This window comes from Cryobacterium sp. TMN-39-2, assembly GCF_004402745.1.
Taxonomy (GTDB): domain Bacteria; phylum Actinomycetota; class Actinomycetes; order Actinomycetales; family Microbacteriaceae; genus Cryobacterium; species Cryobacterium zongtaii.
Window position 1 is genome coordinate 1 of sequence record NZ_SOFX01000046.1, and the last position, 57,671, is coordinate 57,671.

The following is a 57,671-nucleotide window of genomic DNA, read 5'->3' on the forward strand; positions in this document are numbered from 1 at the left end:
CAGGATGCTGTGCTGCGCCCGCTCGGCATCGGCCCGGGCCTTCACGCGGCGGGTCCCCCGCGCCGCCGGCGGCCCGGGTGGCTCGGCACGGCCTGCCACTGACGGGTCGTACGGATCGGCATGGCCGGCCGCCGACGGGTCGGCCGCCGCGGAACGGCCGATCGGCCCGGGCGGCAGCAGGTAGTCCCATGCCGACACCGGCGACACCCCCGCCGACAGCAGCACGGCCAGCCGTTCGGCGATGCGGGCCACCTCCTCGATCGGCGGCGGCGGCGCGGCGCGTCGGCGGCTCACGCGGGCACCGTCGCGAGGCGCTCGGCGGCGTCGAGGGTGAACCGGCCCACCTGTGCCAGGCGCCGCCGGCCGTCCCGGCGCTCGAGGTGCAGCACCAGCCCGATGGCGCTCACCGTTTGCCGGGCCACCGCCGCCGGACTCATCCCGGCGAGCGCGCCGAGCGCCTCGAGCCGGGCAGGCACGTCGGCCAGGGAATTGGCGTGCAGGGTGCCGGCGCCGCCGTCGTGCCCGGTGTTCAGGGCGGCCAGCAGCTCGCGGATCTCCACGCCCCGGCACTCGCCGAGCACCAACCGGTCCGGGCGCATCCGCAGCGCCTCGCGCAGCAGGCTGTCCAGGCCGATGCGGCCGGCGCCCTCGAGGTTGGCTTGCCGGGATTCCAGGGCCACGACGTGCGGGTGGTTGATGCGCAGCTCGGCGACATCCTCGATGGCCACGACGCGTTCGGCCGCGGGCGCCTCACCCAGCAGCGCGGCGAGCAGGGTGGTCTTGCCACTGCCGGCGGCACCGGTTACGAGCAGGTTCTCCCGGTAGAGCACCGCCGCGCGTAGCCGGCCCAGCTGGGCGGCCGCGTCCTCACCGTGGCCGAACAGGCCGCCGGCCGCGAGGGCGTCGAGGCTGAGCCGCTCGGTTCGCGGCAATCGAATCGACAGCAGCGTGCCGGTGCTGGACACCGGCGGCAGCACGGCGTGCACCCGGATGCCGTCGGCCAGCCGCACGTCGACGCAGGGGCTGGCTTCGTCGATGTGCCGCCCGCCGAGGGCGATCAGCCGTACCGCCAGGTCACGGATGCTCCGCTCGTCACCGTGCCAGTCCGGCGCGGGTACCAGCCCGCGTCCGGCGTCGAGCCAGAGGCCGGCATCCCCGTTCACGAAGAGGTCGGTGACGGCGGGGTCGCGGGCGAACCGGCTGAGCGGACCGAGCGCGGAGAGGTCAGTGCGGGGAGGTTGCGGCGGGATGGGGTCGAGGGCGCGGTCGCGAGGTGGGTCTGTCTCCGCGTCCAGCCACGTGGCTGGATAGGAGGGCTGCGGCCGCTCTCCCCCGGGCGTTGCCCGATTCGGGTCGGTGCTGACGGTGAGGGCGCTGGACCGGTTGAGGAAGGAGGGCACCGCGACGAAGGGCTCTGGCATGCGGGCACGTTAGCGGGCGGGCGGGTGCCGGTGCCGTGGCGCATCCGATGGTGTGCGGCGGTCGGTGAGGACGGGGCTGTGGAGGAGCGGCGGTGCACGGCACACATGCATGTCACGGGGTCTCGACAAGCTCGACCGACGCGAAGGGCGCGGGAAGGGCGCGGGAAGGGCGCGAGACAACTGTTGCCCGGACGAACTTCTGCGCCCGGTGTGCGGGGCGCAGTTGTCCGGCCGGGCAACGGTTCTGCCTGGAGGGGGCCGATACAGCGATATTGCGGTACAGCGGGTCACGCAGTTTGCACGGTTCACGCGGGGGGCGCCAGAGCCGGGCGGGGAAAGCACGGGTGCGTCGTTGAGAGGCGCAGAGCGTGCCGTTAAAAGAGGGGGGCGGCACCTATTGGGGGGAACAGGTGCCGCCTCGGCAGTGCGTTGATTGGGGGGAACCAACACACCACAGGTCAAAACTTTCGTTCAGACATTGATAAGCATACTTGGGAAAATCAGATCCGCAAGTCCTCCGGGTCCCCCTAAATGAGGACACGAAAATATGAGCCCGTGAGAGCACGATTTCAAAAATATCCAGAGCAGAAAACCGGCCGTTCTTCCGGGCAAATTTGTCCTCGGAACGGGCGTATCCGCCGTGTAGGGTTCAGGGACGGGTCCGCCGCGGCGCCCCGCCACCGCCTGAACTCGCAAAGGAGCGAACCATCATGAGCGTGCAAATCGACCATCTTCTCCACGAAACCCGCCGATTCCCGCCGTCTCCGGAGTTTGCCGCGACATCAGTGGCGACCGAGGCTCTTTACACGGATGCCGCAGCAGATCGGCTTGGTTTCTGGGCCGAGCAGGCCCGCGACCTCCTGCACTGGCACAAACCGTTCACCCGCACCCTCGACTGGACCAATCCGCCGTTCGCCAAGTGGTTCGACGACGGCGAGCTCAACGTGGCCTACAACTGCCTCGACCGGCACGTGCTCGCCGGCAACGGCGGCCGGGTGGCGCTGCACTGGGAGGGTGAGCCGGGCGATACCCGTTCGATCACCTATGCAGAGCTCACCGAGGAGGTCAAACGTGCCGCGAACGTGCTTCTCGGCCTCGGCGTGCGCGCCGGCGACCGGGTGGCCATCTACCTGCCGATGATCCCCGAGGCCGTCGTGTCGATGCTCGCCGTGGCCCGCATCGGCGCCGTGCATTCGGTGATCTTCGGCGGCTTCAGCGCCGAGAGCCTGCGATCCCGCATCGACGACGCCGAAGCGGTGGTCGTGATCACCTCCGACGGCGGCTACCGCAAGGGCCGGGCCACCCCGCTCAAGCCCGCGGTCGACGCGGCCCTGGCCAGCGGCGACTCCTCGGTGCGCACCGTGCTCGTGGTGAACCGCACCGGCGGCGACGTGGAGTGGAACGAACGCGACAAGTGGTGGCACGAGGAGCTCGCCGCCGTCTCCGGCGAGCACGAGGCGCAGGCGTTCCCGGCCGAGAATCCGCTGTTCATCCTCTATACCTCCGGCACCACCGGTAAGCCCAAGGGCATCCTGCACACCAGCGGCGGCTACCTCACCCAGGTGGCCTTCACCCACAAGAACGTCTTCGACCTCAAGCCCGAGACCGACGTGTTCTGGTGCACCGCCGACGTGGGCTGGATCACCGGCCACAGTTACGTGGTCTACGGGCCGCTGGCCAACGGCGCCACCCAGGTGCTCTACGAGGGCACCCCCGACACCCCTCACCCCGGCCGGTGGTGGGAAATCATCGAGAAGCACAAGGTGAGCATCCTGTACACGGCGCCCACCGCCATCCGCACGTTCATGAAAATCGGCCGACAGGAGCCGCAGAAGTTCGACCTGACCAGCCTGCGCCTGCTCGGCTCTGTCGGTGAGCCGATCAACCCGGAAGCGTGGATGTGGTACCGCGAGGTGATCGGCAACCACGTCACCCCGGTGGTGGACACCTGGTGGCAGACCGAGACCGGCGCGATCATGATCTCCGCGCTGCCCGGCCTCACCGAGACCAAGCCCGGCGCGGCGCAGGTCGCCATCCCCGGCATCTCCATCGACGTGATCGGTGAAGACGGCGAGCATGTGGGGCACGGCAACGGCGGCCTGCTCGTGGTCACCGAACCGTGGCCGTCGATGCTGCGCGGCATCTGGGGCGACCCGGAGCGTTTCATCGAGACCTACTGGGAGAAGTTCCAGGATGCCCCGAACGGTCCGCTGTACTTCGCCGGCGACGGCGCCCGGCTCGACCGCGACGGCGACATCTGGCTGCTCGGCCGGGTCGATGACGTGATGAACGTCTCCGGGCACCGGCTGTCCACCGCCGAGATCGAGTCGTCGCTGGTGGCGCACCCCATGGTGGCCGAGTCCGCGGTGGTGGGCGCGCACGATGAGACCACCGGGCAGGCCGTGGTGGCGTTCGTGATCATCAAGTTCAGCCAGACGGATGCGGCGTCGCACGCCGACATCAGCGCCGTGCTGCGCGCGCACGTGACGTTGCAGATCGGGGCGATCGCCCGGCCGCGGGAGATCCACATCGTGAACGAGCTGCCCAAGACCCGCTCGGGCAAGATCATGCGGCGGCTGCTGCGCGATGTGGCAGAGGGCCGCGAGATCGGCGATACCACCACCCTCGCCGACACCTCGATCATGCAGATCATCTCGGAGAGCATGCGCTAGCCGCGCTCCTCGCTCGCGAACTGTGAGTTAAGCACCTTCCGAACGCCCGGGAAGGTGCTTTTCTCACAGTTCGCGAGCCTTCGGGCGGGTGCGCTCGGAGTAAACGTTCACGAACGCCCCATACCGTGGGCGAAATGTCTCGAGATAACTCCCGCACCCGGATGGGCGGACTCGACGCCCTGCGCGGGGTCGCCGCCGTGATCGTGCTCGTGCACCACGTGTCGATGACCGCGCCGTCGATTTCGGCCGCGTACACCTCCAGCGCCGACGTGGCCGTGTTCTCCCCCGCCTGGTGGGTCACCCTGTCGCCGCTGAAGATCCTCTTCGCCGGCCCGGAGTTCGTGCTGGTGTTCTTCGTGCTCAGCGGGTTCGTGTTGGTGCTCACCCCGCTGCGGCGCTTGCAGTGGACCCGGCCGGCTGCGGAGGCACCCGGCTACGACTGGTTGGCGTACTACCCGCGCCGCATCGTCCGGCTGGCCATCCCGGTGGTCGTCTCGGTGGGCCTGGCCGCCGCGTGGATCCTGCTCGTGCCGCGCACCGGCGCCGGCGGCGCGTGGATGGCCAAGCAGGGCAGCCCCGACCTCGGCATCGGCAACCTGCTGCGCGAAGCCAGCATCCTGGGCTTCACCGGCCGGCCCGACGTCAACCCGCCGCTCTGGTCGCTGGCCTGGGAGATGTGGTTCTCGCTGCTGCTGCCCATCGGCGTGATCTTCGCCGTGGCCACCCGCCGGTGGACCCTGGCCTGGGTGGCGCTGCTGCTGGCCACGTCCACCGCGGGGTACCTGCTCAAGATCGAGCCGCTGATGTACCTGCCGGCGTTCGGCCTGGGTGCCCTGCTCGCGGCCAACCACGGGTCGCTCCTGGCCTGGTCGACCCGGCTGGTCAGTCGGCGCGGCGGAACCCTGGTTTGGGCGGCGATCGCCGTGCTCGGGCCGGTGCTGCTCATCGCGTACTGGCTGCTGCGGCCGGCGTTGACCGAGCCGTGGAACAGCGTGGCCCTGTCGCTGCGGGTGCCGGGCGCGGTGTTGATCGTGGCGACCGTGGCGCTGTGGCCGCCGGTGCAGCGGATGCTCAGCGGGCGCCTGCTGGCCTGGCTCGGAACCATCAGCTTCAGCCTGTACCTCGTGCACTTCCCCATCGTGGTGACCTTCGCGCAGCTGTTCGGGCCGGAGCACTGGTGGTGGGGCGCGCTGGTCTCGGTGCCGCTGAGCCTGGTGCTTGCCCAGCTGATGTACCGCTGGGTGGAGTTGCCCGCGCAGACGCTGGCGGGTCGGGTCGGCGCCAGGTTCTCGGCCGGGCATCCGCGCCCCGAGGCTGTACGACAACGTCGAGAGCTGTGAGAAAAGCACCGAAAAACGCTCTGGGAAGGTGCTTAAGTCACAGCTCGCGACGGTGAAATCAAGCGAAGGAGACGGTCAGCTCCACCTCGACGGGCGAGTCCAGCGGCAGCACGGCCACGCCCACCGCGGAGCGGGCGTGCACACCGATGCTGCCGAAGATCTCGCCGAGCACATCGGAGGCACCGTTGACCACGCCGGGCTGGCCCGTGAAGTCCGGGGCGGATGCGACGAACCCGGTGACCTTGACCACCTGGGTGATCCGGTCCAGCGAGCCGATCACGCTCTGGATGGCGGCGAGCGCGTTCAGCGCGCACTGCCGGGCGTAGCCCTGGGCGTCCGCGGCCGACACGAGGCCCGCGCCATCCCCAACCTTGCCCGTGGCCGGCATCACCCCGGCCACCATCGGCAGCTGGCCGGAGGTGAACACCAGCGACCCGCTCACCACGGCGGGAACGTACGACGCCACCGGCGGCACCACCGTCGGGAGTTCAATGCCCAGTTCGGCCAGACGGGCCTCGATCTGCGACACGATCAGGCGCCGGTCGAGCCGGCGACGGGGCGCTTGAGGTAGGCGACAAGTCCACCTTCCGGGCCGGTGACGACCTGCACAAGCTCCCAACCTTCCGAGCCCCAGTTGTTGAGGATGGCGGCTGTGTTGTGGATCATCAGCGGGGTGGTGAGGTATTCCCAGGCAGTCATGCGGCTCCGATTCAGGCGATTTTTCAGGTTGTGTCCCTTACGCTCAATTGTATGTCTGCCAAAAAACGTACGGTTAGTGGAGCGCTCGGCGGCCTCCTGGGCTTTATTGGGATGAGCGCCGTCGCCGGTGTCCTCGTCACCGTTGCCGTGACCCCCGCCCTCGCCGTATCGGGCATGACGGCCACCAACACGATCAACGTGTTCGAGAACCTGCCCAACTACCTCACGGTCGATCAGCTCTCCCAGAAGAGCACCATCTACGCCATCGACGGCAACGGCGCCCCGTTCGCCCTGGCGTCGTTCTACGACCAGAACCGCGTCGAAGTGCCGGTCGAGAGCATGAGCCAGGACGTGCAGGATGCCGCGGTCGCCGGCGAGGACCCTCGCTTCGAGCAGCACGGCGGCGTGGACCTGCAGGGCACCATTCGCGGCGCGCTGTCCACCGTCACCGGCGGCGGCACCCAGGGTGGATCGTCCATCACCCAGCAGTACGTCAAGAACGTTCTCGTGCAGAAGTGCGAGGTGCTCAACGACCAGGACAAGCTGGACGCCTGCTACGACGAGGCCACCGAAACCTCTCCCGAGCGCAAGCTCAAGGAGATGCGTCTGGCCATCGGCGTGGAGAAGGAATACAGCAAGCTCGAGATCCTGCAGGGCTACCTCAACATCACCCTGTTCGGCGGCAGCGTGTACGGCGTCGAAGCGGCCGCCGGTTACTACTTCAACACCACCGCGGCGAACCTCAACCTGTCCCAGTCGGCCAGCCTGATCGCCATCGTGAACAACCCGGAGAAGTTCCGTCTGGACCGGCCCGAGAGCGAGGCCAACGGCGCCGCGAACGGTTACGCCGCCAACAAGGAACGCCGCGACTACATCCTGGGCGAGATGCTGCAGTACAAAAAGGTGAGCCAGGAAGAGTACGACGTGGCCATCGCGGCCCCGATCGAGCCCACCATCACCGAGCCGAGCACCGGATGCCAGACCGCCGGCGGCAGCGCCTACTTCTGTGACTACGTCACCCACGTGCTCAAGAGCGACCCGACCTTCGGCGAAGACGAAGACACCCGCATGATGAACTTCCGTCGAGGCGGCTACGACATCTACACGACCCTCGACCTGGACCTGCAGCTGGCCACCGAGACCACCATGGCCGAGAACGTGCCGCAGACCGCCAGCTGGGACGTTGGCTCTGTGGCCACCAGCGTTGAGGTGGGCACCGGTCGGGTGCTCACGATGGCGCAGAACAAGACCTACAGCCAGGACCCCGAGGTGCAGGCCACCGGCGCCCAGTACTCCGGCGTCAACTACAACACCGACTACGACCAGGGCGGCTCGAGCGGATTCCAGCCCGGCTCCACGTACAAGGTCTTCACCCTCGCCGAGTGGCTGAAGGAGGGTCACGCGCTCAACGAACGCGTCGACTCGGCCCGCAAGAGCGACTGGGGCACCTTCCAGGACTACTGCGACGGGCCGCAGACCTTCCCCGGCTACAACCCGAAGAACGACGCGAACGAGCCCGGCACCGGCTACACCGCCCTGCAGTCGACCATCAACTCGATCAACACCGGCTTCATCGGAATGGCCAAGAAGCTTGACCTCTGCAAGATCCGCGACACCGTTGAGTCCTTCGGGGTGCACCGGGCGGATGGCGGCGAGCTCGAGAAGGGTGCCTCCTCGGTGCTCGGCACCAATGAGATCGCCCCGCTGAGCATGGCCGTGGCCTTCGCCGGCATCGCCAACGCCGGCAAGACCTGCTCGGCCGTGGTCATCGACCGCATCGTCGGACCGGACGACGCCGAGATCGCACCGCCCACGTCCACCTGCAAGCAGTCGGTTGAGCCATCCGTGGCCGCCGGCATGGCGTACGCAATGAAGCGGGTACTCACCGAGGGCTCCGCAACCCAGTCCAACGACTCCACCTACCCGAAGGTGCCGATGATCGGCAAGACCGGAACCACCGACGGCGCCAAGGACACCTGGATGACCGGCGCGAGCAGCAAGGTCGCCACCGTTGTGGGCGTCGTCGCCGTCACCGGTGAGGCCAACCAGCGGTCCCGCGATTACGCCTTCGAGAGCGGCTCCGCGGCCACCGCCCGGCACCGCATGTGGCCGGACATCATGAGCGTCGCCAACGCCAAGTACGGCGGAGACGAGTTCTCTGAGGCCTCGACCAACGTCATCCAGGGCGCTCAGGTGCCCGTGCCCGACGTGCGTGGCCAGTCGACGGCGGATGCCCAGGCCGCGCTCGAGGGCGCCGGCTTCGAGTTCGCCGACGGCGGCGTGATCGACTCCGAGCTGCCCGCCGGCAGCGTGGCCCGCACCGACCCCGCCTCCGGCGCGTCGGCCGGCAACGGCGCCACGATCACGGTGTTCTCCAGCAACGGCAACCAGATCCTGCTGCCCGACGTGACCGGCCAGAGCCTCGATCAGGCCAGGGGAACGCTCACCGGCTTCACCGTGACGACCACCGACCAGGCCGTCACCGACCCCAACCAGAACAACAAGGTGATCGCGATGACCCCGACCGCCGGCACCCCGGCCTCCCGGGGCAGCTCGGTCGCCCTCGTGGTGGGCAAGATGGGAGCGGCAGGTTGAGCGCCGCACGCGCCATCGTCGCCTCCGCCGCCGCCGTGACCACGGCGGGGCTGGCGGCGTTCGCCTGGGGTTCCCTCGTGGAACGCCGCCGGTTCACCCTGCGTGAGGTGACGGTTCCGGTGCTCGCGCCCGGGTCCGACCCGATCACGGTGCTGCACCTCTCCGATCTGCACATGGCCCCGTGGCAGCGCGACAAGCAGGACTGGGTGCGCGGTCTTGCCGCCCTGAAGCCCGACCTCGTCGTGAATACCGGCGACAACCTGGGTCACGAAGACGGCATCGCGGGCGTTGAGTACGCCCTCGAACCGTTCAAGGGCATCCCGGGCATCTTCGTGAACGGCTCCAACGACTTCTTCGGCCCGCAGCCGAAGAACCCGCTGAAGTACTTCGGCGGCCCGTCGATGCTGCGCAGCCGGCACGTCGAGCTCGACACCGACGACCTGCACCGGGTGTTCGCCGACCTCGGCTGGACCGACCTGAACAACGCCGCGGAAGCGCTGGACATCAACGGCACCCACCTGGAGATCTTCGGGGTCGATGACCCGCACATCCGCCGGGACCGGCTCGACCTGATCACCGGCGCTATCGACGAGATGCGCGGCAACGACCCGCTCACCGAGGAGACCTGGCCGGACCCCGAAGAACCGGCCGGCCGGCGCTCGACGCTGACCGTGGGTGTGGTGCACGCCCCGTACCAGCGGGTACTCAACTCCTTTATCAACCACGGCGCCCAGCTGATGCTGGCCGGGCACACCCACGGTGGTCAGGTGTGCGTGCCGAAGTTCGGCGCTTTGGTAACCAATTGTGATATTCCCCGCCGTCAGGTGAAGGGGCTCAGCCTGTGGAGTGTGGGGCTGCGCACCGCGTACCTCAATGTTTCCGCGGGTTTGGGCACCTCGATCTACGCGCCGGTGCGCTTCGCCTGCCCGCCGGAGGCGACCCTGCTCACCCTCACCGCCGCGTAGCCACGACCCCCTTCTGGGGTGGCTTAGCTCGTCCGGGTCCCCCGGCGATCCCCTAGGCTCGCTCTTATGGGGGAAACCAAAAGAACTTTTTCCGGCGTCATCGGGGGACTCGTCGGATTCGTGGCGATGAGCGCGGTCGCCGGCCTGCTGATTGCTGTCGGGATCACCCCGGCGCTTGCAATCTCGAGTCTGGCCGCAAGCAGCACGATCAACGCCTTCGAAAACCTGCCGAATTACCTCAAGATCGACGAGCTGTCGCAGGTGAGCACCATCTATGCGGTGCCGAACAGCGGAGTCCCCTACGAGCTCGCCTCGTTCTACGACCAGAACCGGGTGGAAGTTCCTCTGGCGGCCATGAACCTGTTCGTGCAGGACGCCGTCGTCGCCGGTGAGGACCCCCGGTTTCGCGAACACGGCGGAATCGACCTGCAGGGCACCATGCGGGCGGCGCTGGCCAAGTTCACCGGCGGGCCCACCTCGGGCGGCTCATCGGTGACCCAGCAGTACGTCAAGAACGTGCTGGTGCAAAAGTGCGAGGTCATGCCCGACCCGGACGAGCTTCAGGCCTGCTTCGAGGAGGCCACCGACCCCACTGAGGAACGCAAACTCAAGGAGATGCGGCTGGCCATCGGGGTGGAGAAGGCGTACAGCAAGGACGAGATCCTGCAGGGCTACCTGAACATCACCGGCTTCGGGGGCACCGTGTACGGCATCCAGGCCGCGGCCGAGTACTACTTCTCGGCCACCGCCGCCACCCTCACCCTGCCGCAGGCCGCGAGCCTCATCGCGATCGTGAACAACCCTGAGAAGTTCCGCCTGGACGAGCCCGAGAGCGAGACCAACGGCGCCGCGAACGGGTACGCCGCCAACAAGGACCGCCGCGACTACATCCTGCGCGAGATGCTCAAGCACAAGAAGATCAACCAAGCCGACTACGACGCCGCCGTCGCCAGCCCGATCGAACCGGCCATCACCGAGCCCAGCACCGGCTGCCAGACCGCCGGCGGCGCCGCATACTTCTGCGACTACGTCACCTACCAGCTCAAGACCGATCCCACCTTCGGCGCAGACGAAGACACCCGCATGACGAACTTCCGTCGCGGCGGCTACCAGATCTACACCACCCTCGACATCGAGCTGCAGTTGGCGTCCGAGGCGGCCATCGCCGAGAACGTGCCGATGACGTTCGAGGACTGGGACGTGGGAGCGGTGGCGACCAGCGTGGAGGTTGGCACCGGCCGGGTGCTCACGATGGCGCAGAACAAGATCTACACCCAGTTGGAGGTTGCTCCTGGCCCGGAGTACACCGGCATCAACTACAACACCGACTTCAACCAGGGCGGCTCCCTGGGCTTCCAGCCCGGCTCCACCTACAAGGTCTTCACCCTGGCCGAATGGCTCAAGGAGGGCCATCCGCTCGGCGAACGGGTCGACTCGGCACGCAAGTCCAACTGGGGCACCTTTCAGGACTACTGCGACGGCCCGCAGAACTTCGGGGCCTACAACCCGCGCAACGACTCCAACGAGGCCGGCCGCAACTACTCGGCCCTGGAATCGACCATCGACTCGATCAACACCGGCTTCATGGGTATGGCCAAGCGCCTGGACCTGTGCAAAATCCGTGACACCGCCGAGTCCTTCGGCGTACACCGGGCCAACGGTGACCCGCTGGAGAAGGGCGCCTCCTCAGTGTTGGGCACCAACGAGATCGCGCCGCTGAGCATGGCCGTGGCCTTCGCCGGCATCGCCAACAAGGGCACCACCTGCACCCCCATCGTGATCGACCGGATCATCGGCGCCGACGGCGTCGAGATCCCAGCGCCGGTGTCGACCTGCACCGCGTCGGTGGAGCCCGAGGTGGCCGCCGGCATGGCGTACGCCATGGAACGGGTGATGACCCAGGGTTCCGCCGGAGTCTCCTATCGCAACACCTCCCCTCGCTCCCCGATGATCGGCAAGACCGGAACCACCGACGGCAGCAAGGACACCTGGATGAGCGGGGCGAGCACCAAGGTCGCCACCGTGGTGGGCGTGGTGAGCGTCACCGGCTTCGACACCAACCAGCGCAACGTGTACTTCGACAGCGGCCAGGCGGCTACCGCCCGGCACCGCATCTGGCCGGAGATCATGAGCGTGGCCAATGCCAAGTACGGCGGCGACGAGTTCGAGCAGGCCGCCAACAACCTCATCCGCGGGGTGCAGGTCACCGTGCCTGACGTGCGCGGCCAGAGCGTGGATGCGGCGCGCGAGACCATTGAGGCCGCCGGCTTCGGCTTCCTCGACGGCGGCGTGACCGACTCGGAGTTGCCGGCCGGTACCGTCTCACGCAGCGACCCAGCTGGCGGCGCCAGCACCAGCACCGGAGCCACCGTCACGGTGTACTCCAGCAATGGCTCCCAGATTCTGCTGCCGAACGTGGTCGGGCAGTCTCTCGACCAGGCAAAGGGCACGCTGAGCGGTTTCGGGGTGGTGGCCAGCGAACAGCCGGTGACCGACGCGAGCCAGAACGGCAAGGTGCTCTCGATGGCGCCTGCCGCCGGCACCCCCACCGCCCCCGGCGGCACCGTGACCGTCGTCGTCGGCAAGTCCGCCGCCGCCCCGCCCGGCTAACAACCCCACCGCACCACACGTTGATCGAGCCCCACCGCTGATCGAGCTTGTCGAGATCCGGGTCTCGACCAGCTCGACCGACGAGGTGGCTGAGCCGGACGGTCCGATGGGGTTATACTTGTCGAGGTCCACAGGACCATCGGGGTATGGCGCAGCTTGGTAGCGCGCGTCGTTCGGGACGACGAGGTCGCAGGTTCAAATCCTGTTACCCCGACAGTAATAAACCCCCACTCAAGCGAGTGGGGGTTTTTCTGTTCTCACCAGTTGCCGGCGTTGGAAAGGCCACGACATGACCGACTCCCCCGCATCCGCCCCAGACACCAAGGTGTCCCGCCGCGCCTGGCAGGCCCTCATCGTGCTGATGGCGGGCATGTTCATGGCCCTGCTCGACACCACGATCGTGAACGTGGCGCTGCCCAGCATCCGCACCAGCCTCAACGCCTCCGAGGCGACCTTGTCCTGGATCATCTCCGGCTACGCCCTGGCGTTCGGTCTGGCCCTCATCCCCGCCGGCCGCATCGGCGACCGGATCGGCCACAAGTGGGTATTCTTCACCGGTCTGGCGCTCTTCACCGTCGCCAGCCTGGCCTGCGGGCTCGCCCAGAACGACCTGCAGCTCATCATCGCCCGCGTCGTGCAGGGTCTGGCCGGCGGTATGTTCGTGCCCGCGGTCACGGCCGTCATCCAGCTGATGTTCCCGGCGGCGTCCCGCGGCAAGGCGTTCGCCATCATGGGGTCGGTCATCGGCGTCTCTACCGCGCTCGGCCCCATCGTGGGTGGCCTGATCATCGAGGCGTTCGGCGTGGAAGAGGGCTGGCGCCTGGTGTTCTGGGTGAACCTGCCGATCGGCATCGTCGCGCTGATCGCCGCCGCCATCCTGCTGCCCGCCGGCACCGGCACCGCCTCCGCGCCCGGCGCTCCTGCCGCGGCCCGCGTCGACGGGGTGGGCCTGCTGCTGCTCTCCGGCGGCCTGGTGGCCCTGCTGGTGCCGCTGATCGAGGGCCAGGACCGCGGCTGGCCGCTCTGGACCTACCTGGTGCTCGCCGCCGGGGTGCTGCTCATCGTGGCGTTCGGCGCCTGGGAGGTGGCCCTCACCAAACGCGGCAGCAGCCCGCTCGTGCCGCCGCACCTCTTCTCGCACCCGGCGTTCACCGGCGGCGTCATCCTGGCCCTGGTCTACTTCGCGGCGTTCACGAGCATCTTCTTCACCATCTCGATCCTCTGGCAGGCGGGCCTCGGCCACACCGCGCTGGAATCCGGCCTGGTCTCGATCCCGTTCGCGATCGGCTCGATCCTGGGCGCGTCGCAGAGCAACCGGCTCACCGAGCGCCTGGGGCGCACCGTGCTCGTCGGTGGTGTGGCCCTGGTCACGGTGGGTCTGATCTGGGTGTGGCTGGTGCTGCTGCTCACCGCCCCCGCCGATCTCACCAACTGGACCCTGCTGCCGCCGCTGTTCATCGCTGGCCTGGGCAGCGGTTGCTTCATCGCGCCGAACGTGGCGTTCATCGTCGCCACCGTCGACCCCACCGAGGCCGGCGCGGCCAGTGGTGTGATCGGTGTGATGCAGCGGGTCGGCAGCGCTGCGGGCATCGCCGTGGTGGGCAGTGTGTTCTTCGGCACCCTGGTGGTGGCCGGCCCAGGCGCGGATGCCGTCGCCGCCGGCTTCACCCACAGCGCCACCCTGGCCATGGCCGTCAGTGCCGGACTGAGCGTGGTGGCGCTGCTGCTGGTGTTTCTGCTGCCCAAGCGTGTCGACGTGGTCGACGGCCTCTGAGCCGCTCCGGCGCGTTCCCCGCCCTCCCAGCTTCGCCTCGCTAGGCTGGCAAACTCGGTCCATTACAGGTGATGAATCCCGCGATGAACCCCGCTGGAGGCCGTGCCCATCCGATTAGGGAGGTTACGTGAACGCTCTAGCCCACCACCGCCACGCCGCCCTCCGCCGGATCGCCGGCTGGCTCGCGGCCGCCTACCTGATGGCGCTCGCGCTCATCGCACTCTGGCCCACCCCCGTGGATCGTGCCGCGGCCGGAACCATCACGCGCATTCTGGTGTTTCTGCACGCTCACGGCGTGCCGCAGCGGTTGGACTACCCGCTGATCGAATTCACCGCGAACATCGCCCTGTTCGTGCCTGTGGGGCTACTGGGGGTGCTCCTGATGGGCCGGCGCCGCTGGCTGCTGGCCTTTCTGGTCGGTTTCATTGCGAGCTGCGCCATCGAGTTCGGCCAGTTGGTCCTTCTGCCGGCCCGGGTCGCAACCCCCGTCGACGTCATAGCCAATACCGCCGGCACCGCCCTGGGCGCGCTGCTGGCCTTGGCCCTGCTCGCCATCATCACCGCCCGCTCCCCGGCTCCCCAGGCGCAGCAGCCGTAACGCTCAGCCGGCCGCTTGCAGCTGCGGCACGACATCGACGAGAGTGTCGGTTTGGAACCCCCGCTGTACGAGCGCCAGCTTCTCCTGGTCGATAACTACGATCGACTGCCCGTCGGGTGACGTGCCGGTGCCGGAGCTCGGAAGCGTGAAGAACGTGACGTTGTTCATGCGCACCTCACGCAGCTCCACTCCCAGACCCGCCAGATAGGCAGAGTCAAGCCCTTCATCGACCGAAAGGTACGGCGCCACGGCTCCAACGACTCCGCTAAGCGTGGCCGGGTTGGTGAGCGTCTCAGCGGTCAGAATCTTACCCAGCACTGCCTTGATGAAGGCCTGTTGGTTGCGCACGCGTTGATAGTCGCCATCGGTGAACGCATACCGTTCACGAACGAACGCCAGCGCTTCGACACCGCCGAGGTTGTGGACTCCTGCCGCGAAGGTGTGCCCGGGGAGGTGGCTCGAATCAAAGGCCACCGGGTTGTCGATGTCGACTCCGCCCAGCGCATCGGTGACGCCCTTGAAACCTTCGAAGTCGATGATAGCCACGTGGTCCACGCGCACGCCCAGAAGGCTCTCCACAGTTTGTAGTGCGAGGGGCACGCCCCCGAGTGACAGCGCGGCGTTTATCTTGGCCTTACCCTCACCAGGGATCTCGAGCCAGCTGTCGCGCATGATCGACATAACGCTGATGTTGGCGCGGTCCGCCGGCACATGCACCACCATCATGGTGTCCGACCGCTGCCCGGTGAGATCGTCGATGGAGCCGTCGTTCTCCCCCCTGGTGTCGGACCCGAGGAGCAGAATATTCTGGGCCTGGGCCGCCACACCCTCCAGCACAGGCGGGCGGCTGGCATCGTCAGAGGGGAATATGTCCGGAAGCTTCGTGGTCTGGCTGTCAAAGGAGCTACTTAGGCTCCAGGCGAAAAACCCGGCGGCCCCCGCGACCAGGAGCCCGACACTCCCGACAGCGATAAGCGCGATCCACCAGCCACGCAATCGACGACGAGTCTTGGATCGGATCTTAGTGGTTTCGTCAGTCATGATTGTGCCTCAGCTCCGGACCTGTGCCTCTAGGAGTCGGTGTGCAGTGTCGGAATGAGCTGATCGAGGAACCTCGCGGTGTCTTCCCAGTTTTCCACGGCGATGCAGTCGACACCGAGTGCCTTCACCGGGTAGTCGTTGCCGTTCTCGTCAAGCCGGTCGCCCACGAAGAGCATGTCCCCCAGCGGGATCCCGGTGAGTTCGGCCAGTCGCTTCATGCCGTACGCCTTGTCAATGCCCCTCCGGGTGATGTCCACCGACGTGGATCCGCCGCTGCGCACCTCGAGGTCGGGCAGCAGTGCCTGCACGGCCTCGCGCAGCGCCGTCTTCTTCGCACCGTCCGGATCCCACTGGGTTTTCGCCGCCACGGGCGCCGCCTGGCCGAGGGCCGAGAAGGTGATCTGCGAGCCTCGGTCTTCCAAGATCGCCCCCCAGGTTTCGCTCTCCCAGTAGCCCAGGTCGCGGGCGGTCGACTCCACGGCCGCCAGTGCATTCTGCTTCTGGTCGTCGCTGAGGTTCTCGGCGTAAACCTGCTCCCACTCCCCCGCCGCGTGGCGGTAATACTGGGTGCCGCAGGTGGGCATCAGGTGCAGGCGACCAAGTGCGGCATCATCGACCCCGGCGAGGTTGTCTATGACCTGCATGGTGAACTGGGCGAACTGTCCACCCGAAATCACGCAAACTTCGACCGCGCCCAACAGCTGCACGAGAAGCGCGGCCATGCGGGGATCAATGGGCGACTTGGAAGGTGCCAGGGTGTCATCGAGGTCGAAAGCGACCAAACGAGGGTGGTTCAATGCCATTGTTAGGGACGGCCCATTCCGTAGTAGGTCCAGCCGGCGGCGCGCCATGCTGCTGAGTTGAGGGTGTTACGGCCATCGATGATGGTGCGCGTGTTCACCAGGCCGGCAGCCCATTCCGGGTCAATCGACTTGAAATCGGGCCACTCGGTGACAAGAACCACCGCGTCGGCGCCGCGCAACGCTCCCTCGATATCGGGCGAGTACGAGAGCTGGGGGTGGCGCGAACGGGAGTTCTCGATGGCCTGCGGATCGGTGGCCACAACGTCGGCGCCGAGACCGCGCAACTGAACGGCCACGTCGAGAGCCGGCGAATCTCGCACGTCGTCGGAGTGTGGCTTGAAGCTGAGGCCGAGCACGGCCACCTTGGCGGTGTGCACGGGACGGTCGAGCGCCGAAACGGTGAGGTCCACGACCCGCTGTCTACGGCGCAGGTTGATGGCGTCGACCTCTTTTAGGAACGCGACGGACTCACCGCGTCCGAGTTCCTCGGCCCGCGCAGTGAAGGCGCGAATGTCCTTCGGTAAGCACCCACCACCGAAGCCCACTCCGGCGTTCAGAAAGCGACGCCCGATGCGTGCATCGAAGCCGATAGCGTCGGCCAGCTGGGTGACATCAGCGCCGGACACCTCGGCAATCTCCGCCATAGCGTTGATGAAACTTATCTTGGTGGCCAGGAACGCGTTTGCCGCCACCTTCACGAGCTCAGCGGTGGCGTAGTCAGTGACGACGAGTGGCGTTTGAGTAGCCATCGCTGAGGCGTAGACCGAGTTGAGCTGGGCGACGGCACGCTCACCGGCCGGGCCCGCAGGAACTCCGTAGACCAGGCGATCGGGGGCGATGGTGTCCTGCACGGCGAAGCCCTCGCGTAGAAACTCGGGATTCCATGCCAGAGTAGCGCCGCGGCCCGACGCGTCGATGACCGCGGCGAGGCGGGCAGCGGTTCCGACCGGCACTGTGCTCTTTCCCACAACAAGGTCATCTGCGTTCAGATGGGGCAAGAGCGTCTCGACGGCCGCGTCCACATACCGCAGATCGGCGGCATGACTGCCCTTCTTCTGAGGGGTACCCACCGCGATGAAGTGAACCTCGGCGCCCTCAGCATCGGCGATGTCGGTGCTGAAACGCAGCCGCCCCGTCGCCAAAGCTGAGGTGAGCACCTCGGGCAGACCCGGCTCGAAGAACGGGGTGCGCCCGGCACTGAGGGCCGCGATCTTCGCCTCATCAATGTCGATACCGACAACCTCATGGCCAAGCTCGGCCATTGCCGAAGCGTGCACGGCACCGAGGTAGCCACAACCGATTACAGATATCTTCATACGTCATTACCCATGGTCCAGAGTCTATCGGCCATGCCACGAGGGTCCCGTGCGGCGGTGTGCTACCCGCAGCCGGGGGCATCCACAGCGACTGTGGTGGGGTTCAGCATCGGGGTAGTTCGAAGTTCTGGCGGAGCGTAGGTGGCCTCCGGACCGGAGAAAGTGACCGCAACCTCACTGGTTTGCCCGGGGGCCAGCATGACAGTGAACTTCGCAACAGGCCTGCCCAGGTCGTCGGTAGTGGTGTCCAGGGAGGCTCCCGCGGCGGCGCCGGAGGAAACGTAAGTCGTTCCGGGAGGTCCGTAGACGTAGACCTCGGTGCGGAACAGATCTGCGCCCCAGTAGCCGCTAGCCACATAGGCTGGCAGGGTTTCCCCCACCTCAGGAGTCAGGGTGGAGTGGAGATTCACTGTCGTCGTGAAGGTCGGAGTCGCCGCAGTGCACACGTCGGTGCTGAGCGTCGCACCGGTCTTCAGATAGAAGTCCATCTTCGACGTCGACGTGTCGCGGAAGAAAACGCCTGCCGTTGTGGAGAGCTCGTTTGTCGTGGGCAGGATCCCCGCCAACGTGGTGCCTTCGATAACCTTCTGTTCTTCGGGGTGCGCGCTCCACGCCATGATGCGGTGCTCGTTCACGCCCTGAGTGATCGCGCTCAGCATCTCCTGTGGCTCGGCTGGGGAATTCGTCACGGCCCCGAACATCGTCTTCGCCGCCTCTGCGAAAAATGCGTCGGTTTGGTCTGCTCCGTCTTTGCCCTGGTATCGAAAGTAGATCTCGTTCAGTAGGAGTGCTACGGCGTTATCTTTCGAGAGAACATCACCGGTGCTCATAGTCACCGGACCGGTAGCGCCGAGCATATAGGCGAGGGCGGCGGGATCAATTGAGATGACGCCGTCGACGGTGCCGCCCACGTCGCGCTGCCAGAAGGCCCGGGTGATTTGGGCGGCGGTGGGGAAATCCGGTCTGCTGGTTGCGAGGTTCAGCCGCGTGTAGATCAGCGGCGAATACAGCGCCGCGAGTTTGGGATCTCCTGCCAGAGCCGGGAGGGAGTCGTCGACAAGAAAGGTCTGACTCGATGCCTGCCTGGCAATGCTAATTTTCCCGGCGTCGACAGTGACCTCGGTCAGTGCGGCGGCAGTGCCGCCAAGCGCCGTCGTCTCGGCGAGGTTCTGGAAGATCAGAATGTAGTTCCGCGGACCGGAGGCGCCGAGCATGTCGGGAACCACGGAGCTCATCGAACTCACGTCTCCCACTGTGGTTGCTGCGCTGTCGAGCATAGCGGTGAGCGTTGTTCCGGCGCCATGGACCTGGCCGATGGTTCCGTCGAGTTCGATCTTGCCTACGGATGCCGCCGCAGAGTCCAGTGCGGTGCTCGCCCTGATGAGAGCCGCGTTCAAGTCCACGAGCGGTGCGAGGTCGATTCTTCCGTCGACAGGCTTGAGCGAGGCCGCACTCAACCCAGACGCGACTTCAGCGATAGGCGCGACGGCGTCCTTCGCCACGACATCGACCGCTTCGGCCATTTGCCGCACCGCTGTGAGATTCACCCCGACGATGGGGATGATCTCCGCGGCCCGCCAAACCGGGTCCTGCGTCTGATCGACAGCCTTGCTCGTGGCCGCCGAGAGCTTCGCGGAAGTAGTGCCGACTCCGACAAAGTCCATGGCGGCGGCCTGGGTCTTCAACGTGCCGACGAAGGTCTGCGCCTTCTCCAGTTCCGACTTCGCCGTCAGTGCTCGTGAGGCCACCCATCCTCCGGCGGCACCGACCACGATGACCAAGCCGACGAGTACCGCGATCGTGATCAGCCAGTGGCGTGCGCGGTGCTTCATATGCCGGGGTCGAGAGCGGGCATCAACTTTGCGATCGGCAGCTGAATCAGTCACTTACGAACGCTAACGCATGAACGGCGCTCGCGTTGTTGCCTCCCTGTTCGGGGGGCATAGGGTTGCAACGCCCGCAAACCCGCACGGCGTAAGCTGCACTGTGACCAAAATTCGCCCCGAGCAGATGGGGCACAAAGCACTGCTTCGACGTGGGCGAAGTCACAGGGGACTCCAATACGCGTTTCTTGGTTTCGCCGCCGCCGCCGCCGCGATCGTCGGCTTCGCTGCGATCACCATGACGCTGTAGGGACGCAACGCATGATGAACAGATCCATAGTCTTGGCAACTGCCATCGTCGCGGCCACAATTGCGCTGCCGCTAGCATCCGAAACGATCGCACCCCCCGTCAGCGCCTGGGCCGAGGAGTCGCCGCCCATATCCGAAACCGAAGAACCCGTCGTGCCGCCGTCTGAGGAGCCAGCTCCCGACCCGACCGAGGAGCCAAGCACCTCCGTGCCCCCGATTCTAGAAGAACCTGTCAACACGCCCGTCGACAATGAGCCACCAGCTGCTCCAGCCCAACCGCCATCAGAAGAACCGGCCATGACAACTGATCCGGCCCAGGAATTCAGTGGAGGCTCCTCACGCTACGTTAGCGGCAGGGAAACGCAGCAAGAAGGGGTGGCGCCGGCAGCGATTCCTTCGCCCGCACCCGAAGGGCCGGCTTCACCTGTAACGCCGACTCCAAACACCGCCACACCAACACCCTCATCGACCCCCAAAGTCGGTCTCGACCTCGAGAAGGTGGAGTACGCGAACCCGTCCGAAGGCTCCGGGTCAGCCCCCCTCGCAGTCGTCGCGCTGATCGGAAGCCTGACCCTCATCCTGATGCTGGGACTTGGGAAGCTTTACTACCGCACCCGCGTTGCCCACCGCACTCGCCCGAGAGCATTTCCGCGGCGCTAGATATCTCTCGTTGTCTCCGCAACGCTCGACCGGCTCCGACAGACAGCGGTCATTGTGACCCGTGATGGGGCCTGCTCCCGACTAGGCAACCATCGCTTCACCGGACGCCTGGGCGGTGTGCCAACCGGCACGAACCACCGCCATTTTGCCCCCCCCCCTGTTTACCTTCGCCGAGTAGACTAAGGAATGCGATGGGCACCGCAGACCGCTCGTCGCTTCCTCAACCGGCCCCGCATCNGCCCCCGGAGCGGCGCACCGGCGCCCTGCGTCTGGCCACACGGGTCGAGCCGCTTCCGGTTGGCGAGTTGCCCGCGTAGCGCGCAGGAACATAAAATGCCGCACCCAGTCTCGACACCCAAGATGCGCGGGGTCCGATCACCCTCTCGCTGCCGTAGAACGGAATTTCCCGGTCCAGGGGATATATGGGATTCGCTGGGACAACTCCATGGCATAACCCTTTCTTCGCGCCCCCGATAACCGAGTTCTCCAACCGCCGCTTCTGGCCCACCCGAGACCGCGCAAGCCACGTCATCGCGGGGTGGATCAAACGCCGCGACAACCGCGCCGCCGCACTCCTCGACCGGGCATGTCACACCCGTGGCCTCCGAGAGGCAATACTCGTCACGGGTCACGGTAATCCCGCTCTCCGCTTCACCCGCGCCCACCCGCCCTGGACACGGGCACGGGACCGCGGCAACCAAGTACGTGCGCCCAAACCGGCCCACAATCGCGCCGAGCAAGTCAATTGTGCGGCCGGCCTAGTCGACGAATAGAGACAGATCAGGCTCGCACTGAAGGGCGCTGAAAAGAATATTCACCCGCAGGTGTTCGCCGAAGAGGCACCGCGCTGCACGTATCCATACTTCTTTGCTCGCCCGCCCTCGCGGACATTCCTCAGCTAGCCCTGCTGCAACGCGAACCGGCGGGTGGATCCATCGACCTCGGCACCGCGGCGAAGCCCGGCGTTTCATACTCATCGGAAACCGGTTTGCGTCCGTTGGGGAACAAAGCCTGAACGTCAGGTGCGATCACCGACTTAACCGTCCCGGCTTTGATGCTTCTCGCCGCGTTGGTCTTCTTTACCGCCGAAACGTTGCGTCGGGAACAGCCCCGGCCTGAACGAGCTCGCTATTTCTCCGACGCTCGAGCACGAAGTGGCACCCTAATTGGGGGCATAGCCTTGGGCAGCGCCTCACGACTTACAGGTGCACAGTGTGCTCCACGAAGTCGAGATGATCTCGACAGTAGAGCACCCGACGCAGGTCTACATTGCTTTGGCCAAAATGCGAAGGCCGTATGACCCGTTGACTTGGCTTGAGATGGCAGAGCATCGACGAATGGAATGGAGGGAACGCGCGTGCCAACCGGAAAAGACACACGTCTGAGTGATCAAAAGTCCCGTCGAGCATTTCTGAAAGCCGCCGGAGTGGCTGCGGCGGGCGTTACGGGCGGAGCAGTAGCGCAATTCCAAACTGTGGATAGCGCAACGGCCGCCACATTGGTGGAACCGCCGCAAGCGACCCTGACCACTCTCTCTAGCCGGATTACCGAAAGTACTGGGGTTAGCCTCAGAGACTTCGGGGCCGTAGGGGATGGAGTCACAGACGACACTGAGGCGATCGCTGCCGCGTTAGCGTCGGGCGGGCAGATCCTGGTTCCATCGGGGAATTTTCGAATGACGCGGACGATCTCTCGGAGTTTCAGCGGCGTCGACCTGCGCGGAAGGCCCGGTGCCCGGATTTTCTCCGACACAGCGAGTGCTCTCTTCAGAATGCTGGAGACAGATGAAGCGCACTTCGAAGGCATCTACTTCGAAATAACCACCGTAGACGCAGCACCCGACAATGCGGTCGGTATCTTCTACAGCCTAAGCGTCGGTCTGAAGAACGTCGTGTGGACCGATTGCACCTTCAGGGTTGCAAGGAGGGCAGTTAACGCGATCAAAATCGTCGCTGACAATGCCAACGGTGAATTTTGCGTTGAGAACGTCTTTGCGAGGTCATGCGAGTTCATAGAGTGTGCTCGCATGGGTCTCGAGATCCAAGATCACACCGTCAATCCGACAGTCACCCGTGTGCGGAACGTAGGTGCTATTGATTGTCTGTTCGAGTCGTGCGGCGCACTTGCGCACGGGATTGATCTCTCGTTTTCGGGGCCGATCTTGGGCGCGGCCTCAATCCAGAACCGGTTCAGAGGCTCCATCACTATTGCCTTGGAGTGCGCTGGAGGCCATTTATACCCGATTCTGACCGACAATACCTTCGAGGCCCTCGGCGCGAACGCTCAAACCATTTCCTTGACGGGGTCGTCCATGGTTCACGGTCCGGTCATCGAACGAAATAGAAGTCTGGGACGTAGCGGATTTGGCGCTCGATTTTGGAACTTAACTGATGCGCGCTTGTCTCACAACATCCTGCAATTCAATGGATATGTACATGTCCGCGACTGCATTCGCGGGGTAGCCATTGGTGAGAACTACGACTCGGGAGGAGCGTACTCGCTTTTCGTCGAGTCAACGCCTGCGAGAGAATGTGCAGACAACGTGTGGCTCAGATGCCGATTCAGTACCCTGGTGTCCGCAGCACCGTACTCAGTCACGCGATTCTATGGTGCAAAAACGTTCCGCAACACAGTTCAGGAGGGCAGTTACGGGCGCAAGCTCGGCGTGCGGATGGACCAACTCGCTGGGGCGGAGCTAAACGAACTTCGGCGATGCTGCAATCAAGGAACCGCATGGGCACCCATACGGTCGGTTCCTCTGCTTGATTCAAACCGATCTATAAGCATCGACGAAACCGACTGCGACGCTTTTGTGTTCAGTGGTGCGCTTACTCGGGAACGGTTGGTGACGTTCCCGCCATGCAACCGAGCCTGGCAAATGCGAAATGCCACGACACGAGTCGTGTCAGTTACTGCAGGAAGCTCGAGTATCCAGATTCGTCCCGGAGAGTCACGGCTCGTCTCCATTGAGGTGCGAACGATCACATACGCCTAGGAAAAAGCGCGTTGCCGCCGTGAGCTGATCTCCATTGGTCGCATCGCCGCCAGGGACAGCGCCACCTAGACTTCGTAACCGAGAACCGGTGAGGGCCTCCCGTATGGGGGACCCTCTCCGATTCAACGCAAAGACTCGCGTCCCCAATCAAGCCGTCAGGTACAAAACGCAACCTAAGACTTACTGCCGTAAGGACTCAAGATTGTCTCGATACCATTGCACCGTGGATCGAAGGCCAGCTTCTAGCGTGATCCCAGCCGACCAACCTGCGTCTGCCAACAGCGAGACGTCGAGCAGCTTCTGAGGCGTGCCATCCGGCTTGCTCGAGTCCCACTGGGTCTCGCCGCCGAATCCGACTACACGCGCGATTGTCTCTGCAATCTCGCTAATCGTTACGTCACTTCCAGTCCCAACATTGACCTGCGTCGGGCCATCATAGTGCTCGAGCAGGTGCAAACAAGCCGCCGCCATGTCATCCACATGCAGAAACTCGCGTCGGGGACTCCCAGTGCCCCAGTTGGTGACGCTCGCGGCGCCGGATCGGGCTGCTTCATCGTATCGACGGATGAGTGCTGGCAGGACATGCGACCCGGTTGGTGAAAAGTTATCACCCGGACCGTAAAGGTTGGTGGGCATTGCGGAGATCCATGGCAAACCATATTGTCGCCGGACCGCCTGGATGTGCAGAATTCCTGCGATCTTCGCAATCGCGTATGCATCATTCGTTGGTTCGAGATGACCGGTGAGCAGCGAGTCCTCCGTGATGGGTTGGGGTGCCATCCGGGGGTAGATGCACGACGAACCCAGGAAAAGCAGGCGATCAACGCGATACTCGAGCGCAGCGTCGAGGACGTTCACCTGAATACGGAGGTTGTCGCTGAGGAAATCAACCGGGTAAGTGCTGTTTGCCAAGATGCCCCCCACCTTCGCCGCTGCTAACACGACGTAGCGGGGCCGTGTCTCCGCGAAGAAAGCGAAAACGGCGTCTCGATCTTTCAGATCCAGTTCCGACGATGAGCGGCCGTGGAGGTCTGTGAATCCATCTTCTTCAAGTCTCCTCCAGATTGCCGAACCCACGAGACCTCGATGGCCGGCGACATAGAACGGCGCCGTTCGGTTCAAAGGTTGGGGTGTGAACTGGACCTGATCCCGGATGTCTCCCAGATTTTCTGAATCCTCTGAACTCATTTCTACTTCGTCCCCCAGCTGGCCAGCTTTACTTCATCGATCCAGCGGCTGCCTTCGCAGGCCAAGGCCTGAATGTCCGCGTCCACCATAATCCGGGCGAGCTCCGCCGTGTCGACTGTAGCTTTCCATCCGAGCTTCTCTTCGGCCTTCGACGCGTCACCGACAAGTGCATCTACTTCAGTCGGGCGCAGGTACCGCTCGTCGAATTTCACGTGGTCTTCCCAATTCAGGCCTGCGTGGCTGAAGGAAGTCTCGACGAAATCACGCACAGTAAAGTTGCCGCCAGTGGCTAGTACAAAATCGTCAGGATCGTCGGCCTGGAGCATTCGCCACATTCCTTCCACGTACTCCGCTGCGTACCCCCAGTCGCGAATAGAATCTAGGTTTCCCAGATACACGTGGTCTTGTTGGCCTGCTTTGATTGCTGCAACCGCTCGGGTTATCTTACGTGTGACGAAGGTTTCACCGCGGCGGGGGGACTCGTGATTGAAGAGAATCCCATTGACGGCGAACATGTCATACGCCTCGCGGTAGTTCTTTGTGATCCAGTAGCTGTAAACCTTGGCTGCGCCATACGGAGAGCGCGGATAGAAGGGTGTTTCCTCGTTCTGGGGCGGAGGCGTTGCGCCAAACATTTCAGATGATGACGCCTGGTAGAAGCGGGTCTTAATGCCAGACATCCGCACTGCTTCGAGCAGGCGAATCGTCCCCATTCCGGTGGTGTCCCCAGTGTGTTCCGGCTCATCAAAGGAGACACGCACATGAGACTGGGCGGCTAGGTTGTAGACCTCATCTGGCTGGATTTCTGCAAGGAGGGTAACGAGTCGACTTCCATCGCTCAAGTCACCGTAGTGGAGGAACAGTTTCGCCAACGGATCATGGGGATCAACATACAAATGGTCAATCCGAGTGGTGTTGAAAGTAGACGCGCGTCGAATGAGCCCGTGAACTTCGTAGCCCTTGCTGAGGAGGAGTTCCGCCAAATACGACCCGTCTTGGCCCGTGATGCCCGTAATCAGTGCTTTCTTCAAGATGTGTTCCCCTTTATTTGTTTATGTCTGGTGAACGCACAGAGCATTCTCGCTATGCAAGAAAACCCACGCCCGTTCATACACTCAATGGTCTGTTTGTCGGATCCAGCGGACCAGTCGAGACCGCACGATTCGACCGATCACGAACTTGGTCGGTCGCCACAAGTGTGGGAAACCTCGCACACCGGCAAGCTGCGCACACCCGTCGCTTTTATGACTATCTGCTCATTCTTCCTACTGAGGCAAGTTGTGGTTGTTCACTCCTACTGAGGCGAACTGTGGCAGACCCATTTATCCAGCGCCTCGCCTGTCACGGTGAATTTTCATAGACTCCCAATGCTAGCGTCCTGGATTCGGTCTCTCAAAGCTGCATGTGGCGCGCGCCCGATCCACCTAAACGGTGTTCGGATCACCTCGTATTACGGTTGGCGCAGTCAGTACCCCTTGAATTCGGCTTGGAAGTGCCGACGTAGACGGTCGAGAGGCCGCGTCATTGTGCGCCGGGATGTCTCGACGAAGCTTGTTCCATAGAGATGCCCTGTTGTTCCTGACTGTCCAACGACCCAGGGTTTTTCTCTGAAGTTCTGGACTGCGACATTGTCGCTCGCCGCCGAATTATTCACGGACGTCGCGAGTTCATGCTCGTAGTTGATACCTTCCCGGTCGTTCGAGGAAACGCCTACATCGCGAAGCTCACTCTTCCACACGCCGAGACTAGCGCCGAAAAATCTCGAGTCGATCCAACTGAAGTTCTTCCTGGGAATATCTGCAATCAGGGTCCTCTGTTGGACAGGCGCTTGAGAAACGCACCGGTCGAAGTTCCTCACGAAGAGACGACCTGTGCATTTGAACACCATTTCGAGCTCGTTCCCAGAACCCAATGACTGTATGGCCGCGTTCAGCATTTGGGCTTCTGCAGCGCCTTTGCCCATTGAGACAACGGACGGCAGAGGAGGTGAAACAGCCAAATGGCGCATTCGGTGAGCTCGATGGCCCACAGCCGAACGGACTAGGCGTGGAAGGTCCTCGCCACTATTTTCGACGATAAACGGCTGAAGATCCATGTCCTCGCTGAGCTCCACCCATTTTGCTATGGCCGACCGGTATTGCTCTCGTCGCCGCTCGGGGTCGATCAGGTGTATGTGTTCGTCGACCTGTGGAGTGACGGTAGCTGTAAGAATAATGAACAAGATCAGTCCTCCGCTCTTTCATTCTTGCCTTCGATAACGACAACTTTGAGCACCAGAGCAACAAGTATCAACAGGATTACCGCTTGCTGAATCGTCACGCCCCATGCGGCGGCGAGGCCACCAAACTGCGCGCCGAGAAGGAGACACGTTGTCAGACGAAGGACGAGTCCCAGTCCGAGAATCCAAGCAACCTTTCCTTCCTTGCCCCGACTCTGTAGAACCATCGAGAGTGGTTGGGCAAAGAGTGTTGGAATGATCGACAAGGCCAAGACGGTGAATATCGCGGATGAGTCTTCATACTGAGTTCCCAATATCGCCGGCGCAATAGTTCCAGCGAAACCGGCGACTAATAGGCTCGCTATCACTGCAAGCACCAGTATCCAGGCCACGCGCCGTAGGCCCCAAAGCGCTAAACGAGTCGAATCCGCTTTTGGAGCGTGTGCCATGCCGACTTGAGTGAGAGCAGTAGAAGGCAGCAAAAGAGGCGTCGTCCATCGGCTCACAGCCCCGTACGCGCCCGCCGCGGCGGCGCCGCCCGAAAACCCCAAGATAGTCACATCCAACTGCTGCGCAGAACCAAGAACGGCAGCTATCCCGTATCCCCGAGTGCCGCGCCACGCGGTGAACCATACTGATGGCGGGCCCACCCGCACTCGACCGCGAGGTTTCAGTCCCGAAGGAATTCGGCGGACATTAGAGACGAAGCAAAAAGCCGAGTCAAATGCCATTCCGGCGGCAAGTCCAAGCGGAATGGCAAGCTCTCCGCCTACGCCCGTCGCGATAAGACCCCAGGTTGCGGAAAGGAAAATGAGTCGATCAAGTACTGTCGCGATGGAGATGAGCCCCAGCATTCCGTGTGCACGCAAGGGCACTTGGGCAGTTTGAAGGACCAACGACGACGCGAAAATCAGTCCTATCCATAGAAGAAACTCCCAATCAGCTGCAACTGAGATGAGGACTAGAACGCCGCTCGTGAGCAGAACAGTTCCGACAAGGCCCGCGGACAGAAGCCTTTGACACAACCGTGAGTACATTGCCGCATTGTCGCACCGGCCACTTGCGACTTCTCGAATGAGGAATGCGCTTAGCCCGAAGTCAACCAACGCTGCGGCCACCGATGCGATCGCGATCGCCGACAGGCTTATCCCGAGGGCGGACGGCACTGTGGCTCGAGCCCCAATCGCATAGGCGACGGCAACGAGCAACTGGGAGAACGCGAGAACCATGGTGACCTGGATGGCCTGGCTGGTCAATCCTCGGAATCTGCGAGATGCCAATGCCGGCTGGACTGACTCGGTGAGCGGGAGCACACTACCGATCTGATGCAGGTCTTCCAGAGAACTCTTGCTTCCGCGTGATCGCTTCACTTCCCCACCACCATTGTGCTTGTCAGATTGAGTGGAGGCGACATCTTGGGTCTATCAGCCAATCTCTGGGCACGGTACGCCGTCGTCAGAGCCCATCCGGCAGGGACACTGAAGGTCCACGAAAAGCCATAAGACCAGCAGAAGACCATGACGGCGACAAGGATTGAAAGTGCCGCTGCTGACTTCTGGGTGGAAAGGAGCTTCAGGATTGCGTAGCCCGCAGCAGTGGAGTACGCAATAAGGCCCACGAGCCCAGTGCGGAGAAACAAAAGCAGGTACCAGTTGTGCGGCGAGAACGTGGCAATGAGGCCGTTTGGCTCCAACCGCACGTATCCGGAACCGAACGGCTGACCAAACCACACTGCTACTGGGCCGCTGGCCACCGATTGATTAATCAACTGCGCCCAGCTTGCAAGCCGCGCGTCGTACGTGGTCTGATCTGCGAAGGACTTCATGAGGTCAGCCACCAAGGGAAGCGATGGAGCAAAGAGCACAGTGACAACTACAACCACAGCGCCGAGAAGTAGCACTCTCCTCAAGCGTGGCCATCCAAAGAGCATCAATACTCCCAGGGCAGCGGCTACCGCAGACCAGACCGTGCGCTGCTGACTAACGGCAACAACAGCGATGAACGCTACGAAAGTCAGAAGGTACCTGCGGTTTCCGGTCGTATCCCATTGCCTTAGAGCGAGAAGCGCGGCTATTCCAAGTACAAGCGCCTGATTCTGCATGAGTACACGGCCAGATTGTGCCACTCCGTCGATATCGATGAAGTTCGAGCTCGCTGTGCCAAGGCCGTATCGAAGAGCGTGGTATCCAGCCAGGACCACTAAGAGCCAACCAACTACCTGAAGAGGCCTAATAAGAACCCTGTGCGCTGTTTCGTCTGTCCAGTCGATGGACATCGCCCATCCCGTCGCAACTAGCGGCAGCAACAAAGAGCGCCCCTCGTTGATAGCGAGACCGAGTCCGTATTCACTGATCCCACGGGCTACACCCACGAAGATGCATAGCGCAAATAGCGCCCATGGCAGGGTTACCCATCCAAGATTCCTGAATAGTGTTCTCGAGTTATTAAGCATCACCAAGGTGAGAATGATCGCGACCAGATCGGGAAAGAAAATATTGTTGCCACCGAGCGTGATTACCGGCAGCTGCACGGGAAAATCCCATTGGAGGAGCACCATGATGTAGGAAGCGAACGCGCCATACGCTGGATGCCTCTGCACGAGGGTTGCGAGCAACAGCAACCCGACGACCGCGACCGGTGCGACGAGAAGCAAAGCTAGAGGACCCATAAGGAAGACTCTCCGTTCACGCTCGTCAGGTTGGAGTTCCAGGTGGCACCTGAATGAAGTGTTCGCGCAACGAGAGTCATTGGGTGGCACGCCGTACGCGCGGGAGCTTTCGAATCGATCGGGTCCTGGATCGGATGTTCGGTCCTTGGATGAAGAGCACGCTTTCTCTTTCGGCGGCCCCGTAATGGCTCAGCAAGGCTTGAAATCTGAGCGTCTCTGCCGGCGATTTGAGCGCCCTGGTCGAACCAGCTTCGAGAGGCGAATCGAATCTGATCGGCAGGTAGGCAGCGAGAAGGCGCTTCTCGATCCTGGCTCTCAGGATTAGGTCATGATCGTCATTCCCGAGGAAGAATGCGGAAGTGTCGAATCCCCCGAGGGATGAGTAATTGTCTCGAGAGAAGGCGAGCGGACCACGCATGACTGTCTCGTGAACGTAAAGGTAATTGGACTTAGTCACCGGAGCCGGGAGGTCGACGAGATCCCCGACACGCCCGATACTGTCTGACAACAAGTACTCCGCCAAGGTGGGAATGTAGGTGCCTCTTCGACCGTTCCGCCACTTTGCAATGCGCATGACCAAGGCAGCCATCATTCTCGCGAGACGAGTCGAGTTGAGTCTGAAGTGAGGAAGTCGAGAGAGTCGATGGGCCCCGCGGCCACTTATCGCGAAGACATCCGGGTTCAATGCAAGAGCCTCGGAGAGTTCCTCGTCGAATCCTGGGTGTTGAATCGACATGTCCGCCTGGATCTCAATGATGAGAGGTGAAAACGATAGGTGGATGCCGATTGAGTCGGAGAGCGTCTCGAATACGCCTTCCCGGATGTCCACGACAACAACGCGCACCGTTCGCGCAGGGTGATCTCGGACCTTCGCGAACCAGCCCATGATCTTTTCGAGCGAGCCGTCAGTACAACCGTCAGCGACTACGACAATCTCGTGATCAAGCGCCGCGTGTTCTCGAATCAGCTCCAGATTTCCAACAATCATGGACTCTTGATTATGAACGGGGATGATGAAGGATGCCACGGGATCGATTGAGTCGCCGTAGGTCTCCTCGTGTACCTGAATTTTCATCTCATCGTCGAACGCGCCCGATGGGAATGGGAAGGATTTGAGTAGGAATTCGGTCGTTTGCATTTAACGCACACTGCTTCCAACGTCGGCTGCCTGGCGGTACAAGTGAACGTATTCAGCAACACCTCTTGCTGCGCTGAAGTCAGGCGGAGCCTCGCCAGCTTGGATCCGCAGTTTCTCAAGCGAAGTTTCGTCAAGCGCTGCCGACCAAGAGTCCAGATTGTTGCTGACTAGTCGCACTCGACGGACCGTCGCTGCCCAACGCAAGCCCGCTACGTCGCTCACCAGCGCTGGCAGGCCCGCAGTCATTGCTTCCGCGAGCGAAACGGGCATTCCTTCTTGAGTGGAGGGCATAACAAAAAGGGAGGCTTGCTTCAAGCTCTCGGTTGGGGCGGCGGTACCCCGGGAACGCAGCCGTCCGGCAGCGCTAAACCGATCAAGCCATTCACGTTCGTCCGCGCTGGCGTGAGATTCGTCTCCATGGTGATAGAGATCGAAGCCACCACTAAAGAGGAGCCCGAGAACCAGGTCATGGTTCTTTATCGCGGAACAGTTGCCTACAATCAACGCGCTCTGGGTTTCATCCGCGACCGGCTGCGGGAGATTCTGCGGGGTAACACTAATGTCGTCAGCTACCCAGTTATAGATCAGCGTAGTTTCGCGCCCGTATTGGGCCTCGTTTTCCTGAACATCTGGCGAAGGAACCACTACAAAGCGAGCTACGGCGTCTCCTATTGCGGATTGAATCCGCCGCGATAGCCGTGTACGCCCAATCGGTGTAAACACATTGTGCACGGTTCGAATCACTGCTGGACCACGCGAGCAAAATACGGTCGAGAGGGTAGAGATCGCGTACCCTCCCTCACTATGTATATGGAGCACATCCGGCGATGTTCTTCTAATGAGCCGGCGGAGGGCTACCGCCCCCTTCAGGGTACGGACCGAGGGTATGGACACTACCTCGTATCCAGCTGCACTCAATTCGTTTGAATAGGGATGGTCTTCACCCTGGCCGACAACTAGAGCCTCAACTCCATGGTGCGCGAAGTGTTCGGCACCAGAGACCAGCATCCGTTCCATACCGCTGGGGTTGAGAGCCCCAAGCAAGTGAATTACCCTTATTTTTCGCACGTTGTTGCTCTCATCTCGCCTAGCATCTCCGCCGTCAGCCCTATTCATGACATTGTCAGTCATCGCAAAGAACCAATGACTTGCATCCTTCGCGCCCACCAGAGTATGTAGGTGGCAGCAACGACCAGCCTCCACGAACGCTTGTGACTCTTTCCAAGAATTCGGCGCAGCGACGGGTAATTGCCGCCGCCCTTTGGGCCCCGGAAAGCAGCCCAATCATCCCTTACCGTCCCGCGAGACGGAATCGCATTGCGCGCACATGCACCGTAGGTCCCGGGTGCCAGCACAATGGGGATGTTGAGACGCGCGGATCGCAACCCGTAATCGATATCCGCGAATGCATGGGAAAACCCACCGTCGATCCCGCCAATGAGGCGCGCCGTTTCGTGAGGGACAGCAACTAGGTTGCCATTGAATGTATCAGCGGGCCGGCAGGCATCCTGAGGGGTTATGACCGAGAACTTCAGCGGATGCCTCCCGCTTTTTTTCAGCCCGGAGTAGGTCACGTCGCCAGATAGCGGGTCTCGCATTGCCCCAACAATCACTGCTCCGGGATTCCGAGTAATGGCATCCGCTAGGGCGAGGAACGCGCCGAGATCAAGTTCGACATCGTCATTCAGCCACAGCAGGAAGCTGTCTGTCGAAGTCTCCGGAGATCTCAGTGTCACCTCTTCGGCAACGGCCATGCTCTTCGCCCAAAAAGCACTTCCGTCACCGCGCAAGATCTGGATGGATTGAGGCATCGCCTCGAGCGCCGCGCCAGTTCCATCGGTAGACCCGTCGTCAAAAACCGTGAACGAGATCTGAATTCCAGCGAAATCCGCCGCGTCCTGCGCACGCTCGATCGCACGAACGGTGAGAGGCTTCCTGTTGTGGCAAGCCATCAGCACAATAAAATTCATTGTTGCCCCACCTCCAAAGCCCGGCGGATGCCGCGCAAGAAGTTCTGGACCATGACCTCGACGCTGTATGTCTCGCCCGCCAACGCGCAGTTCGCCTTCAGGGAAGACAGCCGGGCGTGGTCCCGAAGCACCGCATCAAGTGCGGTCGCGTACGTGTGCGCGTTGTCCTTTGTCACAACAGCGTTCACCCCATCCTCTAGATACTCGAATTCTGGCGCGTGCCACGGCCAGTCAGTCGTTATAACTGGCAGTCGGGCGGCGAAGGCATCAACTGCGACGAGGCCAACTCGACCGGGCATCGCCATCACTTGTGAAGCCGCCATGGCAACTGCCTTTGAGGCACCAAAAACTGGTCCTAAGAAGATCAACCATGGACGCTCGACCTGAAAACGCTCCACGATCTCCCGCTCATCGCCATCCCCTGCGATGACGAGCCGGAAGTCGCTGTCCATCGTGTGTGCGATTTCTCCGGCTTCGAGTAGGAACTGAATTCGTTTTGAGCCGTCTAAGCCGCCGACGAAAAGTGCCGTTTTGCCCTTTAGATCGTGCGAGTTGTTGAATGCACTAATATCCTCGGCGCGGATGTCATCGATTGATCGTTTCAGCACCGTCGTATCAATGGAGTTCTGAACAACTGTCACGCGATCACTTGGAAAGCCTGCCGCCACGACGGCTTTTGCGCCGCCGTCCGTATAGGCGAAAAACCAGCGCCCACGTCGTGTCAGCCATTGTTTCAGATGCTCCTGGCTACGGCTCACGCGAACCGTGAAAGTGCGCCCGTGACCCCAGAAAGCGACGGGCGTCTTGCGCCGCCCAGCCACAAGAAAATACGTTTCGATATTTCGGACAGCCTGCTCGACGACAATTAGGTCATACGGTCCGCCATCTCGAAGTTGTCGTACGTCCTTGTAGGAAACGTCCCGTCCTCGGATCGAAAGAAACCGAGTTCTTAGGAGCCGAGCCGACGGGGACGAGACTGAGTCATTTCGAGCGCGCCATTCCCTCGGAGTTTCGCCGTAGTAGACGTGCACCTCGACTCCTACACGGTGCGCTTCGTGGACCAGCAGCTCGAAAAAGTGCTTTCGATACTGCGGCAGCCACGGGTGAATGATTGCGATCCTCAAGACTCTTCCTCTACTTGACCCACGAGAATTCGATGGCCGGCCGCAGTCAGGGCTGCCCAGTGAAGGGCAAGATCGTCTTCGCTAAATCGCTGCCCCACAACCCTTGCCGGATTGCCGACAACTATGGAGTTGGAGGGAACATCCCCTACTACAACCGCTCCAGAGCCAATAACTGAGCTGTCGCCAATAGATACCCCGGACAGGACTATGGCGCCGTACCCGAGCCACACATCCGAGCCAATTACCGTCTCGCGGCTCAAGGACTCTGGGAAATCACCAACCCATCGACTTCGCCTGACACTGGAACCCAGGTCGTGAAGATCATGGTCACTTCGCCCAACGAGTCCCGCAAGGTTCGCGAAGAGTACGCCGTCACCAATCTTGCCATCAACCTCAATCGTGACGTTCTTCCCCACGTACACGTCTTTGCCGATGGCGAGCGATTGCGGTGCCCAGATGGTTGACCCCGGCCCGACGTGGAACCCAGAACCGATGGTCACATTGGCACGTACAGCGATCCGGCGCATGATGCAGTTAACGAGTCGACGCAGCACCTATTACTCCAACCGCGTGGGCGCGAAAATTGCCGCCTTCAGGAATCGGGCGTTTCCGAACAAGTAACGTCTCCAGAGCCGTTTAGGCTCTCTGATCAAGCGGTAGGACCACTCAAGACCGAGTGTGGTCATCCAACGGGGTGCCTCCCGGAGTGTGCCCGCTGCAAAGTCGAAAGCAGCACCGATTGCGATTGCCACGACCGGAAGGCTTTCTGCCAAACGCATCGCTTCAAAATCTTGTTTCGGAGTGCCCAGGCCAACCCAAACGATGTCCGCTCCGCTGTGCCGAATTCGATCGTCTTGCTCTGCATACTCCGTTTTCGACAAGGGACGAAAGTGTGGGCTCTCGGTACCGACTATCTCGACACCCGGGTGGAGCTCTCGTAGGCGGCGCTCCAGCTGAGACAGTACATCTGGAGTAGAACCCAGTAGATAGTGCCGCACACCGCTTGACCGTCCCTGATCGAAAACATCTAGGAACAGCTGGGGACCACGGACCTGCCTGAGCCTGGGTGAGTGTCGCTTTAAGCGCGATACCCATCCGATCGGTTTCCCGTCGGGAAAGTTCACGGCCGGCCTTGCCAGAACCTGCCTATACTCGGCTGACTTGTCCGCAAGCGCGATCGTGTAGGCGTTAGCGAGATGTACGTGCCGGCCTTGCCCTTCTTGCACCAAATCGAGAATTCGTCGGCAGGCGAGTTGGGGGTCACTGACTGCGAACGAGACGGGGCCAACCCGTTGCAGGTCGGCGCTCTCTGCCTGTTGTATTACGTCTGACTTCAAAACTGGCTCATATCTGTTGGTTCAGGGCGGTCGCACTTTTCGGATGTCTGATGGCTTCCAGCGCGGAACAGAAAGGTCAATACGCTCCGGCTGGACGAAGGATCGCTCGGATAGTGCGGTAAAGAATGATCACGTCGCCGGTGGGAGACCAGTTCTCGACGTAATACAAGTCGAGTCTGATGCTGTCCTCCCAGGAGAGGTCCGAACGCCCGCTCACTTGCCAAAGCCCCGTGATGCCTGGCTTAACGAGCAGTCGTCGACGTGCCGAACCGTCGTAAGACTCGACCTCGCGAGCGAGAGGAGGGCGCGGCCCCACGAGCGCCATGTCGCCTCGGAACACGTTGATAAGCTGCGGGAGCTCATCAAGGCTGTAGCGGCGCAGCACGGATCCGACCTTGGTAACTCTGGGGTCTGCCCTAAGTTTGAACAACACACCGTTGCCGTCGGACTGATCCAGCAGAGTCGGCAGCTGGGCCTCAGCATCTGCAACCATTGAGCGAAATTTGATCATTCTGAAGACGTTGCCGTTCAACCCCACACGTTCCTGATGAAACCAGACCGGGCCGGCACTGTCTCGACGCACCGCGACAATAATCCACAAGAAAATAGGACTAAGGACCAGGAGGCCTAGGCCAGAGGCGATGAGGTCGAAGGCCCGTTTTGCGGAGTGCCGGGCCCCCTCGAATGAAGGAAAGTCAACCTGAATGAGGGGCAACCCGGAAACCTGACGTGCATGGATTCGTGGGCCAGCTATGTCGGTCAGTGCCGGTGCCATAATGAGGTCTACCTTGAGCACTTCAAGTTCCCAGCCGAGCTCGCGCAGCTTCCTCGGTCCGAAATTATCGGCTCCAGTGAAGATAACTGTATCGGCGCCGACCCGCTGAATCGACTCGAGAATCTGGCTGAAGTCCCCCAGGACTGGAACACCGTCGACAAGATTCTGCGCGACACTTCCGTTCTCCGTTACGGCTCCGACTACGGAAAGTCCCGCTGCCATATCACGGCGGATGCCAACAACGACATGGACACATTTGTCCCGTTCCCCCACAACGATGGTCCGATGTACAAAGCGACCCTCGCGGCGCCGCGCGACGAGCCATTGCCGCCATCCCCAACGGCCGAGTAGAAGCAAGATGAGCCCGATCGGTAGCGCCGTGAGGAAGTACCCACGAGCCAAGTCCACCTTGAGCAAGAACACGACTATCGCGGTAATACCAAATATCCGAGCGCTCGCGTCCAGAATGCGTTTGTACTCGGTACTCCCGGTTCCAATGGTCTTGTGATCACGAGTGGCGTAGTACTCGAGTGCCAGCATCCAGAACACAATCAGACCTAAGGAGACGAGAGTGTAGCCGAACGTGAAATCGGCAATATTCTCGATTGGAATGCGCAATTCCGAGCGTCGCGAACCAAACCACAGGACTTGGCTACCCAAGACCACCCCGATGATGACTGCGAGGTCCGTGAAGAAAAGCCGGGCCGCGTAGGCACGCTGCCAGCTCAACGTGTAGCTCTTCACCCCCACGTCGCACCGCCATCTGCAGACCGTGCGAACCTGTCGCCTGCCCAGAGCCACAGCATGCCGTCGTCGCTTGCAGAGAGAGCTGTCTCACCCGTGCCGACAATCGCATCAACGCAGGGCCGGGGCGTGGCGTCGACTGCACCGTCTTGGGACACGCCAACCAGCGAGATACCGACACAACCCGCCGGATTTGCAACTGCGACCTGGAATCCCTCGTTCGTTGCCGCAATGGCCGCCGCGCCCGGAACAGCGGCCGGGGCAGACCATGTAGCGCCAGCGTCCTGGGTGGTGACTACCGAAGCGTCAATGCATAGCACGGCAGCACTGGAGTTATCCGCGGCCGCTAGGGTGGCCACCGAAACACACGGAGCGACCACATCGCCCACCGGGGTATGCACTGTGTTTGAGGTAGCCGGGTCCACGTACCACTCCGCCGTGACGCGATCTGGGTAGGCCTTCCATGCATCACCCGCGACGAAGGTCGTGACGAGTTGGGGTGCGCAGTCCACAGCGTCGAGGGTCACCATTGACATCTCCGCGGCGTCGGCGACATAAATCGCCAAGATGGACGACGCGCTCGCTTCGGTCGAAGCATTGAAGCTCTCCCAGGTCGCGCCGGAGTCCGTAGTGAGTTCAAGATTGGCTGCGGCAGACGGGCAGGTTCCGGTTGAAGCACGCCAAGCTGTTGACGCGTCAAGGGCGCCGAGGATTCGGGATGGTACGCCTGTCGCTGTGGCAGTGATCTCAACAGGCTCAACCTCCGGGGCTGGCGTGGCCTCGGGGGTCGCAACCTGTGGAGGACTAGCGGTCGGCACAGCCGCCACCGTTCCTGCGCTGGGCGCGGGCTTAGGAGCCGTCAGGGCGAACGCGACCAGGCCGGCGTCGACAAGCAGGAAAACGGCCAGACCGGCGACAAGAAAGCCTCGGCGGGTGCGGTTGTTGCGGTTCTTGCGGCTGCTGGGTTTGCTTGCGCCCATGGTGCCCCCCTAGGGCTGATGAACTCTGGTGGATCTGTGGAACAGTGACACGACTTCGTTCACAGCTGGGACAAGCTGGCGGGCGGATTCGGCGTAGACCTCATCGCTGCGGCGGTAAGGGTCTACGACGTCGTCATCGTCGGGTGATTCGGGCGGATTCACGGCCCCGCGCTGTGACGCCGCGAAACCCACCAGTGTGGAGAACCGACCGACAACGTCATGCAACGGAAGCGCCGCGGCCTCTTCGAGGTCTTCGTCGGTGACTCCATTGACGAGTCTCGCGAATTCACGAATGGTGAACGTGTACCGAATGGCGCGCGGGTAGAGTTCCACGATCGCGCGCCGATGTTCCCTCGACATGGCGAAGACCAGATCAGCCTCGCTGAGATGCTCCGCTGTGAGGACTCGTGCAACGTGCAGCGACGGGTCGCCGCCGAAGTGCCGGGACAGGTCGGCGGCTTCGTAGGGCATCGCCTGGCCGGTTAAGCCGATCGTGCCGGCGCTCCCGAGCGCAACCTCGGGCCACCGTACTAGACCTACCCGGAGCAATTGCTCGGCGAGAGGCGACCGACAGATGTTTCCGGAGCATACCGTGAGGATAGTGAAGCTAGCCACTACGCAGTCCTCCGTCGCGTCTTGCCGAAGCTGCGACGGCCAGGCACGTCGCGCACCTCCACGGATTTCTCTTCTTCGAGGGCCGTGCCATAGCTGTACTGGCCGTACCCATAGGAATCGGGGCCCTTGGTGGGGAGCATCGTGATGACCATGCCCACCAGTCGACTACCGGCCCGTTCGAGGGCCTTCAGCGCACTCGACAGTTCGTTGCGCTTGGTGCGCCCTGAAGCTACAACCATGATTGCGCCACCGCAAAGCTTGCTGAGTACAGCCGCATCCGTGACCAGAAGCAAGGGCGGGGCGTCAATGAGCACAACGTCAAACTCTTCAGTGAGCACCGCTAGCAAATTGGCCATGGCAGCGGAACCAAGCAACTCGCTCGGGTTCGGGGGCACACGCCCGCTGGGCAATACGAACAACTTGTTCTTGCCCCATTTTTGCATGACGTCGGCGAGTTCGGCCCGGCCGATCAGTACGTCGGTGAGGCCGACCCCACCCTCGATGCCCATGTACTCAGCCACGCGAGGCAGCCGAAGGTCGCCGTCGACGAGAACAACGCGGGCCCCGGTCTCGGCCAGGGCGATGGCGAGGTTGGCAGTGGTGGTGCTCTTGCCCTCGCCCGGGATGGAGCTCGTGACAACGAAGCTGCGAGGGCCGCCCTCGATGTTGACGAACTGGAGGTTGGTGCGCAGGCTGCGGAAGGACTCTGCACGCGGGTTTTTTGGATCGGAGTGGACGACGAGCGGTCGGAGTCGCGCGTCAGGGTCGTTCGTGATGCCACCGAGCATTGGCGCATCTGTTACAAGATCGATGTCGTGCAAGGAATGGATGCGAGTGTCGAGAACGCTGCGAAGCACGGCGAACCCGATACCCAATGCAAGACCGACTAGTAGACCAAGCACAATATTCAGCGGTACGTTCGGACTTGCCGGGGAGCCTGGGACGAGTGCGGGCTGGATGGTTTCGATCTTCACCGGGCTCACGGCCTCGCCGTCGGGTTTCTCAAGCTGATCGACCACGATCTGGCTGAAGTTCTGACCCACAGCGTTTGCGATCTTGGCAGCGAGTACCGGATCGTCGTTGGTGACGGAGACGTCGATCAGCACCGTGTTCAACGGCGAAGATGCAGCAACCATTCCGGCAAGCTGCGCGGCGCTGATGTCGAGGTCAAGGTCGGTGATGACTTCGTCCAGAACGATGGCACTGTTCACGACGTCGACATATGAGGTCACGGCCTGACGGGCGAAACTGGTTCCAGCAACAAGCTCGCCACTTCCCGCGTCCCCGGAGGACTTGACGGACACGTAGAGCTGAGTGCTAGCGACGTAAGTGGGAGTCGTAGCAATCGCAGCGCCGGCTGCGGCCGCCACGCCGACCAGAGTCAGAGCCAGAATCAGGATCCAACTCTTGTGGAAAATCCTCAGGTAGTCCTTTAGTTCCACGCGCGTTCCTTCGGTAAGTGCCTAGTCGAGAGGAACCGCTCGTTTGCATTATCCCCAGGGCCATCTTTGCACATCGCTCAACGGTGGCTTGTCTCAGCAGGGAGGAATCAGGCACAGGGAATCACCGGCGTAGACAGAAATTCCCGATCAAGTGCCTAGTTCTGGGGGTGAATCGCACTACTCAGGGGCGCGCAGGGTGCCGTCGGGGCTGACGGTGAGGATGCAGGGGGCGCCGGACTCGATCACGACGGTGGCAACATCCGCTCGGCGGGCCGGCAGCACGCGTACGGTGACGCGGCCGTGTTCGATGGTGTCGAGCACGTCGGCGACGGTGCGGGCGAGGGTCTCGAGCTGCTCGGGCGGGGTGTCGGCGCTGTCGTCGAGCACGGTGACCTCCACGCCGCGCTGCCGGGCCGCCTGGACGGCGTGGATGACCGGGGGCACGAACAGGCAGCGGCCGCGGATGGCGTCGCGGAGGCTGGCCTCGACGAGCAGGCACTGGGCGCGCTCCTCGGCCGTGAGGGCGTGTGGCTCGGCCAGCCGCAGCAGGGTGGGCCGGGCGAGGGCGTTGACCCGGCGCAGCTGGGCCTTGCGCTCGCGGATGGCCGCCACGGTAGTGGCGTCCTGCCGGGCGCGGGCCAGGTCGTCTTGGGTGAGCACCCGCAGGTCGCGTTCGGACCGGCCGAGCCCGACGACGAAGAGGCTGCCGGCGAGCAGGGTGCCGGCGTGCCGGCTGACCAGGTCCACCCCGACCATGGCCGACTGGCCGGTCTCGACCGCCCAGCCCACCGTGAGGAGGGCCAGCACCGCGTAGCCCATCCAGGCCGACCGGATCTGGCCGCGCGCGGCGAGCACCACCAGGATCAGGGTGATCGCGCCGAGGTGCCAGTGCGCGAACGGGGCCTCGTCGTGGGCGGGCAGGTAGCCGAACATCAGAATGGCGCCGACGCCGCTGAGGGTGAGGGCCACGGCCACCTGCGTGCGGGGGAAGGGGCGGTTCATGGGGCGCATCAGGGTGATGGCGGAGAGCACGATCGCGAGGTAGGCACCGAGCATCAGGGCCAGCGGCCGGCCGGGGACGATGTTGATGACGGCGAGCAGGCCGTGCACGAAGACGAAGAGGGCCAGGATGAGGCGGGCCATGGGGGTGGTGAGGTCGAGGGAGCGGGAGAGGAAGGTGGGGGTCTCGACAGGCTCGACCGACGGATGGGGCTCGACCGATGGGGTCTCGACAGGCTCGACCGACGGGGGTGGCATTGGTCGGATTGGCGTGCGATTCGCAGGCTCGCGGTCGGGGGCCCAGGCCACGACTACGTCGGTGCCGCGGCCGGGGGTGGAGCGCACGTGGGCGGCGCCGTCGGGCAACCGGGTCATGCGACCCAGGATGGACTCGGCGATGCCCAGCCGCTCCGGCGGAACCAGGGCCGGGTCGAAACCGACGCCGTCGTCGCTGACGGTGACCTGGAAGCCGTCGGTGGTGGAGAGCATCGTGACACGGCGGTGCACCGGTCGGGCGGGGTCCTGCCCCGCGGCCGAGTTGACCGAGTTGCGCAGGGCCTCGCCGACCGCGCCGAGGATGGCCGTCACCGCTGCCGACGGCACGGTGCGTTCGATGCCCGCCTCCTGGCCGGCGCGGGCCGGGTTGTCGACGCGCACCACGGCATCCGGAGCGATCTGCTGCGCTAGCGTGCCGATGCGGCGCGCGGCGTCGGAGACCAGCAGCACCGGCTGCGGCGGCGGGGAGCGCAGCGCATCGAGCTGGGTGAGGGTCTTGGACGCGTGGCCGGACACCACGGACGGCGGGGTGCGGCCCAGGCCCGCCATCAGCAGGGTGGAGATGACGCTGTCGTGCACCAGCGCGTCGATGCTCAGCCGCTCCTGCCGGCGGGCCACCCGCGCCGCCCGGTGCGCCTCGGCCTGCCGGGTGAGCAGGGTGGCCTCGTCGACGCGGGCCGAGGCGCGCCGGGCGGCCAGGGTGAACGCGACGAACACGCTGACCAGCAGCAGCGAGTAGAGGCCGTCGGCCAGGCCGATGAGGGCCGGGTTGGCCTCGGCGGAAGTGGTGAAACGCACAAAGCCGCTGAGCGTGGAGGTGAGCACCGTGAACGCCCACACCAGACGCGGCTGGGCGAAGACGGCCACGGCCACGCACGGCACCCCGGTGAAGGTGATCACCCAGGGGATGTCGGCGCCGGCGGGCAGGGGTGTGCCGCGAACGATGAGCCAGAAGCCGAGGATCCCGACGAAGCTGAGCGCCTCGGCCGCGACAATGCCCCGCCGGATGCGCGCCGACCCCCACCGGGCGCTCAGGCCCAGGGCGATCGGCAGGCCGAACGAGGCGGCCCAGGCGGCCGCAGCCAACGCGGAGTTCGGCCAGGCCTGCGCCAGGAACGACGGCAGTGAGAGCAGTCCGAAGATGCCGGCCGCGGCCGCCACGGCGATGCAGAGCAGCCGGGTGAGGTTGGCGGTGGCCGTGTGGGCCGGGCGCTCGGCGACCATGGGAATCGGGACGGTCGAGTCGGTGGCCTGCAGCGTGCCGGGGCTGCCCGTGCTGCCCGTCAGCGCGGTCATGAGCGGCCGGGCACCGGCAGGATGCCGTCCTCCAGCGCACGCTTGTACAGGTCGATTTTGGTGTTCGCCGGCCGGCCGACCCGCTCGTACTTCGACCGCACCCGGCGGATGTAGTCGACCACGGTGAGCTCGGACAGTCCGGTGTGCGAGGCCACCAGCGGGGCCTTGGCGCCGGCGGCGTAGAGCGAGAGCACCTCCCGCTCGCGGGGGCTCAGGCCGGCATCGGAGAGGTCGGGGTCGCCATCCAGCGCTGCCGCCCACTCGGTGGAGGCGATGGTGTCGCCGGCCGCTGCCCGGGTGACGGCGTCGAGCAAGACGTCGGTGGGTTCGGATTTGCGCACCACGCCGAGCACGCCGCTGCGGGCGGCGGCGCGCATGAGACCCGCGTCGTCACCGCCGGTGAACGCGAGCACGGCCGCGCCGGTGGCCCGTAGCCGGTCGACGTTGCCGGTGACGGTGGAGCCGTCGGAGAGGCGCAGGTCGAGGATCACCAGGTCGACCGGGGTCTCCCCTACCTCGGCCAGCAGCTCGGCGACCGTGGCGACGGTGGCCACCACCTCGATGTCGGGCAGGGTGGCGAACAGGCCGGCGAACCCGCGTGCCACGATCTCGTGGTCGTCGATCAGCGCAACGCGGAACCTGTGCATATCTGCCTCTTCTGCCGTGCGGAATCGAGTGCCCTGATAAATGACGGCTTTTGCCGCCGCGGATGCTTCCCTAGGGTGATGATGGGGAACTTGCCGGGGGGCAAGCTGGGGCGCTCTCGGTGGCCGGACTCGCTTCGTGCGAATCCACGCCGATTGAGCGCCCTCGCTCCGCCGGCTCCCGGCGTCGGTTGTTGAGCACGCCGTGGCTTTCCTCGAGGTAGCAGGAGCCGCAGAGCGACTCGTAGGTGACCTCGACGCCGTCGATGGCCACCTGGTCGCCGTCGAAGACGAACGCGCCGTCGACCTTGCGCCCGTTGAAGACGGCCTTTCGACCGCACCGGCAGATGGTCTTGAGTTCTTCGAGGCTGTGCGACACCTCGAGCAGCCGGCGGCTGCCGGGGAAGGCCACGGTCTGGAAGTCGGTGCGGATGCCGTAGGCGAGCACCGGGATGTTCTCGAGGATCGCGATGCGCAGCAGGTCGTCGACTTGGGTTTCGGTGAGGAACTGTGCCTCGTCGACGAGCAGGGCGCTGACGTCGAGCCCGGTGGTGGCCTCGGTCTCGTGCCGGTGCTGCTGGAACAGGGCGTAGGCATCCGTCTCGGGGGTCAGCAGAAAGTCGACGCCGCGGGTGACGCCCAGGCGGGAGAGGATGCCGCGGTCGCCCTTGGTGTCGACCGACGGCTTGGCCAGCAGCACCCGGTGGCCGCGCTCCTCATAGTTGTAGGCGGCCTGGAGCATCGAGGTGCTCTTGCCGCTGTTCATCGCCCCGTATCGGAAATACAGTTTCGCCATTACCGCCGGTACCGCCCTCTTATACGTCTTGTACGTCTTGTACGTCTAGTTTCTTGAGGTTCAGCGTACTTGGCGGGGCGGTTGCTTGGCGCGCACCCCGGCGGGGGTAGCCGGGGTGGCCAGGGCCTCCCGGGGCGGCCCGACCTGGTGCGGGTCGCGGGCGCCGTCGAACTCGATGGTGAGCGAGGGGCGCCGCACGGTGACCCGCACGTTGGCGAAGACCACCCGGATGACACCGAGGTAGGGGCGCAGCAGCGCGCGCACCTTGCGGGGCGGCAGGTCGAGGGCGGCCTGGATGGTGATGGTGTCGACCGGGACGGATGTCGGCGGTGCCGTTTTGATGAGGGTGGGCCGGGGGGCGGTGAGGGTGGCCGGGGCGGGCCGGGGCGGCGTGGGGGTGCTCGAGCCGGTGATCTGCACGACGAGGCTGTGCGGGTCGAAGCCGGGCGCGGCGCAGAGGGCCCCGATCAGGGCGGCGGTGGCGGCACGCTGTTCGGCGCGGAACGCCGTGGCCCGGTGCTCGGGGTCGGCCACGACGAGCAGGCCCGGCGTGCCGCGCTCGGCCAGGGCGGCACGTTCCCGGGTGGCCACGGAGTCCAGCCAGGTTCGGTCGATCTCGGCGACCAGGGTGCGGCGTACCTCGGCGGCGAGCTGGCCGGCCTGCGCCACGTCCAGGGCGGTGACGGTGCCACGCTCGAGAAGCTCGGCGAGGAACGGGATGACGCCGGACTTCAGGGCGGAGACCTGCTGCTCCACCACGGCCCGGGCCATCTGGCCGCGGGCTTCTTCGGTGCGGGCGACGATGGCCCGGCGGGCATCCGTCTGCCAGGCCAGGATCGAGCGCACGATGCGGCGCGAGTACGCGGCGCCGGCGGCGGTGGGCGCGAGGATCTGGGTAACCGAGACGATCGCGTACACGGCGACGGGGACATGCACTTCATAGGAGCCGGCTTGCGGGAGCGTGATTAGGATGGCGACGATGCTGGCGACGGCGCCGGAGAGGGCGATCTCCCGCCACGGCCGGTAGGGGGCCAGCGCCAGGAGGAGGAAGCCGATGCAGACCGGGCCGAAGTCGTCTTGGACGAGCAGGTTGTCGCCCCACCGGCTGAGCTGCTCGCAGACGTACCCGAGCAGGGCGAAGCCGGCCATGATCAGGTGGATCCGGCGGCCGAACGGCGACCGCGCCGGTTGGGTGCCGATCACCAGGGTGGCCGCTGCGGCGGCCATGGCCAGCACGGCGAGGGTGGCCATCAGGGGGTTTCGGATCTGGTCCTGTTGCAGGACCGTGGCGATCACCGAGTAGCAGAGCACGATCGAGGCGATCGCGGGCGACAGCGGCCAGGCGGCGAGGGTGCCCAGCGGGTCGAGGCGCTGCTGGGTGGCGCGGTGGGCGGTCACGGGGTGGCCTTGTCGGTGGGGGTGGTGGCTGGGGCGGTCTCGGTGGTCGAGGCGGGGGCTGTTTCGGCGGCGGCCGCAGCCGCGGCGGGGGCGGTTTCGGCAGCGACTTCGGCGGCCGCGGCGATGGTGCTCGGCACGATGGGCGGGGCGGGCAGGGTGAGTAACACCGAGGTGCCGGCGCCGGGACGGGACCAGATCACCACGGAGCCGCCGAGCCGTTCGATGCGTTTGCGTACCGACTGGCGCAGCCCGAGCCTGTCGTTGCCGGTCTCGGACTCCATGAAGCCGCGGCCGGCGTCGAGCACCATCACCGAAACGTTCTGACCGTCGGCGTCGATGACCACTTCGGCGGTGACGATGCCGGCGTGCAGAAGCACGTTGACCAGGCATTGCTGAACCGCCAGGCCCAGTTCCTTGTCGCTCTGCGGGTCCAGGCGCGCCAGGGCCTCTTTGTCGCCGGTGATGTCGACGACGAGGCCACGGTCGCGCATGCGGTCGATGGCGCGGAACACGGCGCTGGACAGCCATCCGTCGTTGCCCGCCGCGGCGGCGGTGCGCTCGTCGACGTGGGTGAGCCAGTCGCGCTCGGCGAGGGTCTGCAGGGTTTCGCGGACGCCGGCCTCGAGGCCGCGGCTGAGCGGGCCGGGTTTGGCGCGGGCCACCGACACCAGCTGGTTAAGGGTGGTGTCGTGCATGAGGGCGATGGCGCGCACGTCGAAGTCGTGGCGCAGGATGCGGGACTCGTCGTCTTGCACGGCGCGGTGGATGGCGGGCTGGGCGGCGCGTCCGGTGCGGCGGGCGAGGCCGTCGAGCAGCATCACGCCGACCAGGAACAGGTAGGTGACGACGGTGAACACGTCGGGGCGGTCGGGTACGGGGGTCTGCGAGATGGCGAGGGTGGCGGCGGCCTCGGCGAGGAGGAAGCCCAGGGTGCTCCACAGCACGCCGACGAGCGCGCCGGTGCCGGCGCCGCCGACCATGATCAGGGCCATCTTGGGCAGCGAGATCAGGAACATGTCCGAGGACGGGAAGACGCCGGGCATGCCCAGCACTGCGCTGGTGAACAGGTAGGTGCACAGGGCGCCGACCAGCAGGTAGGCGATGGTCAGCGGCACCGTGCGCCAGCGGGCGAGGATCGCCAGCAGGGCGCCCATGCCGAGGATCGCGGCGACGGTGATCTGCAGCCGGTCGGTGACCGGGAACACGCTCAGCGCCAGGACCGAGAACAGGGCGCCGGCCAGGCAGACCAGGCCGAACCAGTGCGACGCCCGGGCCAGGGCACGGCTGAGCGTGGCCTTGACCAGGTGGTCGGGTAACCCAAGTGACATTGCGCCCTCTCCGCGTCTGATTATCTCAGGTGTGCGGGGGTTGGCGGGCAGCCGGTTCGACGGTGGTGTGCGCTCGGTGAGGGTCAAAACAGGGTGGGTGAGAATTCGGGCGGGAGTTCGGCGGCGATGAGGGACGACGGCGGAGAGTTGGGGTTGCTGTTGATCGAGCCCGTAGAGATCCCGTGAGCTAGCTCGCGAACGCATCCGCTCGCTCATTGAGCCTGTTCGTGGTCCTGATTGGAGGGTTTATTAGGATAAAGGTCGAAAAATAGGACCCTGTGTCCGATCCCGTCCTTGTAATCGCATTTTTTCCTTATACCGATGCGCGGTTGCGGACAGTGGCGGGTCAGCTAGACAGAAATGCGGCGTGCGCTACTCAGGCGCACTGCAGGGCCCGCGCTCGCGAGTTTCGGTCGCGGGGTTACGACAAGCTCGGCCTACAGAATGGTGGGCATGCGCTGGGGCTCCGGAAACAACAAGAACCCCGCCCGTGGGCGAGGTCCTTGAGGGACAAAGCGGGTCAGTCGTTCAGGTGCAGGATGGCGTAGTCGGCTTCTTCGACGGTGAACTTCGCGCCGTACTCGCTGATCAGCTGATCGTGGATAGCCGCGGGTGACATGGCCATCTCGTCCTGATAGAGCTTCGCGCTGGCCAGAGCATTCGCCGACCAGTCAGCGTCTACGTTGTCGACCGCGTACTGAGCCGACTCGGGCGAAAACTGTCCGCCGTACTCGGACGTGAGCTGATCGTAGATTCCAGCTTTGCTCATATCCATCATGCTCGCGTAAGTTGCGGCTGAAATCAGCGCGGATCCGTACTCGGCCGGCACGTCTGCAGCCTCAGGTTCGGAGTCTGCGGCTACTTCGGTCGGCTCTGCTTCGGCGGGCTCGAGTTCTGTCGATTCGACCGGCTCGGCTGTGGCCGACTCGGTGAGTTCTGTCGTCGACGTGTCGTCTGAGGCGAGGTTCACAAGCGCCACGGCTCCGAACGTCACGGCGATCGAGGCTACGATAGCGACGCCACCGAGAATAACGCCGGTGAGAGCCATCGCTTTGGGCTGCTTTTTGCGCATGGCCAGGATGCCGAGCACGACGGCCACGACTCCGACAATTGCCCCGAAGACGGGGATGAGCCCGAAGAGGAATGCTCCGATGCCGACGAGCAACGCGGCGAGGGCGAGGCCCTTCGCCGATGTCAGTGGCGGTTGCGGCGGCAGCGTCGCCGTCCCGTACGGGTAGGTAGGTGCGGCTGGCGGCTGTGAGGCATTAGGTCGGGGCTCATTCGAGCCGTCCCCCAACGGTGTCGGTGTGGTCATGCCCTGAGTATGGCAGCGATCGCAGACGTCCCGATTGGGGGCCACGACCGGCGAGCAGGGTGAAACTAGCCGATGAGACCAAAAATCGCTGTCGTACCGAGATGCGGGGTCGGCGGCAACCCAGAATCAGGTGGAGCATGCCGGAGCACCCACAGCTTGACGTTCAGAACAGCGTCGGTGTCAGGTCCAGGGGCAGCTCGGCGGCGATCAGGGAGGGCGGGACGGCCGGGCTGCCGGGCGAGGCGGTGCGGGCGCCGGCGGGCGAGGCGGTCAGCGCCTTGGAGAGGATGCCGCCCGTCGCCGGGTCCTCCCGGCGGCGCTGCAGGCCGTGCGCACGGATCAGCGGCTGGATGCGCTCGGCGAGCCACTGACGGTACTCCTTAGGCGCGTAGGTCCCGCGTTTGTAAAGCTCGCGATACTGGGGCATCAGCTCGGGATGATCCTGCTCGAGCCACTGGAAGTACCACTCCTTGACCCCGGGCTTGAGGTAGAGGGCGCTGTAGAGCACCCCGGTGGCGCCGGCGGCCTTGGCCTGGCGCATGGCCTCGTCGAGGTGCGCCTTGGTGTCGGTGAGGAACGGCAGGATCGGCATCAGGAACACCGAGCAGTCCATGCCCTTGTCGCGGATCGCGCTGACCGTGGCCAGGCGCGCCTTGGTGCTCGGGGTACCCGGCTCAACGGCCTGCTGCAGGGCGTCGTCGTAGATGGCGATGGACATGGCGAGATCCACCGGCACCTGTTGGCTGGCCTCGTGGAGCAGGTCGAGGTCCCGGCGCAACAGGGTGCCCTTGGTGAGGATCGAGAACGGGGTGCCGGAGTCGGCGAGCGCGGCGATGATGCCGGGCATCAGCCGGTAGCGGCCCTCGGCCCGCTGGTACGGGTCGGTGTTGGTGCCCAGCGCCACCGGATGCTTGCCCCAGGTGGGTTTGGCGAGTTCTTTACTGAGCACTTCGGCCACGTTGACCTTCACGATGATCTCGTTGTCGAAGTCCTTGCCCGCGTCAAGGTCGAGGTAGTTGTGGGTGGGGCGGGCGAAGCAATAGGTACACGCATGAGAGCAGCCGCGGTACGGGTTGATGGTCCAGCCGAAGGGCATCGCACTCTGGCCGGGCACCCGGTTGAGGGCGGACTTGGCGAGCACCTCGTGGAAGGTGATCCCGTCGAACTCGGGGGTGCGGACGCTGCGCACCAGGTTGTTCAGCCGGGCCAGGCCGGGCAGCGCGCCGGCCTGCTCGGTCGTTAGTTCCTGTCCACTCCAGCGCATACATCCAGTCGAACACATGTTCGAGTGGGATGCAAGGTGGGTGTCATGCGGGGTGGCTCACCCGGCGGGGCGCTGCATCCGCCGGTCTTGACGTTATGCGGGGTAGGCGCCGTTATGCGGGTGGCACGCCACCCGCACAGCGGCGCCTGACCCGCATAGCTCGCGGTCGGGCAGCGGATGCGGGGCGCAGGCGCAGCGCAGGCTGGCCGGCCGCGCCTACGCGGTGAGGTGCAGGGTCTTGGCGGTGGCGGCCAGGGAGGCGGCGGCCGCAGCGGGGTCGTCGGAGAGTTTGGTGCCCAGGCTCGGGACCATCTCGCGCAGCTGCGGCTCCCAGCGGGAGTACTCGCCCGGGAAGCAGCGCTTGAGCAGGTCGACCATGATCGGCGCGGCGGTGGAGGCTCCGGGCGAGGCGCCGAGGAGCCCGGCGATGCTGCCGTCGGCGGAGGTGATGACCTCGGTGCCGAACTGCAGGATGCCGCCGGCCTTGGCGTCCTTCTTCATGACCTGCACCCGCTGGCCGGCGGTGATCAGTTCCCAGTCCTCGGCCTTGGCCGTGGGCATGAACTCGCGCAGTGCGTTGAGCTTGGCCGTGCGGGAGGCAAAGACCTCGCCGACCAGGTACTTCATCAGGCCGAAGTTGTTCTTGGCCACGGCGAGCATCGGCACGAGGTTGTGCGCGCGCACGGAGAAAGGCAGGTCGAACCAGGTGCTGGTCTTGAGGAACTTGGGGCTGAATCCGGCGAACGGGCCGAAGAGCAGCGAGGTCTCGCCATCCACTACCCGGGTGTCGAGGTGCGGCACCGACATCGGCGGCGCGCCCACGGCGGCCTTGCCGTAGACCTTGGCCTGGTGCTGTTTGACGATGGCGGGATTGTTGGTGCGCAGGAACTGGCCGCTGATCGGGAAGCCGCCGAAGCCCTTGATTTCGGGGATGCCGCTCTTCTGCAGCAGCGCGAGGGCGCCGCCGCCGGCACCGACGAAGACAAAACGGGCCTCGACGGTGTTCGTGTAACGACCCACCAGGCTGAGCAGTTTGAGCTTCCAGGAGCCATCGTCCTGCTGCTTGAGCGCGGTGACCTGCTGGTTGAGGTGCACGTCGGTGCCGCGCTTCTTGAGCGAGGCGAACAGGTAGCGGGTGAGGGCGCCGAAGTCCACGTCGGTGCCGGACTCGATGCGGGTCGCCGCGATCTTCTGCTTGGCGGCGCGCTTCTTGGTCAGCAGCGGGGTCCACTTTTCGATGACGGCGGGGTCTTCGCTGTATTCCATCCCGGCGAACAGCGGCTCATCGGCGAGCACGGCCATGCGCTTGCGCAGGTAGTCCACGTTGGCGGTGCCGTGCACGAAGGTCATGTGCGGGGTGGAGTTGATGAACTTCTCCGGCTCGGGCAGCACCCCGGTCTCCACCAGGTGCGACCAGAGCTGGCGGCTGATCTGGAACTGCTCGTTGATGGCGACGGCCTTCTCGGCCGTGACGGTGCCGTCGGCAGCCTGGGGCATGTAGTTGAGTTCGCAGAGCGCGGCGTGGCCGGTCCCGGCGTTGTTCCACGGGTTGGAGCTCTCCTGCGCGAGCTCACCGAGGCGCTCGTAGACCTGGATGTTCCAGTCCGGCTGCAGTTCGGCGAGCAGGGTGGCCAGGGTGGCGCTCATGATTCCCCCGCCAATCAGGGCGACATCGACCTTTTCTGAATTCACGCTCTAACTCTAACCCGCCGCGCGGGCCGCTCCGCCGGGGCGCAGCAGCCCCCGGCTGCGAACGCCGGATGCGGGCGATAAGGTTGCAAAATGGACTCGACCGGTAGTCGTCTCGGCCTTTCCCTGGGCATCATCACACTCGCTGCGCCCATCGTGGCGCTCGGCCTGTTCATCGGCAGCTTTGCGGTCACTGCCACCAGCGCAGCCGCCGGCAACCCTCTCGCCGGCCGCTCCTTCTATACCAACCCGAACTCGACCGCGCAGGTGGCTGCCACCGCCGCCGCGGTCGCCGACCCGGACTCCGCCGCGGCCGCCACCCTCGGCAAGCTGGCCGAGCAGCCCTCCGCGATCTGGCTGATGCCGGAGAAGTACCCGCTGAACACCGTGCAGGCCGACGTCACCGCCATCGCGGATGCCGCCGAAGAGGTCGGGCAGACGCCGGTGTTCGTGGTCTACGGCATCCCCGACCGCGACTGCGGCAACTTCTCGGCCGGCGGCCTCTCGGAGAGCGACTATCCCACCTGGGTGGCCTCCATCGCGACGGCGCTGACGCTGAAGGCATCCGTGGTTATTCTCGAACCGGATGCGCTGGCGCTGGCCACCGAGTGCGGCAATGTCGAGCAGAGGGTGGCGCAGATTCAGCAGGGCGTGGCCGCTTTTGCGCCCACGGTCGCCACGGTCTACCTCGACGCCGGCCACTCCGACTGGCTCACCCCGGCCACCGCCGCCGATCTGCTCAACCGCGCCGGCGTCGCGCAGGTGCGCGGTTTCGCGACCAACGTCTCCAACTACAACGACTCGGCCGCCGAGCAGGCCTTCGGTGAGGCGGTCTCCGCGCTCACCGGCGGGGCCCACTTCGTCGTCGACACCTCGCGCAACGGCCGGGGCGGCAACGGCGAATGGTGCAACCCTGCCGGCCGGGCCCTGGGCGGCACTCCCGAGGCCACAACGGATGGGGCCTTGCGCGACGCGAATCTGTGGGTGAAGGAGCCGGGCGAGAGCGACGGCACCTGCAACGGCGGTCCGGCCGCCGGCGAATGGTGGAACGAGCGGGCCCTCGAGCTCGCGGCCGCTGCCGGCTGGTAGCCGGGCGGCGGGCCGAATCGGGTCTATCTGATGGATGCTCGACCCGCGTAATATACTCAGGTATGTCGACGACCGGGGAAATACGCAGGGTAGCGGTCATTATTGAGGACGACGCAGACATCCGCCATCTGCTTGAAGCCGTACTCACCCAGGCCGGGTTCAAGACCATCGCCACGAGCAACGGGCTCGACGGGGTGCGCGCGGTTCGCGCGTACGACCCGATCGTCACCACGCTCGACGTGAGCATGCCGGGCATGGACGGGTTCGAGACCGCCAAGCGGATTCGCGCGTTCAGCGCCACCTACCTCGTGATGCTCACCGCCCGCGACGAAGAGATCGACACGCTGCAGGGCCTGGAGTCCGGCGCCGACGACTACCTCACCAAGCCGTTCCGGCCGCGCGAACTGCGCGCCCGCATCGACGCCATGCTGCGCCGCCCCCGGCTGGCGCTGCCGCCGGAGGGTACCGAGGTCATCACCGAGCCCGCCGCCCCCGCGTTCGCACCGGCCGCCGGCGCACAGCTCGCCGCGGAACCCGAATACACCCCCGCGTACGTTCCGCCGGTCACCGCGCCCGCTCCCCCGGCGGCCGACCTGCCGCCGAGCCTGGCCCCGGTAGCGATGAGCGGGCAGCACGTCGCGACCGTGCCGCTTCCCCAGGCCGGCACCGCTGCATCCGCCAGCAGTGACGCACGCGCCGACGACTGGATCGAGCACAACGGGCTGCGGCTGAGCAACGACATGCGCCTGGCCATGCTCGGCACCACTGAGCTGGACCTGACCCGCACCGAGTTCGACCTGCTGGCCGCACTGCTCGAGTCGAAGCGGCGGGTGCGCAGCAAGGCCGACCTGGCGCTGCTGCTGCGCGGCGAGAGCTACGTGACGTCGTACTACGTCAACGAGGCCGACAAGCGTGCCGTCGAGGCGCACCTGAGCAACCTGCGGCGCAAGCTCGGTGACAGCCTCACCGCCCCGCGCTGGCTCGAGACCGTGCGCGGCGTGGGCTACCGGCTGGCGGCGTCGGATCAGGCCGGGCGCGACTCGTACTAGGGGTCGTTTTCGGGTCGCGGGGTCTCGACAGGCTCGACCAACGGGATGGGCGCGGCTTAGCGCTGCAGGGCGAACATGGTGGCCAGATCGGAGCAGGCCAGCTCGCCCACCTCGTTGAGCCTGGTCATGTGACTCACCGAACCCGCGATATCACCGTCGCGCAGGGCGTCGTGCATCATCGCGGCGGTGGCCTCCACCGTGACCGCCCCCACCATGGTGCTGCTCGAGCGGATGCTCAGCAACACCACGTGGGCTTCCTCGGCATCCGGGAATCGTTGGGTCAGCGCCACGGCCAGCCGCTGGGACCGGCTGTGCCACAGGTGCACGAAGTCGTGCACAAAGCGGCGCTGCATATTCTGGTCGCCGCCCATCTGGGCGAGCAGTTTGCGCAGGGCGAGGGCCTCGATGTGGGCGCTCACACCCGGTAGCCGCGGTGACGCTTGATCAGTGTGAAGAACATAGTCAAAGTCTGCAGCACTGTGGTCACTCCAAGGATCGGCCATCCGATCCACAGGATGGTGGACTGGACCATGATGGGTAGCTGCAACCAGATGAACACCATCGCGGCGGCCGCGGCGAGTCCCACTAGGAGGGGTACCAGGTAGGCGTTACCGGAGCCGCGCTCGGCCTTGGCCTGCTCGGCCCAGTTGTCGACCTGCTTGTTGCTGGCGAATTTGGTCCAGGCGCGCACGAAGTGGCCGATCCGCACCCACATATAGATCTCGGCGGGGAGGAACCCGATTGCGAAGACGATGTCCTTCCAGGTGCGGCTCTTCATCGACATGGCGGTGCGGAAGTTGAGCAGGATGGCGATGACCGGCGGGATCAGCCAGATCGGGCTGAACACGAACGCGTCGATCGAGAGCGAGGCGAACAGCAGGATGAAGAACATCACCCGGGTGATGACGTTGACGATCATGGAGAAGTTCTCGAGCCAGCGCAGGCGCAGGTTGGGGTGGAACGGCTGCCCCTTGGTGTCGCCGCGCTGACCGGGCCACATGAGCTCGATGGCGCCGAAGTTCCACTTGACCTGCTGGGCATCCAGGCCGCGCAGCGTGGTCATGCCGCCCACGTTGGCGCGGGCCTGGGCGCTGATCTTGGTGAGGTAGCCGGCGCTCTTGATCTGCAGCGAGAGCAGGGAGTCCTCCACCTCGCTGTCCTTGACCCACGGGGTGGCCTGGTGGCTGTCGACCATGACCTCGCGCAGGGCCTTGACGGAGAAGATCGAGAACTGGCCGCCGAGCACGGCCATGTTGCGGCCGCGGAGCATGTTCTGCATGTTGAACGCGGCGAACTGGGCGCGCTGGCCGGCGATGAGGAAGCTGGGGACGAGGCCCTGGATCACGGTGTCGTCGATGCTGTAGATCGCGGAGATGCCGCCGACGCGGGTGTCCGAGGAGATCTCGGCCTCGAGCTGCTCCACGGCGTTGGGCGACGCCGTGGTGTCGCCGTCGACGCCGAGCAGGAAATCGCAGCCCTCGATGAGCGAGAAGCCGTAGTTGAGCGCGCCGACCTTCTTGTCGGGGTTGACCCCGATGTCGTGCACGAACACCTCGGTGAACTGCATCACGCCGTCGGTGACGACCTCGTGCGGGCCGGCGTACTGGCTGGCGATCTTCACGGTGTCGTCGGTGGTGTTGTTGACCACCACGTGGATGACGTCGGGCAGCCGGGTCTGGGCCAGCAGCGAGTCGAGCACGCCGGCGATGGAGTCGGCCTCGTTGTACGCGGGAACGATGCAGCCCACGGTGGACCGGTACGTCGGCAGGCCCTCCACCATCGAATTGAACTCGTTGGCGTGGGCATCCGGGCTGGGCGCGGTCTGGGTGGCGTTGTTGCTGTCATTCACAGTCCCCACTGTGTCAGGGCAAAACACGGTCTGACCCCCGGCCGGGGGCAAGGTTCTCACAAGATATGCTCAAGACCAGCGCAGCACCCGCGCGCACCAGTGCACCCCCGGGGGATCCCATGACGATGTCAACCCGTACCCGCCTCGCGGCGCTGGCCTGTGCGGCCGGCCTCACGATTACTCTCTCCGCCTGCGGTCAGGCCCCCTGGGCCGGCCTCGAGGCGAGCCCGTCCGCGACCCCGAAGACCAAGGCCACCCTCACGGCGATCGAGAACGATTTGGCCACGGGATCGACCCGGCACCAGATCACGGCCGGGGATGCGGCGCTCACCGTGGACTACTCCTCGAGCCTGAACATGGGCGAGTGGACCGCGGCCGCGAACAAGCCCGTGAGCCTCTCGCTCAGCGCCACGCTCGGCACCGACGACGGCCAGGACGTGTTCCTGTCCAAGATGACCGTCATTACGGCCGTCACCGGGCCCACGGGCGCGCTGGAGCCGCCCGCACCCTTCGTGGACCAGACCACCTTGGTGCCCGGCTACCTCATGAAGGCGCCGTACAGCTACGGACAGACCTACGTGCTGTCGGCCCTCGACCCGACGGCCACCAGCGTCACACTGTCGTTCACCTACGAGCTGCTCATCCAGACCACGCCCACCTCGGCCTCGTTCGCGAAGCAGACCGCCAGCGACCAGATCACCGTCGCGATCGTGCCCTAGCCGCCCGCCGGCTGTTTCGCGGTCAGGGGTCGCGGGTGACGGCGGCTTCGGTGGTCACGGCGATGTCGTTGCCGCCGCGGCGCTTGACCACGTCGATGGCCCGGCCGGACGCGGCGGTGAGGGCCGCGAGGTCGTACCCGTGGTCGAAGGTGTCCCCGATGCCGAAGCTCGCGGTGAGCCGGATTTTGTAGGACTCCCCCATCGGTCCGTCGACGAGGGCGTTCTGCATCCGCTGCACGATGGTGAGAGCCTCGGTGGCGGATCCGACGGCGGCCAGCACGTAGAAGCGGCCGGCAGCCGGGTGTCCGATCTGCGCCAACAGTGGCGCGCTGCCGCGGAGGGTGTCCGCAAAGCGGGCGATGGCCTCGTCACCGGTGACGCGCCCGAACGCCGTGTTGATCTCGGGGAGGTTGTCGATGTCCGCGCCGATCAGGGCCAGGCCCAGCTCGGCCCGTTCGGCCCGCTGCAGATGGTCGGTGGCGGCCTGCTGGAACGCGGTGCCGGACAGCACGCCCGCGGCCGAATGGATGCCCACGGTGATGTCGCCGACGGCGTTGCTGCCGACCCGCTCCGCGCGCAGGATCGACGTGGCGACGCAGGCCGTCACGATGAGCGCCATGTTGAGGATCGAGGTGGTGCCTGAGTCGAAGTAGGTGATGAAGGTGGCGCTGTCGACGCCGTCCACGGTGAAGACGATGGCGCGGCCGGAGTAGAAGAGGGCGACGACGAAGAGCACGAGCGCGAAGATCCGCCCGTTGACGTTGCGGCGGAGCCGGCCGCGCAGGGCCTCGGTGCCACCCAAGGCGCCCATCAGCGCCACGACGAGCCAGAGCGGGGCAGCCCCCGCCCACTCGCCGCCGTCAGCGCCGGGGAGGAGGCTGATGACGCCCACGACCAGGGCCAGGCCGCCCACCACGGCGAAGCCGGAGCCGCGGCCGTTGTAGACCCTGCTGCCCGACCAGAGCGCGCCGACGGCGATGACCAGGGACACGTTGGCGAAGGTGATCGACCACCATGCCTCGGCGCTGACAATGTAGACGCCGTAACCGACGGCCACCATAATGCCCGCCACGAACGCGAGGCTCCACAGACGGCCGGGCGGGTCGTTGCGGTTCAGCGCGGTGTTGAAGATGAATGAGACCCCGCACAGGATCGTGATCAACCCACTGATCATCTGCAGGGTGGGTCCGTCTAGGTGCATGTTGTCCCCCGTTGAGCGTGGCGTGCCACGCTCAACCTCTGTTTACCGGGAGCGTGGCGATTGCCGTCGTCCCCTTGCCTTTGGTCGACTCCAGGCGCAGATCGCCGCCGTGTTCGCGCATGATGTCCCGGCTGATGCTCAGGCCCAGTCCCGTGCCGTGCACGCTGGAGCCCCGCACCGAGTCGGCCCGGTAAAACCTGTCGAAGAGGTTGCCCTGTTCGTCTTCGCTCATGCCCCGGCCGGTGTCGGCGACGCGCACCTCGATGCCGCAGGACACCTCCAGCACCTCGACGCTGACCTTGCCGGACTCCACGTTGTACTTGATCGCGTTGGAGAAGATGTTGTCGATCACCTGGCGCAGCCGAAAGGCGTCCGCGGTGACCGTGATCGGCGCCAGCTCGGCCAGTTCGAACCGGATGCCGCGTTGCGCGGCGAGCGGCTCGGCCGACTCGACGGCCTCCGTGATGATCGCGGACAGGTCGCAGGGCGCGACGGTGAGCGCGAGACCCTCTTTGGACTCGCTGGCCGCGGTGAGCAGGCCGGAGACGATTTCGAGGAGCCGGTCGGAGTTCTTCGACGCGATCTCGAGCATCCGGCGGGTGTCGGGGTCGATCGTCTCGTCGTCGAGGGCGAGTTCGAGGTAGCCCAGGATCGAGGTGAGCGGGGTGCGCAGCTCGTGGGAGACCGAGGCGACGAGGTCGTCCCTGGCCTGCACGGCCCGCACCTCGGCGGTGACGTCGCGGGTCACGATCACGCCGCCGTCGTACCGGCCGGTGTGGTCGTGGATGGGCCGGGCCGACACGAGCACGGCGGCCTGCGGCTGGTCGGGGGAACCCAGCCACACCGTGACCCTGTCAACGGTTTCACCGCGGATGGCGCGCTGGGTGGGCCGGTCGGGACCGTCGAAGGGCGTGACACCGTCTTCCTTGTAGACGATGG

47 protein-coding genes and 1 tRNA gene (1 of these 48 running past the window's edge) are annotated in these 57,671 nt (G+C 64.7%); 13 read left to right on the forward strand and 35 right to left on the reverse strand.

Annotated features, from left to right (window positions below; translation table 11 throughout):
• On the reverse strand, positions 1 to 294 hold a 294-nt coding region (locus E3O57_RS17540; protein WP_198416860.1), incomplete at its 3' end, for a hypothetical protein.
• Positions 291 to 1,421 carry a TadA family conjugal transfer-associated ATPase gene (locus tag E3O57_RS17545; protein ID WP_103478813.1) on the reverse strand — a complete coding sequence of 377 codons (1,131 nt, stop codon included), beginning with the start codon at positions 1,419 to 1,421 and terminating at the stop codon, positions 291 to 293. The genes E3O57_RS17540 and E3O57_RS17545, both read right to left, overlap by 4 nt.
• Before the next feature lie 710 nt (positions 1,422 to 2,131).
• Here E3O57_RS17545 and acs point away from each other — a divergent pair.
• Both acs and E3O57_RS17555 read left to right on the forward strand, forming a co-directional pair.
• On the forward strand, positions 2,132 to 4,093 hold the full coding sequence (acs, locus tag E3O57_RS17550) for an acetate--CoA ligase (RefSeq protein ID WP_103478812.1): 1,962 nt from the start codon (positions 2,132 to 2,134) through the stop codon (positions 4,091 to 4,093).
• 134 nt (positions 4,094 to 4,227) lie between these two features.
• Positions 4,228 to 5,433, forward strand: coding sequence for an acyltransferase (locus E3O57_RS17555; protein ID WP_103462076.1), 1,206 nt, complete (start codon positions 4,228 to 4,230; stop codon positions 5,431 to 5,433).
• Positions 5,434 to 5,491: 58 nt separating this feature from the next.
• Here E3O57_RS17555 and E3O57_RS17560 read toward each other — a convergent pair whose 3' ends face one another.
• Positions 5,492 to 5,962, reverse strand: a complete 471-nt coding sequence (locus tag E3O57_RS17560) for a RidA family protein (protein ID WP_103431543.1) — start codon at positions 5,960 to 5,962, stop codon at positions 5,492 to 5,494.
• Positions 5,963 to 5,964: 2 nt separating this feature from the next.
• Positions 5,965 to 6,132, reverse strand: coding sequence for a hypothetical protein (locus E3O57_RS18825; RefSeq protein ID WP_165787876.1), 168 nt, complete (start codon positions 6,130 to 6,132; stop codon positions 5,965 to 5,967).
• Positions 6,133 to 6,183: 51 nt separating this feature from the next.
• Here E3O57_RS18825 and E3O57_RS17565 point away from each other — a divergent pair, with 51 nt between their 5' ends.
• From E3O57_RS17565 to E3O57_RS17590, 6 genes are all read left to right on the forward strand, one after another.
• On the forward strand, positions 6,184 to 8,727 hold the full coding sequence (locus tag E3O57_RS17565; protein ID WP_103462075.1) for a transglycosylase domain-containing protein: 2,544 nt from the start codon (positions 6,184 to 6,186) through the stop codon (positions 8,725 to 8,727).
• A complete protein-coding gene (locus tag E3O57_RS17570; RefSeq protein WP_103462074.1) occupies positions 8,724 to 9,692 on the forward strand; it encodes a metallophosphoesterase in 969 nt (322 codons plus the stop codon). Before E3O57_RS17565 ends, E3O57_RS17570 begins: the two co-directional genes overlap by 4 nt.
• Positions 9,693 to 9,758: 66 nt before the next feature.
• Complete coding sequence (locus E3O57_RS17575) at positions 9,759 to 12,302, forward strand: transglycosylase domain-containing protein (protein WP_103462073.1); 2,544 nt, start codon at positions 9,759 to 9,761, stop codon at positions 12,300 to 12,302.
• A gap of 140 nt (positions 12,303 to 12,442) precedes the next feature.
• Positions 12,443 to 12,516, forward strand: a tRNA-Pro gene (locus E3O57_RS17580).
• A gap of 75 nt (positions 12,517 to 12,591) precedes the next feature.
• Complete coding sequence (locus E3O57_RS17585) at positions 12,592 to 14,076, forward strand: MFS transporter (protein ID WP_103462072.1); 1,485 nt, start codon at positions 12,592 to 12,594, stop codon at positions 14,074 to 14,076.
• A gap of 127 nt (positions 14,077 to 14,203) precedes the next feature.
• The gene (locus E3O57_RS17590; protein WP_103462071.1) at positions 14,204 to 14,674 is read left to right on the forward strand and encodes a VanZ family protein; all 471 of its coding nucleotides are present in this window, start codon (positions 14,204 to 14,206) and stop codon (positions 14,672 to 14,674) included.
• A 3-nt stretch (positions 14,675 to 14,677) separates the two neighbouring features.
• Here the strand turns inward: E3O57_RS17590 and E3O57_RS17595 are convergent, their stop codons facing one another.
• The 4 genes from E3O57_RS17595 to E3O57_RS17610 all read right to left on the reverse strand — a co-directional run bounded on the left by E3O57_RS17595 (position 14,678) and on the right by E3O57_RS17610 (position 19,720).
• On the reverse strand, positions 14,678 to 15,715 hold the full coding sequence (locus E3O57_RS17595) for an LCP family protein (RefSeq protein WP_103478811.1): 1,038 nt from the start codon (positions 15,713 to 15,715) through the stop codon (positions 14,678 to 14,680).
• Positions 15,716 to 15,744: 29 nt separating this feature from the next.
• Positions 15,745 to 16,512 carry an HAD-IIB family hydrolase gene (locus tag E3O57_RS17600; protein ID WP_103462082.1) on the reverse strand — a complete coding sequence of 256 codons (768 nt, stop codon included), beginning with the start codon at positions 16,510 to 16,512 and terminating at the stop codon, positions 15,745 to 15,747.
• Between the two features lie 8 nt (positions 16,513 to 16,520).
• Positions 16,521 to 17,834: a UDP-glucose/GDP-mannose dehydrogenase family protein gene (locus E3O57_RS17605; protein WP_103478810.1), complete on the reverse strand. Its 1,314-nt coding sequence runs from the start codon at positions 17,832 to 17,834 to the stop codon at positions 16,521 to 16,523.
• Between the two features lie 62 nt (positions 17,835 to 17,896).
• A complete protein-coding gene (locus tag E3O57_RS17610) occupies positions 17,897 to 19,720 on the reverse strand; it encodes a DUF4012 domain-containing protein (RefSeq protein ID WP_133159721.1) in 1,824 nt (607 codons plus the stop codon).
• Positions 19,721 to 19,820: 100 nt separating this feature from the next.
• Here E3O57_RS17610 and E3O57_RS18830 point away from each other — a divergent pair, with 100 nt between their 5' ends.
• Both E3O57_RS18830 and E3O57_RS19280 read left to right on the forward strand, forming a co-directional pair.
• Positions 19,821 to 19,967, forward strand: coding sequence for a hypothetical protein (locus E3O57_RS18830; RefSeq protein WP_165787875.1), 147 nt, complete (start codon positions 19,821 to 19,823; stop codon positions 19,965 to 19,967).
• Between the two features lie 2,001 nt (positions 19,968 to 21,968).
• Positions 21,969 to 23,621: a glycosyl hydrolase family 28-related protein gene (locus E3O57_RS19280; RefSeq protein WP_103478808.1), complete on the forward strand. Its 1,653-nt coding sequence runs from the start codon at positions 21,969 to 21,971 to the stop codon at positions 23,619 to 23,621.
• 180 nt (positions 23,622 to 23,801) lie between these two features.
• On the opposite strand, the gene E3O57_RS17620 is transcribed toward E3O57_RS19280, so the two are convergent.
• From E3O57_RS17620 to E3O57_RS17730, 23 genes are all read right to left on the reverse strand, one after another.
• Positions 23,802 to 24,809 (reverse strand): GDP-L-fucose synthase, encoded by a 1,008-nt coding sequence (locus tag E3O57_RS17620; RefSeq protein WP_103462066.1) that lies wholly within the window; start codon positions 24,807 to 24,809, stop codon positions 23,802 to 23,804.
• A 2-nt stretch (positions 24,810 to 24,811) separates the two neighbouring features.
• The gene (gene gmd, locus E3O57_RS17625; protein ID WP_103462065.1) at positions 24,812 to 25,843 is read right to left on the reverse strand and encodes a GDP-mannose 4,6-dehydratase; all 1,032 of its coding nucleotides are present in this window, start codon (positions 25,841 to 25,843) and stop codon (positions 24,812 to 24,814) included.
• A gap of 431 nt (positions 25,844 to 26,274) precedes the next feature.
• The gene (locus E3O57_RS17630; RefSeq protein WP_133159720.1) at positions 26,275 to 27,030 is read right to left on the reverse strand and encodes a hypothetical protein; all 756 of its coding nucleotides are present in this window, start codon (positions 27,028 to 27,030) and stop codon (positions 26,275 to 26,277) included.
• A 2-nt stretch (positions 27,031 to 27,032) separates the two neighbouring features.
• Positions 27,033 to 28,283: a polysaccharide biosynthesis C-terminal domain-containing protein gene (locus tag E3O57_RS17635; RefSeq protein ID WP_103478807.1), complete on the reverse strand. Its 1,251-nt coding sequence runs from the start codon at positions 28,281 to 28,283 to the stop codon at positions 27,033 to 27,035.
• A gap of 110 nt (positions 28,284 to 28,393) precedes the next feature.
• Positions 28,394 to 29,695, reverse strand: coding sequence for an O-antigen ligase (locus tag E3O57_RS17640; protein WP_103462063.1), 1,302 nt, complete (start codon positions 29,693 to 29,695; stop codon positions 28,394 to 28,396).
• A 76-nt stretch (positions 29,696 to 29,771) separates the two neighbouring features.
• The gene (locus E3O57_RS17645) at positions 29,772 to 30,833 is read right to left on the reverse strand and encodes a glycosyltransferase family A protein (protein WP_103478806.1); all 1,062 of its coding nucleotides are present in this window, start codon (positions 30,831 to 30,833) and stop codon (positions 29,772 to 29,774) included.
• Positions 30,834 to 31,964 (reverse strand): glycosyltransferase, encoded by a 1,131-nt coding sequence (locus E3O57_RS19285; protein ID WP_103478805.1) that lies wholly within the window; start codon positions 31,962 to 31,964, stop codon positions 30,834 to 30,836.
• Positions 31,961 to 32,803, reverse strand: coding sequence for a glycosyltransferase family 2 protein (locus E3O57_RS17655; RefSeq protein WP_103462060.1), 843 nt, complete (start codon positions 32,801 to 32,803; stop codon positions 31,961 to 31,963). The genes E3O57_RS19285 and E3O57_RS17655 overlap by 4 nt, the downstream gene beginning before the upstream one ends.
• A complete protein-coding gene (locus tag E3O57_RS17660; RefSeq protein ID WP_103462059.1) occupies positions 32,800 to 33,927 on the reverse strand; it encodes a glycosyltransferase family 4 protein in 1,128 nt (375 codons plus the stop codon). Before E3O57_RS17660 ends, E3O57_RS17655 begins: the two co-directional genes overlap by 4 nt.
• Positions 33,924 to 34,481: a DapH/DapD/GlmU-related protein gene (locus tag E3O57_RS17665; RefSeq protein WP_241990487.1), complete on the reverse strand. Its 558-nt coding sequence runs from the start codon at positions 34,479 to 34,481 to the stop codon at positions 33,924 to 33,926. The genes E3O57_RS17660 and E3O57_RS17665 overlap by 4 nt, the downstream gene beginning before the upstream one ends.
• 3 nt (positions 34,482 to 34,484) lie before the next feature.
• Complete coding sequence (locus E3O57_RS19290; protein WP_370290231.1) at positions 34,485 to 35,153, reverse strand: WecB/TagA/CpsF family glycosyltransferase; 669 nt, start codon at positions 35,151 to 35,153, stop codon at positions 34,485 to 34,487.
• A gap of 187 nt (positions 35,154 to 35,340) precedes the next feature.
• Entirely contained in the window at positions 35,341 to 36,789 is a 1,449-nt protein-coding gene (locus E3O57_RS17675) for a sugar transferase (RefSeq protein ID WP_103462056.1), read from the reverse strand.
• Positions 36,780 to 37,763, reverse strand: coding sequence for a hypothetical protein (locus E3O57_RS17680; RefSeq protein ID WP_133159718.1), 984 nt, complete (start codon positions 37,761 to 37,763; stop codon positions 36,780 to 36,782). The genes E3O57_RS17675 and E3O57_RS17680 overlap by 10 nt, the downstream gene beginning before the upstream one ends.
• A 9-nt stretch (positions 37,764 to 37,772) precedes the next feature.
• Positions 37,773 to 38,378 (reverse strand): low molecular weight phosphatase family protein, encoded by a 606-nt coding sequence (locus tag E3O57_RS17685; protein ID WP_165787872.1) that lies wholly within the window; start codon positions 38,376 to 38,378, stop codon positions 37,773 to 37,775.
• Positions 38,378 to 39,820, reverse strand: coding sequence for a polysaccharide biosynthesis tyrosine autokinase (locus E3O57_RS17690; protein ID WP_103462054.1), 1,443 nt, complete (start codon positions 39,818 to 39,820; stop codon positions 38,378 to 38,380). Before E3O57_RS17690 ends, E3O57_RS17685 begins: the two co-directional genes overlap by 1 nt.
• A gap of 177 nt (positions 39,821 to 39,997) precedes the next feature.
• On the reverse strand, positions 39,998 to 42,391 hold the full coding sequence (locus E3O57_RS17695) for an ATP-binding protein (RefSeq protein ID WP_103478804.1): 2,394 nt from the start codon (positions 42,389 to 42,391) through the stop codon (positions 39,998 to 40,000).
• Positions 42,388 to 43,038: a response regulator transcription factor gene (locus E3O57_RS17700; protein ID WP_103431518.1), complete on the reverse strand. Its 651-nt coding sequence runs from the start codon at positions 43,036 to 43,038 to the stop codon at positions 42,388 to 42,390. The genes E3O57_RS17695 and E3O57_RS17700 overlap by 4 nt, the downstream gene beginning before the upstream one ends.
• Positions 43,039 to 43,108: 70 nt before the next feature.
• On the reverse strand, positions 43,109 to 43,831 hold the full coding sequence (locus E3O57_RS17705) for a thymidine kinase (RefSeq protein ID WP_088455154.1): 723 nt from the start codon (positions 43,829 to 43,831) through the stop codon (positions 43,109 to 43,111).
• Positions 43,832 to 43,891: 60 nt separating this feature from the next.
• Entirely contained in the window at positions 43,892 to 45,229 is a 1,338-nt protein-coding gene (locus tag E3O57_RS17710; RefSeq protein ID WP_103462052.1) for a hypothetical protein, read from the reverse strand.
• Positions 45,226 to 46,557, reverse strand: coding sequence for a sensor histidine kinase (locus tag E3O57_RS18835; protein ID WP_165787871.1), 1,332 nt, complete (start codon positions 46,555 to 46,557; stop codon positions 45,226 to 45,228). Before E3O57_RS18835 ends, E3O57_RS17710 begins: the two co-directional genes overlap by 4 nt.
• A 520-nt stretch (positions 46,558 to 47,077) precedes the next feature.
• Complete coding sequence (locus tag E3O57_RS17720) at positions 47,078 to 47,872, reverse strand: Ltp family lipoprotein (RefSeq protein ID WP_241990488.1); 795 nt, start codon at positions 47,870 to 47,872, stop codon at positions 47,078 to 47,080.
• Positions 47,873 to 48,035: 163 nt separating this feature from the next.
• Positions 48,036 to 49,136 carry an Rv2578c family radical SAM protein gene (locus E3O57_RS17725; protein ID WP_103462051.1) on the reverse strand — a complete coding sequence of 367 codons (1,101 nt, stop codon included), beginning with the start codon at positions 49,134 to 49,136 and terminating at the stop codon, positions 48,036 to 48,038.
• A gap of 216 nt (positions 49,137 to 49,352) precedes the next feature.
• Positions 49,353 to 50,828 carry a malate:quinone oxidoreductase gene (locus tag E3O57_RS17730; protein ID WP_103462050.1) on the reverse strand — a complete coding sequence of 492 codons (1,476 nt, stop codon included), beginning with the start codon at positions 50,826 to 50,828 and terminating at the stop codon, positions 49,353 to 49,355.
• A 90-nt stretch (positions 50,829 to 50,918) separates the two neighbouring features.
• Between E3O57_RS17730 and E3O57_RS17735 the strand changes: the two genes are divergently transcribed.
• Positions 50,919 to 51,914, forward strand: a complete 996-nt coding sequence (locus E3O57_RS17735) for a glycoside hydrolase family 6 protein (RefSeq protein WP_103478803.1) — start codon at positions 50,919 to 50,921, stop codon at positions 51,912 to 51,914.
• A 62-nt stretch (positions 51,915 to 51,976) separates the two neighbouring features.
• Positions 51,977 to 52,963 (forward strand): response regulator transcription factor, encoded by a 987-nt coding sequence (locus E3O57_RS17740; RefSeq protein WP_174776362.1) that lies wholly within the window; start codon positions 51,977 to 51,979, stop codon positions 52,961 to 52,963.
• A 56-nt stretch (positions 52,964 to 53,019) separates the two neighbouring features.
• On the opposite strand, the gene E3O57_RS17745 is transcribed toward E3O57_RS17740, so the two are convergent.
• Both E3O57_RS17745 and E3O57_RS17750 read right to left on the reverse strand, forming a co-directional pair.
• On the reverse strand, positions 53,020 to 53,382 hold the full coding sequence (locus tag E3O57_RS17745) for a hypothetical protein (protein WP_103478802.1): 363 nt from the start codon (positions 53,380 to 53,382) through the stop codon (positions 53,020 to 53,022).
• Positions 53,379 to 54,812, reverse strand: a complete 1,434-nt coding sequence (locus tag E3O57_RS17750; protein ID WP_241990489.1) for a glycosyltransferase — start codon at positions 54,810 to 54,812, stop codon at positions 53,379 to 53,381. The genes E3O57_RS17745 and E3O57_RS17750 overlap by 4 nt, the downstream gene beginning before the upstream one ends.
• Before the next feature lie 119 nt (positions 54,813 to 54,931).
• Between E3O57_RS17750 and E3O57_RS17755 the strand changes: the two genes are divergently transcribed.
• The gene (locus E3O57_RS17755; protein ID WP_133159717.1) at positions 54,932 to 55,531 is read left to right on the forward strand and encodes a hypothetical protein; all 600 of its coding nucleotides are present in this window, start codon (positions 54,932 to 54,934) and stop codon (positions 55,529 to 55,531) included.
• Positions 55,532 to 55,553: 22 nt separating this feature from the next.
• Here the strand turns inward: E3O57_RS17755 and E3O57_RS17760 are convergent, their stop codons facing one another.
• Together E3O57_RS17760 and E3O57_RS17765 are read right to left on the reverse strand one after the other, a co-directional pair.
• Positions 55,554 to 56,732, reverse strand: coding sequence for a diguanylate cyclase (locus tag E3O57_RS17760; RefSeq protein ID WP_103478800.1), 1,179 nt, complete (start codon positions 56,730 to 56,732; stop codon positions 55,554 to 55,556).
• Between the two features lie 31 nt (positions 56,733 to 56,763).
• On the reverse strand, positions 56,764 to 57,671 hold the 3' portion of the coding sequence (locus E3O57_RS17765; protein WP_103462045.1) for a cell wall metabolism sensor histidine kinase WalK. It continues 754 nt past the right edge of the window; the window shows 908 of its 1,662 coding nt (coding positions 755-1,662); its start codon lies beyond the right edge, outside the window; its stop codon occupies positions 56,764 to 56,766.

Coding starts and splice junctions, on each gene's coding strand:
- E3O57_RS17545 (WP_103478813.1), bottom strand. CDS start 1,421: ATGCCAGAGCCCTTCGTCGCGGTGCCCTCCTTCCTCAACCGGTCCAGC.
- acs (WP_103478812.1), top strand. CDS start 2,132: ATGAGCGTGCAAATCGACCATCTTCTCCACGAAACCCGCCGATTCCCG.
- E3O57_RS17555 (WP_103462076.1), top strand. CDS start 4,228: ATGTCTCGAGATAACTCCCGCACCCGGATGGGCGGACTCGACGCCCTG.
- E3O57_RS18825 (WP_165787876.1), bottom strand. CDS start 6,132: ATGACTGCCTGGGAATACCTCACCACCCCGCTGATGATCCACAACACA.
- E3O57_RS17565 (WP_103462075.1), top strand. CDS start 6,184: ATGTCTGCCAAAAAACGTACGGTTAGTGGAGCGCTCGGCGGCCTCCTG.
- E3O57_RS17575 (WP_103462073.1), top strand. CDS start 9,759: ATGGGGGAAACCAAAAGAACTTTTTCCGGCGTCATCGGGGGACTCGTC.
- E3O57_RS17585 (WP_103462072.1), top strand. CDS start 12,592: ATGACCGACTCCCCCGCATCCGCCCCAGACACCAAGGTGTCCCGCCGC.
- E3O57_RS17595 (WP_103478811.1), bottom strand. CDS start 15,715: ATGACTGACGAAACCACTAAGATCCGATCCAAGACTCGTCGTCGATTG.
- E3O57_RS17605 (WP_103478810.1), bottom strand. CDS start 17,834: ATGAAGATATCTGTAATCGGTTGTGGCTACCTCGGTGCCGTGCACGCT.
- E3O57_RS19280 (WP_103478808.1), top strand. CDS start 21,969: ATGGAGGGAACGCGCGTGCCAACCGGAAAAGACACACGTCTGAGTGAT.
- E3O57_RS17620 (WP_103462066.1), bottom strand. CDS start 24,809: ATGAGTTCAGAGGATTCAGAAAATCTGGGAGACATCCGGGATCAGGTC.
- E3O57_RS17640 (WP_103462063.1), bottom strand. CDS start 29,695: ATGGGTCCTCTAGCTTTGCTTCTCGTCGCACCGGTCGCGGTCGTCGGG.
- E3O57_RS17645 (WP_103478806.1), bottom strand. CDS start 30,833: ATGCAAACGACCGAATTCCTACTCAAATCCTTCCCATTCCCATCGGGC.
- E3O57_RS19285 (WP_103478805.1), bottom strand. CDS start 31,964: ATGACTGACAATGTCATGAATAGGGCTGACGGCGGAGATGCTAGGCGA.
- E3O57_RS17655 (WP_103462060.1), bottom strand. CDS start 32,803: ATGAATTTTATTGTGCTGATGGCTTGCCACAACAGGAAGCCTCTCACC.
- E3O57_RS17680 (WP_133159718.1), bottom strand. CDS start 37,763: ATGGGCGCAAGCAAACCCAGCAGCCGCAAGAACCGCAACAACCGCACC.
- E3O57_RS17695 (WP_103478804.1), bottom strand. CDS start 42,391: ATGACCGCGCTGACGGGCAGCACGGGCAGCCCCGGCACGCTGCAGGCC.
- E3O57_RS17700 (WP_103431518.1), bottom strand. CDS start 43,038: ATGCACAGGTTCCGCGTTGCGCTGATCGACGACCACGAGATCGTGGCA.
- E3O57_RS17705 (WP_088455154.1), bottom strand. CDS start 43,831: ATGGCGAAACTGTATTTCCGATACGGGGCGATGAACAGCGGCAAGAGC.
- E3O57_RS18835 (WP_165787871.1), bottom strand. CDS start 46,557: ATGTCACTTGGGTTACCCGACCACCTGGTCAAGGCCACGCTCAGCCGT.
- E3O57_RS17720 (WP_241990488.1), bottom strand. CDS start 47,872: ATGACCACACCGACACCGTTGGGGGACGGCTCGAATGAGCCCCGACCT.
- E3O57_RS17725 (WP_103462051.1), bottom strand. CDS start 49,136: ATGCGCTGGAGTGGACAGGAACTAACGACCGAGCAGGCCGGCGCGCTG.
- E3O57_RS17735 (WP_103478803.1), top strand. CDS start 50,919: ATGGACTCGACCGGTAGTCGTCTCGGCCTTTCCCTGGGCATCATCACA.
- E3O57_RS17740 (WP_174776362.1), top strand. CDS start 51,977: ATGTCGACGACCGGGGAAATACGCAGGGTAGCGGTCATTATTGAGGAC.
- E3O57_RS17755 (WP_133159717.1), top strand. CDS start 54,932: ATGACGATGTCAACCCGTACCCGCCTCGCGGCGCTGGCCTGTGCGGCC.
- E3O57_RS17760 (WP_103478800.1), bottom strand. CDS start 56,732: ATGCACCTAGACGGACCCACCCTGCAGATGATCAGTGGGTTGATCACG.